This is a genomic window from Chromobacterium indicum (assembly GCF_039708975.1).
Classification (GTDB): Bacteria; Pseudomonadota; Gammaproteobacteria; order Burkholderiales; family Chromobacteriaceae; genus Chromobacterium; species Chromobacterium piscinae.
Map to the genome: position 1 here is coordinate 111,059 of NZ_JAYFSJ010000008.1, position 56,458 is coordinate 167,516.

The following is a 56,458-nucleotide window of genomic DNA, read 5'->3' on the forward strand; positions in this document are numbered from 1 at the left end:
GACAGGGGCTCGGCCATCGCGCTCAATACGGTGCGGAAGGTCTGCTGGGCGTCATCCACCGGATGGGCAAAAGCGGTCAGCATTTCATTCTCCTCGCACCATGGTGAAAAACTCGACCTTGCTGGCGGCCGCTTCGCGCGAACGGGCGGCGCGGCGCTCGGCCAATTCGGCTTCCAGCGGCCCAATCCACGCCAGCATCAGCTCGCCGTGGCGGGCAGGGGTTTGCAGCAGCGCGTCGGCCTGAGCGATCAGCTCGGCGTGGCGGCCATCGCCGCCGCGCACCCAGCCATGGCCGACATGGCCGTCTATCTCGCAACTGGCGCGGCTGACGCTGATCTCGCCCAGGTTGAAACGGGAGCCGGCGCCGCCGCTGCGGCCCTGCAGCATCATCAGGCCGGTTTCGGCGCGGCGCAGCCAGCGCGGAGCGGCGGGCAGGGCCGGCGGCAGCAGGGCCTGCAGCCGTTCGACCGGGCTGTTGGCCAGCGCGGAAAGCCAGCGCTGTCGGGTGGAGGTGTCCATCGTGTGCCTCATGGTTCAAGAAAGATTCATATAAACGTATAGACGTATGCATGATAATGGCGGCCAGCGAAGGACAAACAGCACGCGGCGATGAAGTTTCTGTGACGTTTTCAAGGCGGGGATGGATCTTTGAACTGTTTAGTGCGGGACGCTGTTTAGGAAGGACTGTTAGAACCAGTTCAAAGTCTGCTGCGCTTCGGCGATACGGCGTTGAAAACAGGCTCAAAATGCTCATGTACCACTTGTACATTCCGCTTTTTCGCTCGTTTTCGCCTTGTCTCGCTCTTGCTCGCGAGACTTTGAACAGGTTCTTAGGACTTTGGGGGTGGGCCATTCACCACGTTCTCGGCGCGGCCAAGTCCCTTCAAGCCTGCCGTAGGGTGGCAGGCCCGAGGTTTTAAGCGGCTGTCTGTTTGAGCGATTTGACGTTAGCAAATCGCGAGTTCAGCCGCGCCTCGGGCCTGACGGGCCCCAGCGGGGAGCCGCAGGCCAGGCTTGCAGGGTGGCTTTTAGGGGTGGAGGGGATATTTGGCCAAGCAAATATCCCCTCCCTGCCCGCCGGGCAGCCCCGGCAATGGAAATCATCATCCGCGTAGCGGATTCAAAGCCATCAAGGCTGCGAACATGATAAAGACAGGGAGGTAGCGTGATAGAGAGAGGCTCCGGCGTCGCCGTGTGGCGGCAGATAGAAGAAGCGCTGGCGGCCGACATCGCCGGCGGCGCCCTGCAGGCGGGCCAGCAGCTGCCCACCGAGCTGCAGCTGGCGGACCGTTTCGGCGTCAACCGCCACACCATACGCCGCGCGGTGGCCACGCTGGTGGAGCGCGGCCTGCTGCGGGTGGAGCAGGGGCGCGGCACTTTCGTGCAGGACAACGCGATCGACTACGCGATCAGCAAGCGCACGCGCTTCTCGCAGAACATGGCGCGGCAGAACCTCAGCTCGGACATCGACATCCTGAACAGCGACACCGTGCCGGCCAACGCCGAGCTGGCGGAATTGCTGCAGGTGGCCGCGGGCGACACGCTGTACCGCATCAAGACCCTGAGCAAGGTAGAGGGACGGGTGGTGGATTACGCGACCATGTTCTTTCCTACCTCCCGGTTCCCAGGCTTGCCGGAAGCCTATCTGCGGCATCGCTCGGTGACGCGCGCGCTGGCCGAGTGCGGCGTGGCCGACTACACCCGCCGCTTCACCCGCGTCACAGCCCGGCTGCCGGACGCGGAGACGGTCGATTATCTGGGCATTCCCAAGAACCGTCCGGTGCTGCATGTGAAGTCGCTGAACGTCGACGCGGCTGGCGCGCCGGTGCAGTACGGCGTCACCTGCTTCAACGGCGACCTGGTGCAATTGGTGATGGAGCAGGAATGACGCGCTACGCGATTTATTATGCGCCCAGGCCGGACAGCGAACTGTGGCGCGCCGGCTGCCGCTGGCTGGGGAGAGATGCCTTGAGCGGCGGCGCCCTGACTCAGCCTGAGGTGCCGGGCATCGGGGCGGAGGGCCTGGCCGGCTTGACCGGCGAAGCCGCCCGCTACGGCTGGCACGCCACCTTGAAGGCGCCGTTCGTTTTGCGGCCGGATCTGGACGAGGACGCGCTGCTGCGGCGGACCGCCGGGCTGGCGGCGGCGTTCCAGCCGTTCGCGCTGAATCTGGAGGTGGGCTGGCTGGATGACTTTCTCGCGCTGCGGCCGGCGGCGCCGCTGCCGCGGCTGGACGAGCTGGCCGCCGTCTGCGTGGCGGCGCTGGAGCCGCTGGCGGACCGGAGCGGCCCGGCCAAGTCCAGGCCGGGGCTGAGTCTGCGGCAAGACGAGTTGTGCCGGCGCTGGGGCTACCCTTATGTGTTCGAGCAGTTCCGTTTCCACCTGACGCTTTCCGGCAGCCTGGCGCGCGGATCGCAAACGGCTGCCGCGCTGGAGACGGGCGCCAGGCGGCATTTCTCCGGCCTGGCCGCCGCCGCCGGGATCGAGGGCGTCGCGCTGTTCGTCGAGCGTACGCCGGGCGGACCGTTCCGCTATCTGGCCCACTGCGGTTTCGACGGAGTGGTGGCGCGTCATGACTGTTGAGTCTGGAATCCTGTGGTATGTGATCGGCCCGTCAGGCGCCGGCAAGGACAGCCTGCTCGCTTACGCGCGCGGCCGCCTGCCGGCCGAATCCGGCGTGATGTTCGCCCATCGCTACATCACCCGTCCGGCGGATGCCGGCGGCGAAAACCACGTGGCGCTGAGCGCCGAGGAGTTCGACGCCCGCGAGCGGCGCGGCTGTTTCGCGCTGGCTTGGCGGCGGCATGGCCTGGCTTACGGGCTGGGCGTGGAGACGGCGATGTGGCTTGAGCAGGGGCTGGACGTGGTGGTGAACGGCTCGCGCGCGATGTTGCCGCGCGCCGCCGAGCGTTTCGCCACGCTGAGGCCGCTGTGGATCACCGCCAGCCCCGAGGTGTTGGCCGCGCGATTGGCCGGCCGCGGACGGGAGTCGGCGGAGGCGATCGCGCGCCGGCTGGGCGAATCCGCCGGTTTCGCGCCGCCGCCTGGCTGCGTCGAGCTGGTGAACGACGGCCGCCTGGAGGATGCCGGCGAGCGCTTGCTGGCTTTGCTGGCGAAAGCGGGCTGACCGTTTTCCGCCGGCGCGGGAAAGGCGTCAGCCCGCGTCGTTCCGCGGTTGGCCGTTCCATTCGATGTCGGCAGTGGCGGCGGATAGCAGTCCGCGCCGGCGCAACAGTGCGCGGGCGGAAATTTCCAGCAGGCCGGCGAATTGAGCCGCCAGCGGGGCCGCGTCGCCGGGGCGCAGCAACACGTCGCCGGCGGCGGAGAAGTCGCGCCAGAACGAGCGGCTCAACCCATGGCGCGGCGCGGCGAACAGCAGCATGGCCAGCCCCAGCATCTTGGGACCGCCTGAAGGGCTGAGAACTCCGCTCTCCGGCGGCGCTCCGAGCAAGGCGTCCACCAGCAGCAACGGCTGTTCGGCGAACAGATGGACGCCGCTGGTCGCGCGGGGATTGCATTCCAGCACGCGGCAGGCGCCGTCCGGCGTTTCGATGAAGTCGAAACCGACCTGGCCGCTGTAGCCGGTGGCGGCGCCGAACTGCTCGACAAAGGCGCGGACGGGCGCAGGGTCGGTTGGTTCGAACCAGACGCCCGAGCCTCGGCCCGCCCGATAGCGGGGGTGGTAGCAGGCGTGGGCGGTCAGCCTGCCGTTCGCCAGCAGGCTGTAGCTGCAATGCTCGCGGCCGGGTACGTAGCGCTGCGCGACCCAGGGCTGGGCAGCCGTGGGGCGGATGCGCTCCAGGCGGGAGGCGGACGGACGCAGCAGCGCGCGGCTGGCGAAGCGGGAGTAAGCGGGCTTGAACACCCAGGCCGGCGCGGCCCGCCGCATGGACATCACGGCCTCCGGCGATTCCAGCAGCCGGGTTTCCGGCGCCGGCGCGGTCCAGCCGGCGGTCATCATGGCGAAGCGATGCTTGTGGTGCAGCTGATGCAGCAGCTCGAAACGCTCGACTATCACTTGGCAGGGGAGCGCGTCGCGGCCGCTGGCCAGATAAAACGCCTCTTCGCAGGTGGGCAGCGCCAGGTCAATCCCGAGTTCGATCACGGTTCGGCGCACCGCTTCCAGCCAGCGCGCGGGGTGGGCGCGGGGCTCCGGCAGGCGCGCGTAGCCGGCCGCGGCGCGGCTGGCGCGGGCGACCGGCCAAGCCAGCGAGTCGGCGACGGTGACCCGCCAGCCGGCGGCATGGAAGGCGCGCGCCCATTCCAGGCTGGCAGGCGCGCGGGCGCCCAGAATCAGAACATGACGGGAGTCGCCGGCTGGGCCGCGGCGAGGGCTTGAAGGCATGAGCGAGTGTGCGAAGCGATGATTGTTATATGCGCCGCATTCTAATGTAAATATTCCTTACATGCTGAATTTGTTGGGATTGTCTGTGCTTTATGCTTTTTGGATTTTTGGCGTTAAAGGGTGATGGTGGCGCTGCCGCTGCTGCCGGTTTTCTTGACGCGGTACATCGCCTGGTCTGCCGCCTGCAGCAGGCTGTCCGGGTTGCTGTAGCCGTCGCCGATGGCGATGCCGATGGAGATGCCCAGCTGGCAGGAGGTGCCGGAGACCAGGAAGGGCGTGTCGAAGGCTTCCAGGCATTTATCGGCCACGGTGCGGGCGATGTCTTCGGCCTTGTCGTCCAGATCGCTCAGCAGCAGCACGAATTCATCCCCGCCTATCCGGGCCAGGGTGTCGCTCTGGCGCACGGTGCCGGACAGGCGCTGCGCGGCCTGCCACAGCACCTTGTCGCCTGCTTTGTGGCCCAGGGTGTCGTTGATCATCTTGAAACTGTCCAGATCCATGAACAGCAGCGCCAGCCGGGTTTCCCGGCGCTGGGCCTGGGCCAGCGCCACGTGCAGCCGGTCGGACAGCAGCAAACGGTTGGGCAGGCCGGTCAGCGAGTCGTGGTGAGCCATCTGGGCCAGTTCCGTCTGCTTGTCTTCCAGCTTGCGCAGCAGGCGGTTGAAGGAGGCGATCAGATAGCCGACTTCGTCCTTGCGGTGTATCGGCAAGGGCTCCAGCGGCAATTCGCCCCGCGTCATGCGGTCGGCGTGGCGGGCGGCGCGGAACAGCGGGCGCAGCACGATGTACATGCCGCCGCAGGCCAGCAGTGAGAACACGACGAAGGCGATCAGCGCCTGGCGCAGCGTGAAGTGCTGCACCCGGGCCACGGTGGCGAAGGCGTCCCGGCCGGGCAGCTTGGCCACCACCAGCCAGCCGGTGCTGGGCACCTGCACGATGGCGCGGACTTCCTCCTCTCCCTGCGGCGTGGCCGCCACCGCCGCGCCGCGATAGCCGGCCATCGCCTGATCGTGCAGCGGGTCGCGCCCCGGCTCAGGCATCGGCTGCAGCGTCAGCTCGCTTTGGGAGGCGGTGATGATCTGATGGTCGCGCGGGGAAATCAGCAGAAAGCTGTCGCGATGATCGCCGATTCGGGATTGCTGCAGCAAATCAAGGAAACCCGGCGCGGCGATGGCGGTGACGCCGACCAGCACCGCCGGCACTTCGCCGCTTGCCTGCACCGGCGCCGACATTGGCAGCACCGGCACGCCGGAACTGCGGCCGGTTGTCGCCTTGCCGATGTAGAACCGGCCTTGCAGGGATTGCCGGATGTAGTCGCGGTCGCCGTAGTTGACCTGCATCCGGTGCGGCACTTCCGGGTAATCGGCAATCACGCGGCCGTCCGGCCTCACCACGAACAAGCCGATGGAGAATAGCGGCTGGTACTGGTAACGCTCCTTCAGCCAGGCGCGAAGAGCGTCAGGCTGGTCCAGCAGCTCGGGCGGCAGCGCGGTGGCCAGGCGGGACAGCAAAGCCTTGCGCTGCCTGATCTTGTCGTCGATGTCGTGGGCGACGTAGCCGGCCAGCGCCAGCTGCTGCTCGGACACGACCTGGCCCAGATCCTGCCGCAGAAAGGAGCCCAGCGCGTAGTAACGCGACAGCACGCCGAAGATCATGATGGCCAGAGACAGCGCCAGCAGGCGGATGATGATGCTGTCCGACAGGCGTTTGGACCTCATGTCTGCTCCGCTCCGTTCGCTCGGGTTCCGTCCGGGCTCAGGCCGCCGCTTTCCTCGCGCAGGGTCAACCATCGCTCCTTCTCGAGGATGCGGAGCGAAGCGCCATTTCCTGAGAGCTGAAAATCTGCTGCGCCGTATGGCTTTGCGGGGTCTTATTCATCTGTCGTCGCCTGTGTCCAGTCCTCACTATAGATAAGAGCCGCGGGGCTTTCCGCCCGCATAGGTCTAGCGCGGCAAGACAAGCTTCATCCCGGGTTCACCAGTCTGTCATTGCTGGCGCTTATCGTTGCGCTGTTTTGTTTCAATCAGTCCGATGTGTAAATAGATTTGTCTATACGTCTAACCCAAGGAGCATCGTCGATGAAAAAGCAGATGGCTGTCGCGGCCGCCCTGGCCGTATCCGGGCTGCTGTCCCCGCTGGCGCAGGCCAAGACCACGCTGACCGTCTACACCGCGCTGGAAGCGGACCAGGTGAAGGATTACAAGGACGCGTTCGAGAAGGCCAATCCAGACATCGACATCCGCTGGGTGCGCGAATCCACCGGCGTGATCACCGCCCGGCTGCTGTCGGAGAAAAACCATCCCCAGGCTGATGTCGTGTGGGGCCTGGCCGCCACCAGCCTGATGATCCTGGACCAGCAGGGCATGCTGCAGAGCTACGCGCCCAAAGGCGTGGAGAAACTGAGCCCGCAGTTCGTCGACAAGGCCAAGCCGCCGAAGTGGACCGGCATGGACGTATGGGCCGCCACCATCTGTTTCAACACCGTCGAAGCGGCGAAAAAGAATCTGCCCAAGCCGGAAAGCTGGACCGATTTGACCAAGCCTGTCTACAAGGGCCAGATCGTGATGCCGCATCCGGCTTCGTCCGGAACCGGCTACTTGGACGTGTCCGCCTGGCTGCAGACCATGGGCGAGAAGAAGGGCTGGGACTACATGGACAAGCTGCACGCCAATATGGCGCAGTACGTTCATTCCGGCTCCAAGCCCTGCAAGATGGCCGCCGCCGGCGAGTATCCGATCGGCATCTCGTTTGAATACCGCGGCGCGCAGCTGAAGGAGAAGGGCGCGCCGATCGACCTGATCTATCCAAAGGAAGGCCTGGGCTGGGATCTGGAAGCCACCGCCATCGTCAAGGGCACCAAGAACCTGGAAGCCGCCAGGAAGCTGGCCGACTTCTCGGTGAGCCTGCCGGCGATGAAGCTGTACGAGCAGAACTACGCGGTGCTGGCGATGCCGGGCGTGGCCAGGCAGAACCCCTTCATTCCGGTCGATTACTCGCAGCGGCTGTCCAAGAACAATTTCGGCTGGGCCGCCAAAAACCGCGACGCCATCCTGAAGGAATGGTCGCGCCGCTATGAGAGCAAGGCCGCGCCGAAAGAGTGAACGATCGCCCCGCAGCCGCCTCCATGCCGGGGGCGGCTTGTTTTACGCATAGTCTCAGTTCACTGGAGCACCCGATGAAACCGGTCGATAGCCTGTCCGGCTTGTCCGAGCATTTATCCGTCCATGCGCTCAGCCGCCGTTTCGGCGCCTTCACCGCTTTGGACCAAGCCTCGCTTTCCATCCGCAAGGGCGAGTTTGTCTGCCTGCTTGGCCCATCCGGCTGCGGCAAGACCACGCTGCTGCGGCTGATCGCCGGGCTGGATCTGCCGGATGCCGGCGCGATCCGCCTGTCCGGCCGCGACATCACCCGCGCGGCGCCGGCCAAGCGCGACTACGGCATCGTGTTCCAGAGTTACGCGCTGTTTCCCAATCTGACCGTGGCCGACAACATCGCCTACGGCCTGACGCCGCGCCGCGACAAGGCCGGCCATGCCCGCCGCGTGCGCGAGCTGCTGGACATCGTCGGCCTGCCGGGCTCGGAAGGCAAATACCCGTCGCAGCTGTCCGGCGGCCAGCAGCAGCGGGTGGCGCTGGCGCGCGCGCTGGCCACCTCGCCTGGCCTGTTGCTGCTGGACGAGCCGTTGTCGGCGCTGGATGCTCGGGTGCGCGACAAGCTGCGGGAGGAGCTGAAGGGCCTGCAGCGGCGGTTGGGCGTCACCACGCTGATGGTCACCCACGATCAGGAAGAGGCCCTGTCCATCGCCGACCGGGTGGTGGTGATGAACGCCGGCCGGATCGAACAGACCGGCACACCGGCCGAGATCTACCGCAGCCCGGCCAGCCGCTTCGTCGCCGAATTCGTCGGCGACGCCAACTGGCTGCCGGCGGCGCGCCAAGGCAGCCGGGAGGCCGCGGTCGGCGGCTGCGTGCTGAGCCTGGCGCGGGAGCTGCCCGATGCCACCGCGTTGACGCTGTTCATCCGGCCGGAGGACGTCATCGTCAAGCCGCGCTGGGAGCCGGCGGCCAATACCTTGCTGGCGCGGGTGGAGGATGTGTCCTTCGGCGGCGCGATGACGCGGCTGCGCTTGCGTCCGGAAGGCATGCCCGGCCTGATCCTGCGCGCCGAAGTGTGTCCGTCGATGCTGAACCGCCAGCCGCTGGTGCCGGGCGAAATCGTGCCGGTGGAGCTGCCGGCCGCCCAACTGCGCGCTTACCCGGGAGAGGCGGCATGCTGAGCCTGGCGCGACGATGGCTTCCCGCCGCGCTGCGGGTGGATGGCGAACGCCTGGCCGGCGCCGCGCTGGCCTGGACGCTGCTGGGATGGCTGGCGCTGGCGCTGGGCCTGCCACTGTTGTTCATCCTCGGCAAATCGATGCTGACCATGGACGGCGATTTCGCCGGACTCGACAATTTCACCGAGGTGCTGGCTTCGCCCGGCCTGATGCGCGCCGCCGGCAACAGCTTGCTGCTGGCCTTGACGGTGTCGGCACTGGTGGTGCCGTCGGCTTTCGCTTTCGCCTGGGCGCTGTGCCGCAGCCGGGCGCCGGGCAAGGGGATGTTCCGCCAGATCGCGTTGCTGCCGCTGCTGGCGCCGTCGCTGTTGCCGGCTATCTCGCTGGTTTACCTGTTCGGCAACCAGGGCCTGTTGAAAGGCTGGCTGGGCGGCGGATCGGTTTACGGCTTCTGGGGCATGGTCGCCGGCGAGGCGTTCTATGCCTTTCCCTATGCCCTCATGCTGCTTTCCACTTCCTTGTCCGTCGCCGACGCCCGCTTGTACGAGGCGGCGCGGGCGATGGGCGCCGGCGCGTGGCGGCGCTTCGCCACCATCACGCTGCCGGGCGCGCGCTACGGCCTGGCCTCGTCGGCGCTGCTGGTGTTCACGCTGGTGCTCACCGATTTCGGCGTGCCCAAGGTGGTGGGCGGCGACTGCAATGTGCTGGCGGTGGAGGCGTTCAAGCAGGTGGTGGGGCAGCAGAACTTCCCGCGCGGCGCGGTGGTGGGTCTGATGCTGCTGCTGCCGGCCGTGCTGTCCTGCTTCATCGAGCGGGCGATGTCGCGCCGCCAGCGCGCGGCCTTGTCGGCGCGGTCTACGCCGTTTTCGCCGTCCAGAGCCCCGGCGCGGGACGCGGCCGCGCTCGCCATGCTGGCGATCATGGCCATGCCGTTGCTGGCGCTGATGGGCGTCGGCGTGGGGGCTTCCTTCATCAAGTATTGGCCGTACGATCTGAGCCTGACGCTGGCCCACTACCGTTTCGACCAAGTGGACGGCGGCGGCTGGGGCGCGTATTTCAACAGCCTGGAAATGGCCGCGGCCACCGCGCTGATCGGCGCGACGCTGGCTTTCCTGGGCGCCTACTGTTGCGAGAAGCTGCCGGCCGCGCCGTTGGCGAGGGGCATGCTGCGATTCTTCGCGATGCTGCCGATGGCGGTGCCCGGCCTGGTGCTGGGCCTGGGCTACGTGTTCTTCTTCAACCACCCCGACAACCCGCTCAACGGCTTGTATGGCGGCCTGGCGCTGATGACGGCCTGCACGGTCGTCCACTTCTACACCACCGCCTATCTGACCATCGCCACCGCGCTGAAACAGATGGACGGCGAATTCGAAGCGGTGGCCGCCGCGTTGAAAGTGCCGTTCTGGATCACGCTGCGCCGGGTGACGCTGCCGGTTTGCCTGCCGGCGCTGCTGGACGTGTCGCGCTTCCTGTTCGTGTCGGCGATGACCACGCTGTCGGCGCTGGTGTTCATCGCCGGGCCGGAGCGCAGCCTGGCGGCGGTGGCCATCGTGACCATGGACGACGCCGGCGATACCGCCGCCGCCGCCGCGATGGCGACGCTGATCGTGCTCAGCTCGGCGCTGGCCTCGCTGGCGGCGTCGCTGTTGTCGCGCCGGCTGGTGGAGCGCGGCCAGCCGTGGCGTCCGCGCTGACCGTTCACGCGGGCATGGCGCCGGCGTTCATTGGCAAGAGGGGAGTACGGCGTATTACTTAAGCGGCCTGCAATCGCTTTGCCTTGATTTGATGACGGACTATATCTGAAAGGCATGTCATCGCCGGCCCCGTCAGGCGGTCCGGTCGTCATCGTCAATCGCGGGGTCGCGCCATGTCCACACCTTCATTCCTGTTGCCCGCCGCGCTGCTTCTGGCGCTGCTCGCCGGCTGCGCCGGCAGCGTGGACAGCGGAAAATTCATCGCCTTGAGAGACGCCGCCGTCCAGGTGAATCGCGGCGCCCAGGCGAGCTTCGATCAATTGCAGCGCGACGCGCGCGACAGCGCGGTGCTTGGCTATCCGGACCGCAGGGTCGGCGCGCAGGGCTTCCCGCTGGTGAACGCGCAGGGCGAAAGCTACGACCTGAGCGCGCCGCTGTCCCGGGTGACTGCTACGCTGGACGCGCTCAGCTGCTACTCGGAGGCGCTGGCCAAGCTGGCGGGCGGCGGCAAGATGGAGGACATAGACCGCGCGTCGCAGGATCTGGCGGCCAGCCTGCGCGGCCTGCCGGCCGGGACGCTGGACACTCAGGCGGCGAATGGCGTCGCCGTCGCGGTGGACGCGCTGGGCCAGGCCATGCTCGCGGCCCAACGCCGGGAGGGGCTGCGCGGCGTGATGGACCGCGCCCAGCCCGGCCTGGACGCGCTGGCGCAGATGATGGGGCGGGTGGACGAGGATTTGAAGCTCTATGTGCTCAATATCCGTTTGCGTTATCTGGGGCTGGTCAACCGCGATGGCGTGCGCCCGCCCTACCACAGCTGGGATCGTTACCGTTTCGACCAGCAGGTAGCCGCGCAACTGGCCGGCTACGACAGGCTGGAGCAGGCGCTGGCCTCCACCGACAAGGCGGTGCGGGACTTTCCGGAACTGCATCGCCAATTGCGGGCGAGCCTGGATCAGCCAGGCAAGCCGCTTGACCGCCTGCATGATTTCATCGCGGAGGCGCGCCGCCTGCGGGCGCTGTACCGCGACCTGCCGAATAGTTGACGAGGAGGCAAACCATGGATAGTCATGATCTGGCGGAGCTGCTGACCGGCCTGGCGTCGCGTCTGAACAACCTGATGGTGGACACTTCGGGCGTCGTCAGCCGTCAATGCTCCGATCTGCAGGAGACTCTTACCGGCCAGGCTTTGGCGGCCATCGCCAAGGATCTGGACCATGCAACCGCCCAGTACGCCGCCGCGGTCAACGCGTTGACCGAAGCGACGCAAGAGGCCGACGCGGCGACTGCGGCGCTGGATCAGACCGCGCGTTCGATCGAGGCTGTGGCCAAAGTGGTCAAGTTCGCCGGCCAGGCGTCCGCGCTGGCGGCGGGCGTGCTGGCCTGAGCCGAAGGGCGCGCGCGGGACGCAGAGGGCGGGCGTCGGCGCAGGGGAATTGTGAGTAGAGTTGTCCCGGGCTTGTAAAGCCGTAAGGCTGTCCGATAGTGAGATAAAGCCCGTCAGGCGAGCGATATCCGAGAGGATGCCGCCCGGGGGGCGGAGCGGCGGCGACATTCTCCAGTTCCTGCTAAGGGGGCGGCCCTGAGGGCCGACTGATCATGATAGACACTTCGGAAGCCAAACTCGGATTGGGCAAGGGCAAACCGTCTTCTTCCGTTTGGTGGGCGTTGGCCGGCCTCGGCATCGCATTGTTCGGCCTGGGCGCCTCGCTGCTGCTGAACGAGATCCACACATCCCACTTTCAGTCGATGTTCTTCAGCCGCGCCGGCCGCCACGCCACTTTCGCGGTGGAGCAGGGGCCGAGCAAGGAGATGCGCTTTCCCTCTCCCGGTGGCCCCTACGACCAGCGCATGGGCTATGTCGAGCTGCCGCGCTTCCTGCAGCGGCTGGGGCAGCGCGGCTACGCGATAGACGCCCAGGCCAGGCAGTCGCCCGATTTGATCAAGCTGACCGACCGCGGCGTCACCGGACCGCTGCTGCCGCTCGGTTTGTTCCCGCCGTTCCGCGAGAAGGACCAGGCCGGGCTGCTGGTCAGGGACGGCTACGGCAGGCCCATTTACCAGTCGCAGTATCCGCAGCGGATATACAGCAATTTCGAATCGCTGCCGCATCTGCTGGTGGCCGGCCTGTTGTACATCGAAAACCATACCCTGCTGGACGATGGCAATCCGCAGCAGAATCCGGCCATCGAATGGTCGCGCTTCGGCAAGGCGCTGGCTGACGAGAGCCTGCACCTGTTCCGCCCCGGCTACCACTCGGCCGGCGCCAGCACCCTGGCCACCCAGATCGAGAAGTTCCGCCACTCCCCCGGCGGCCGCACCGGCTCGCCCAAGGAAAAGCTGCGCCAGATGTTGTCGGCCTCAGTGCGCGCCTACCACAACGGCGAGGACACCACCGCTTTCCGCCGCCAGCTGGTGGTGGAGTATCTGAACACGGTGCCGCTGGCGGCGCGCGCCGGTTTCGGCGAGATCTCCGGCATCGGCGACGGCATGTGGGCCTGGTATGGCCGCTCTTTCGACGAGATGAACCGCACGCTGGACAACGACTCTCCGTTGACGGTGGACGAGCAGGCCACCGTGTTCAAGGAGGCGTTCAGCCTGATGATTTCCCAGCGCGGACCGTCCGCTTACCTGAATGGCGACATGAAGGTGCTGGAAGACCTGACCAATTCCTATCTGAGGCTGATGGCGCGGGACAAGGTGATTTCGCAGGAACTATGCGACGCGGCGCTGAAGGTGTCGCTGCGGCAGCAGAAGGAAAAAGTGAATCCGACGGTCAAGTCGCTGGTGGAGCGCAAGGGCGCCAACGCGGTGCGGATCAAGCTGGCCGGCATGCTGGGCATGCCCAGGCTGTACGATCTGGACCATGTCGATCTCGAGGTCAACAGCACGCTGGATTCGCAGCTGCAGCAGTCGGTCACCGACCACCTGATGAAGCTGCGCGATCCCGAGTACGCGAAGTCGGTGGGTCTGGGCGACAAGTTCCTGCTGCAGCAGGGCTCGCCGGAGGGCGTGACCTACAGCTTCACGCTGATCGAGCGCACGCCGTTCGGCAACAAGGTGCGGGTGCAGGCCGACAATTTCGACCAGCCCTTCGACATCAACGAGGGCACCAAGCTGGACCTGGGCTCCACCTCCAAGCTGCGCACGCTGGTTACCTACCTGGAAGTGATCGCCGATCTGCACCGGCAATACGCGGGCCTGAGCCCTGAGGCGCTGGGCAAGATCAAGTCGGGCGAGCATGAGTCGGTGCTGCGGCGCTGGGCGATAGACTATCTGCGCCAGAGCGACGACCGCAGCCTGCCGGCGATGCTGGCGGCTTCCCTGGAGCGCAAGTACAGCGCCAGCCCGGGAGAGAGCTTCTTCACCGGCGGCGGGCGCCACACCTTCGAGAATTTCGACAAGAACGACAATGGCCGCATTCTGAGCCTGCGCGAGGCGACCCAGCGCTCGGTGAATCTGGTCTACATCCGGGTGATGCGCGACATCGTCCGCTATTACATGTATCCGGCCGGCTACGACGACACTCTGATGGGCGACAAGGAAGACCCGCGCCGGCGCGAATACCTGCAGCGCTTCGCCGACAAGGAAGGCAAGACCTTCATGGCCGGCTTCTACCACAAGTACCGCGGCAAGGATGTGAGCCAGATCGACGCGTTGCTGGTGGAGAAGGCGCGGCGCAGTCCCAAGCGGCTGGCGGTGATCTTCCGCAGCATCCGTCCGACGGAAGACCTGCAGGCGATGGCGGCCTTCATCGCCAAGCACGCCAATCCGCCAGCCAAGCTGGAACCTGCGACGCTGGCCAAGCTGTACGACGAGCTGGGACCGGACCGCTTCAACCTGGCCGACCGCGGCTACCTGGCCGGCGTTCATCCGCTGGAGCTGTGGATGGTCGCCTATCTGCACGCGCATCCCGACGCGGGCTGGAGCGAGATGGTCCAGGCCAGCGCGGCCCAGCGCCAGGAAGTGTATCAGTGGCTGTTCAACAGCAAGCACAAGGGCGGCCAGGACAACCGCATCCGCCAGATCCAGGAAACCGACGCTTTCCGCAAGATACACGCGGCGTGGAAGCGGATGGGCTATCCCTTCGACTCCCTGGTGCCGTCCTACGCCACCGCGCTGGGCGCTTCGGCCGACCGGCCGGCGGCCCTGGCCGAGCTGATGGGCATCCTGTCCAATGACGGCGTGCGCCTGCCCACCGTCTACATCGACAAGATGCGCTTCGCCGAGGCCACGCCGTACGAGACTTCGCTGGCGCAGGCGCCGACGCGCGGGGTGAGGGTGCTGCCGCCGGAGATTCCGCAACTGGTGCGCCAGGTGCTGTCCGAAGTTGTGGACAAGGGCACCGCCCACCGGGTGGCCGGCTCCTTCGACCGCAAGAAGGGCGAGCACACGCTGATAGGCGGCAAGACCGGCACCGGCGACAACCGCTTCAAGACCTTCTCGCGCGGCGGCGGCTTGACCTCGGCGCGGGTGGTCAGCCGCTCCGGCGCCTTCGTGTTCTATATCGGCGACCATTACTTCGGCACCATCGTCGCTTACGTGGCCGGACCCAAAGCGGCCGATTACCGGTTCACCAGCGCCTTGCCGGTGCAGGTGCTGAAAGTGCTGGCGCCGACCTTGCTGCCGCGCCTGGACTACACCCCGCTCGAAACCAGCCGCGGCGCGGACAGCGTGGCGGAAGGGACGCCGGACGCCGGCCTGCCGCCGGGCACGCCCTTGTGCCTGGTGCCCAGCATGGGCGGCATGTGCCAGCTGCTTCAGCAGCCGGAAATGAAGCCGGGTCCGCCGGCGAGCCAGGATGAGGCCAGGCGGAGAGGCCGCGGGCTTGCGTGACGGCGGCGCAAGTGATAAGTTAGGCGAACTATATCCGCCGTCAGGCGCAAGCCTGCGGCCGTAAGCGTTTACGTCAAGCAACGCACCCTAGCCACCCGGCCGTGGCGCGGTGCGTTGCCTTTTTGAAGCGACCGCCGCGCAAGCCGGGATCTGCGCGGAGATCGCTGTTCATGCCCGAAGTCCTGTCATTTTCTCAAGCTTACCGCCGTCTGCTGGCCAAGACGGCGGCGTTGTTCCTGTCTTATCTGGCGGTGGCGATGTCGCTGCCGGTCACTTCCATCTATGTGATCGACCAACTGCATTACGGCAACGCGCTGGGCGGGCTGGCGGTGGGCATCACCTTCTTTTCCACCATCCTGACCCGCGGCTACGCCGGCCGCCTGTGCGATCAGCAGGGCGGCAAGGCCTGCATGCAGCGCGGGCTGTACCTGTACATGCTGGCCGGCGCGGTTTGCCTGGCTTCGTCCTGGCTGGCCGACCAGCCGGCCCTGGCCTTGGGCGTGCTGTTGTCCGGGCGCTTGCTGTTGGGGCTGGGCGAGAGCCTGGCCATCGTCGGCATGGCGGCCTGGAGCATAGGCCTGATGGGGCCGACCCACTCCGGCAAGGTGATGTCGCTGGTTGGCATGGGCATGTATGGCGCTTTCGCCGCTGGTGGGCCCTTGGGGCTACTGCTGTTCCAGCAGGCGGGTTTCCGGCCGTTGATGGCGGCCTGCGCGTTGCTGCCGCTGGCTGGGTTGCTGCTGATCCGGCGGTTTCCGCGCATCGCGCCGCATGCCGGCCAGCGGGAGTCCTTCCTGCGCATCCTGGGGCGCATCGGCAAGCCGGGCGCGGCGGTCTTTCTGCAAGGGGTCGGCTTCGCCGGCCTGGGCGCCTTCTTCGCCTTGTATTTCTCCAGCCGCGGCTGGGCCTGGGGCAGCCTGGGCCTGACTGGTTTCGGCGTCGGCTTCGTGCTGGTGCGCGTGCTGTGCGGCCATCTGCCCGACCGCATCGGCGGCGCGAAGGTGGCGCTGGCCTCGCTGGCGGTGGAGGCCGTCGGCCAGTGGCTGATCTGGAGCGCGGCCACGCCGGCCGCCGCCCTGCTGGGGGCGCTGCTGACCGGCGTCGGCTGCTCGATGGTGTTTCCGGGCATGGGCGTGGAGGTGATCAAGCGGGTGCCCGCCCATCTGCGCGGCTCCGCGCTGGGCGGCTTCGCGGCTTTCCAGGATCTGGCCTATGGCTTGACGGGGCCGGTGGCCGGCTTGTTCGCCGACAGCTTCGGCTACGGCGCGGTATTTCTGACCGGGGCCGTGGCGGCCATGCTGGGCATGGCCACGGTGGCGCTGATGCTGGCCGAGCGCGCGCCGGAGCCCGCGCGCGGCTAGCGGCGCCGGCTTAGCCGCCGGTGCGATGCCGGCGGCTGCTGCGGACGCGGCGTGGGAGAGACTGCCGGTCCGTCCGCGGGGACAATCAGAACGGCTTGGTCGGCAGGTACTTGCCGTCCAGCGTGATCACCGCGCGTTGGCCGCCGTCCGGGTCTTCCACTTTCTTGATGTCCAGCTTGAAGTTGATCGCGCTGATGATGCCGTCGCCGAATTGCTCATGCACCAGCGCCTTCAGCGTGGTGCCGTAGATCTGCACCATTTCATAGAAGCGGTAGATGGTCGGATCGGTCGGTACGCCGCCCGGAATGCTGCCGCGCAGAGGGATGGTCTGCAGCAACGCGACGGCGTCGTCGTCCAGTTCCAGACGGTCCGCCACCAGGCGGGCGGCCGCTTCCGGCAGCGCGTGCTGGCCCAGCAGCGCGGCGGTGGTGTAGGCGATGCTGAGGCCGGTGCCCTGGTTTATCTCCTCGAAGCTCAGGCGCTTGCGAGCCTTGGCGGCGATGATGGCGTCGGTCAGGGCTTGGCGCGGGGCTTGTTGGCATTGGGATTGCATATTGATTCTCCTTGCTTGGGGTGGAGCGCGGCTGGGGACGGCATGAAAGGCCGGGCGCGCCGCCGCGCGGGGGATGGTTTCGGTTCAGGGCTGGCGGACGGCGTCTTCCAGCATGGCCGCCGTCTGCGGGCAATCCCGCAGCGGCACGAAGCGGCCTTGCTCCGGATCCAGGGCCTGGATGTCGCCGCTGGCGATGTCGTACATCCAGCCGTGCAGGCGCAGCCGGCCCTGCCTCAGCGCCAGCGCCACCGAGGGATGGGTGCGCAGATTGGCCAGCTGGGCGATGACGTTCTCGCGGGACATGGCATTCACTTTTGCGTCGTGGCCGGCGTGCTCGCCGGCGTCGCTGATCGCCTTGGCGCAGTCGGCGTGGCGCAGCCAGCCGGCGACGGCGGGCATGCCCGTCAGATCCTTGCCGCAGGCGACGGCCGTCATCGCGCCGCAGTCGGAATGGCCGCAGACCACGATGTCGGCCACGCCCAGCGCGGCGACCGCGTATTCCACCGAGGCGGACACGCCTCCCGGCTCCTGGCCGTAGCCGGGCACGATGTTGCCGGCGTTGCGGATGACGAACAGCTCGCCCGGTTCGCGCTGGGTCAGCAATTCCGGCACCACCCGGCTGTCAGAGCAGGCGATGAACAGCGTGGCGGGGGATTGCGAGCCGGCCAGCCGGCGGAACAACTCGGCGCGTTCCGGATAGGCCTCGCGCTGGAATTTGAGGGTGCCGGCGATGATGTCCTGCATGGCGGTTCTCCGTGTGGTGAAACGATGAACGGATGATGCGCCGCTTTTATTATTGGGTCCAAGACTGGTAAATTATGACTTTCATAGGAATAACCAATAGGTTGGGCTCATGCTGTTACGACACATCCGCTACTTCCTCGCGGTAGCCGAACATCTCAACTTCACCCGCGCGGCCGAGGCGCTGCATGTCTCGCAGCCGACGTTGTCGCAACAGATACGCCAGCTGGAAGAGGCGCTGGGCGCGGAGCTGTTCGACCGGGGAAGCCGCCAACTGCGGCTGACCGATGCCGGCGACGCCTACCGGATTTACGCCTGCCGCGCGCTGCGGGATCTGGAGGCCGGCCGGCGCGCCTTGCACGACGTGGCTTCATTGCAGCGCGGGCAGCTGCGCCTGGCGATGACCCCTACCTTCGCCGCCTGGCTGGCGGGGCCCTTGCTGGCGCGCTTCCATCAGCGCCATCCCGGCATCGCGCTGATCGTGCGCGAGATGTCGCAAGAGGCGATGGAGGCCGGGCTGGCCGACGACGCTTTCGATATCGGCATCGGTTTCGCGCCCTCGGGCACGCTGGAGGTGGAGGCCGAGCCCTTGCTGGACGAGCGCCTGGCGCTGGTGGCGGGAGAGGGGCACCCGCTGGCGGGGAGGAGGGACGCCTTGTCCCTGGCGGAACTGGAAGCCATGCCGCTGGTTTTGCTGAGCGCGGATTTCATCACGCGCCGCCATGTCGACGACTATTGCCTTCGCCACGGCATCCGGCCCAGGACTGCGATCGAGGTGAACGGCATGGGCGCGGCGGTGGAGATCATCCGCCACGGCGGATTGGCCGGCATCCTGCCCGCGGCCGTCGCCGCCAGCCAGCCTGGGTTGGCGGTGCTGGCATTGGAGCCGGCCTTGCCGGGGCGGCAGGCCGCGCTGTTGACCAAGCGCGACGGCTATCGCAGCGCCGCCTCCCGCGCCTTCGCGGAACTGGCGCGGAGCTTCGCGGACGCTATGGCGTAGCGGAGCCGTCGCGGAAGGCGGGCAGGGAGCTGGACAGCATTTCCAGCAGCCTGGCGGCGGCCGGGCTTTGCCGGCGGCCCTGGTGGGTGATCAGATGCACTTCCGCCTGCTGCAGGTTGCGTTGTTCGATCGGAATGGCCAGCAATTGGCCGTTTTCCAGCTCGCGCCGGACTGCGAAGAGCGGCTGCACCGTCGCCGCCTGCCCGGTCAGCGCGTATTCAATCATCACCCGGTAGGAATTGGTGACGATGGCCGGTTCCAGCTGGCATTGTTCGGCCCTTTCCGCATCGCGCAGAATTTGCCGCACGCCGAAGCTCACGTCCGGCAGCGCCAGCTTGTGCCGCGCCAGCTCTTCCAGGCCGATGGGGCGTTTCGCGCGCGCCAGCGGGTGATCGGGGGCTGCCACCGCGTACAGCGGCTGGACCGAGCTGCGATGCACCCTCAGCAAGGGATTGGGCGCGGTATAGAACACGATGCCGATATGCGCCCGGTCCTCCAGCACCGTGCGCACGATGTCGTTGGTGCCGCGGATGTCGATGCCCACCGTGATCTGCGGGTAACGCTGGGAAAACGGATGGATGGCGTCGATCAGATCGCTGATCACGCCGCCGCCGGTCACCACGGACACGTGGCCGCGGTGTATGCCTTTCAACTCGCGCAGCGCCGTCATCACCGCTTCCTGCTCGCTCAGTTGCTTGCTGTGATAGTCCAGCAGCAGCCGGCCGGCTTCGGTCGGCTGGAAGCCGCGGCGGTGGCGTTCGAACAGCGTGGCGCCCAGTTCCATCTCCAGCTGGCGGATCTGCCGGCTGACCGCGGAAGCGGCGATGTCCATGTGGTCCGCGGCCGCGCGCACCCCGCCCAGCCGCGCCGCTTCGAAGAAGTAGCGGACGCGCTGATCATTGAACTCCATGTTTCATCCTGATTAGTCGTGTTGCCTTAAAGGCAACAAAGAAACCATTCTATGATGTTGGAGAATTGTTTGTCATTTGCTTACAATCGCCGCTCATAATGACAAGGTACTTTCGCGGTGTGGTTATTCAGTCCATTGGACTTGACTGCCGCGAATCGGGAGAAGGGTATGCAGGCAGACAGGCAAGGCCGGTTGGGCGGATTCGCGATGCTGTCCGATGCCGCCGTGCAGGACATGGCGGCATGGCGGCAGGATCTGCACCGCCATCCGGAAACCGCGTTCGACGAGCACCGCACCGCGGGCAAGATCGCCGCTTTGCTGCGCAGCTTCGGGCTGGAGGTGGCGACCGGCATCGGCCGCACCGGCGTGGTAGGCACCTTGCGCGCCGGCGGCGGCGAGCGCTCCATCGGCCTGCGCGCCGACATGGACGCGTTGCATCTGCATGAAGAGGGCGACGCGCCCTACCGTTCGCAACACGCCGGCCGCATGCACGCCTGCGGCCACGACGGCCACTGCGCGATGCTGCTGGGCGCCGCCAGGCACCTGGCCGAGAGCCGCGCGTTCGACGGCACCGTCCAGTTCATCTTCCAGCCGGCCGAAGAGAACGAGGGCGGCGGCCAGGAGATGCTGGAAGACGGCTTGTTCGAGCGCTTCCCGGTGGACGGCGTCTACGGCATGCACAATTGGCCCGGCCTGCCGCTTGGGCAGATGGCCATGCATCCGGGACCGATGATGATGGCCTTCGACCTGTTCGAGATCCGCTTGCGCGGCCAGGGCGGCCACGCGGCGATGCCGGAGCGCACCCGCGACGTGGTGGCCGCCCAGGCCCAGCTGGTGACGGCGCTGCAGAGCATCGTCAGCCGCAACGTCGATCCGCTGGATTGCGCGGTGCTGTCCGTCACCCAGGTGGAAGCGGGCTCCACCTGGAACATCATTCCCGAGCAGGCGCTGCTGCGCGGCACGGTCCGCTACGTCAATCCCACGGTGCAGGCGGTGATAGAGAGCCGGATGCGCGCGCTGGTCGACCACATCGCGCTGGCGATGGGCGTGGAGGCGGAGATGGACTACTGGTACCGCTATCCGGCCACCATCAACGCCGAGGCGGAAACCTGGCGGGCGGCCGACGTCGCCGCCGAATTGCTGGGCGAGGCGAACGTGCGCACCAATATGCGGCCGTCGATGGCGTCCGAAGACTTCGCCTTCATGCTGCAGGAGCGTCCCGGCTGTTATGCCTGGCTGGGCGTGGACGGTCCGGCGCCCAGCGCGGGGCTGCACAGCCCGCATTACGATTTCAACGACCAGGCGCTGGCGATAGGCGCGGCGTACTGGATCAAACTGGTGGAAACCACGCTGGCCCCGGCGGCCGCAAAACAATAACGGGATTAAAAGCATGGCGCATGCGGGTGTTGGGCAATTGCAGGGCGGCGGGGTGGCCGCGGGCGTGGGATTCAACCGCCTGGCCCACCTGATGGCGATAGGCATCGTGATCGTCGCCGAACTGATTTACGTGCAGAAGTTTTCGGTGGGCAAGGGCAGCATCATCCTGCTGCCGCTGCTGTACGCTTTCGTGCTGGGCATGATGTGCAACCCGGCTGTCAATCCGCTGGCCGGCCGCTGGGTGAGCCGCGAGGTCAGTGCCACCCTGAGCCAGGTGATCATCATCGCGGTGCTGCCGCTGGTGGCCAAGCTGGCCACGCTGCTGGGGCCGCAGTTCCAGGCCATCGTCGCGGCGGGTCCGGTGCTGATATTCCATGAGCTGGGCAATGTCGCCACCGCGCTGGTGGCGATGCCGGTGGCGGTGCTGCTGTTCCGCATGGGACGCGAGGCGGTGGGCGCGACGTTTTCCATCGACCGCGAACCCAATATCGCGGTGATCTCCGAACGCTACGGCCTGCGCAGCCCGGAAGGCATGGGCGCGCTCAGCGTCTACGCGATCGGCACCATGTTCGGCACCATTTTCTTCTCGCTGATCGTGCCAGTGGTGCATTCCTGGAACCTGTTCAGCGACAAGGCGCTGGCCATCGCCTGCGGCGTCGGCAGCGGCAGCATGATGGCGGCCTGCGCCGGCACGCTGATCACCGCCTTGCCGGAGCAGAAGGACACGCTGATGGCGCTGGCGGCGGCCAGCAACCTGCTGACCACCACCACCGGGGTGCTGTTCGGCATCTATGTGGCGCTGCCTTTCGCCAACCGCTTGTACGCGCTGCTGAGCCGCCTGCGCGCCCCCCGGCCGCAAGCCGCCATCCGGATGGATGCGGCCGACGCCGAGCTGCTGAAGTCGGAAGAGCCCGAGCTGAGCCTGGGCGCTTTTGCCGCCAATCTGCTGATGGCCGGCGCCATCATTGTGCTCAGCCACCTGATCGGCCCCAAAAAGGAGCTGGTCGCGGTGCTGCCGGGCGTGGCGATGGTGCTGGGCATCTGTTTCGCCAGCCGCCTGCTTAACCGCTGGCTGCCGCTGAAGATCCCGACGCTGATCTGGCTGTCCATCCTGGGCGTGCTGGCCAGCCTGCCGGGCCTGCCCGGCGGCGAGTGGCGCAATCAATGCTTCAGCCAGGTGGATGTGCTGGCCTGCGCGACGCTGGTGCTGGCCTACGCCGGCCTGGCCGTGACCCGGCGCGAAGCGGCTATCTTCAAGCGCGACGGTCTGCGTCTGCTGGTGATCGCCATCCTGGTGTTCAGCGGCACTTTCCTGGGATCGGCCTTGGTCAGCGATATTCTGTTTTCTTTGAAATTTGGACACTGATTGCCAAATGATCGGCATAAAAGTCAGTAAAGTTGCCAAATTTAATGTAATGGCTTTGTGAACAATCAAGCTTTTCTTAATAAAAATTAAGTCAAGCAAGCTTGCTAAAGAATGCCTATGTGCTAAATTGTTATCAATGGAATGATCATGTTCATGACATTCAACCATCTACCCCTTTGCGGCCGCCTTGCGCGGCCTTTTTTCTTTCCGTTCGTTTGTCCAGCAGGGAGGGCGGTTGCCGCCCTCCGAGTTCATTGGCCATTCAGCGCATGGTCGAGCTCCTGTCTCAGCGCGGCCTGGAAGCCGGCCACGTGCCGTGTGTCCAGCATGGTATTGTGCTCGCCGTCCACCTCGATGTAATGGTTGGGCTCGCGTGAGAAATCGTCCCACCTCCTGAGCTCATCGCTCAGCCAGTCAGCTTTGTTGCCATACAGCGGGTGGGCGTAGAACACGCTCAGCGAGCGGACGCTTCCGCTAGGCTCATAGCCGCTTCCCATCGAAGTCAGCGAGTGGGCGAGCAATGACCAGGCCGTGAATTTTTCCAGGTCCAGGTCCAGCTCGGCCAGCCGTTCAGGCGGCGCGTGGTCTATCAGCCAGCGCCGGAAGTCCTGGTCCGGCAGGGCGCGCAGCTTGTCGGGCAGCTCATCCGCCTGCCTGCGGTCGATCAGCGACAGGAAGAAGGCGAGGTGGACCGCGCCCTTGACCGGATCGAACTCGCTCATCCGGTGGCGGATGTGCGGCGGCAGATTGAAGATACCGACAAAATCCACCCGTTCGCCGGCGGTTTCCAGCGCCTTGGCGATCTCGAAGGCGACCGCCCCGCCGTAGGAATAGCCGGCGATGGCGTAAGGGCCGTGCGCCTGCCGCTTGCGAATGGCGGCGACGTAGGCGGCCACCATCTCGTTGAAATCGGTGAAATGGCTTTCTCCTTCGTTGAAGCCGCGCGCGCGCAGCGCATGGAACGGGCGTTCGTTGACGAAGTATTGCGCCAGGCTGACGAAGACAAGCACCTCGCCGACGCCGGGGTGGACGCAGAACAACGGCGTCTTGGCTCCGCTGCTCTGCAGCGTGACGATGGGGTCGTAGGCGGCGCCGCCGGTTTCGCGGCCGGCCTCCAGCCTGGCCGCGAGTCGCCGGACGATGGGGTGGGTCAGAATGTCGAGCACCGGCAGGGGCGCGCAATCAAAACGCCGCTCCAGCATGTGTTTGAGCTTCAAGATGTCGAGCGAGGTGCCGCCCAGATCGAAAAAGCTGCTGTTGGCGCCGATGGCGTCGCAGGGCAGGCTGAACATGTCGGCGAAAATGCCGGCGACCGCCTGTTCGGCTTCGCCCTCCGCAGGCTGGAGCTTGCCGAAATAGCGCGTGGCTATCTCGTTTGCATGGCGGATATGCGCGTCCAGCGCGCCTTCTTCCAACCGTCGGCGCAGCAGCGCGCGCTGGATCTTGCCCAGGCTGGTTTTGGGAAAGGCTTCTTTCGGCAGCGGCAATACCAGCGAGGGGCGGAAGCCCCATAGCAGCAGGGCGGTGTTGCGGATCGCGATCATCGTCTGGTGCAGCCGGAGTCCGTTTTCGATAGGAAAGGACGGGGAGAATGCCAGCACCAGTTGCTCGGTGTCCGCGGCGGGCGGGCGGGTGGGAAAGGCGGCGATGAAGAGCTTGTCCACGCCGTCCAGCTGCGAGATGGCGAGCTCCAGCTCCTGGCTGAAGTAATTGACGCCGCTGACGATGATGCTGTCCTTGCTGCGGCCGACCAGGCGCAGCTCGCCGTCGGCCAGCTGGCCGATGTCTCCGCTGCGGAACCAGCCGTCCCGCGAGAAGGCCGCGTGCGTCGCGTCCGGGTTGCGGTAGTAGCCGCGGAAGACCATGGGGCCGCGCAATTGCAGTTCGCCAGGCTGCCCGTCGGGCAGAGGCTGGTCCGCCTCGTCGACGATGCGCAGTTGCATGCCGCGCACCGGCCGGCCCAGCGCCGCGAGCTCGAAGCCGGCGTCGGCGGAGGGGAAGTCGTGGGAAAACACCGATCCCGCGCAAGTCTCGGTCATGCCGAAAGCCGGCGATATCGCCGTGGCGGCGAGGCCATGCGGCGCCAGCAGGCTCAAGAACCGGCTGGCGGTCTCCACCACCACGGCTTCTCCGCCGGAAATGATGCGGCGCAACCGGGACAGGTCGAATGCCGGCGGAGGCGGACGGGCTTGGACGAGCGCGCGATTGATCTCGCCGAACAGGAAGTTGGGCGTGAAGGTCAGGGTGGCGCGCTGCGCGCTCAGCAGATGGAGGAACGAGAGCGGGTGGCTCAGGATGCGCTCGGCGGCCGCATGCGCCTGAATCATGCCGGCATGGGTGGGCAGCAGCACCGCCTCGATTAGCGCGGCGACGTGATCGAAGGAAATCCAGTTGAAGCCAATGTCGTCGGACGTCAAGCCCAGGCTTTCCGTTTTGGCCGCCAGGCTGGACAGCAGGTTGGCGTGGCTGAGGATGACGGCCTTGGCGTTGCCGGTGGAGCCGGAGGTCAGGACCAGGACCGCGGGCGCGTCCGGCGCCGGCGCCTGGACTTCGCCTAGCGCGCGGCTGCGCAGCAGTTGGTCGAACTCTAGCGTGTCCAGGCCGTGGGTTCGGAGATTGGCGGGCGCCTTGATTATCAGCGCTGGATGCCCGAGCAACTGGTCGACGTGGGTCAAATGTTTCTCCCAGCGCTCAGGATCGTTCCGGATGGGGGCGAGGGGGCAGGGCACATAAGCGCCCAGCGCGCAGGCCCAGAACGCGGGGATGAAATCCCCAGCCTGTTCCAGCAGCAAGGCAATCGGCCTGCCTGGCCCAAGTCCGCGGGCCTGCAGGCCCGCCAGGATGCGCAGCGCGAGGCTGAGCAGTTCGGGATAGCGGATATCCTCGGCAGTTTTTCGATCATCCGCCACCAGCCGCAAGCCGTGTTCGGGTTGAGACGCCGCGGCGCGGACCAGCAACTCGCCGATGTGAGTCGCGGGGACTGAAAGGCGCTCCGCATCGGGGAGCGGAGACGAAGCAAACGAAGCATTCATGTTTCTGGTCCTTAAAATGATGAGCGAAGAAAGCGGCGGCTTCCGCGCCGATGGCGGACGGAAGCTGGGCGGGGCGAGGGGGAGGGCTTAGCGCCTGACGCTTTCGATCAGGCTCAGGAGGCTTTCGGTGGGAAGGACGCGGGTCGGGCGCAGGCCAGCGGAGCGGTGCAGGCGGTGGAAGTCGTCCAGCGTGCGTTCCCGCCCGCCGGGATAGTTGACCAGCATGTGCAGGTCCAGCAGCTTGGAGAAATGAGGCTCGTTGGGCGGCGCCAGAATCATTTCCGCCAGCAGCAGCTTGCTGTCGGGCCGCATCGCCGCGGCGCAGTTGGACAGGAAGCGCTGAGCATGCGCATCGTCCCAGTCATGGACGATGTGCTTCATGATGTAGAGATCCGCGCCCGGCACCACGGTTTCCAGCGCGTCGGACGTGACCACCTCGGCGCGCGCGGCTAGCCCGCGCGCGGCGAACAAATGGCGCGCGGATTCCGCCGCATGCGGCAGCTCTTGCAAAATGCCCCGCGCCGACGGCGCGGCGGCGAGGATTTCGGCCAGCAGCTGGCCGCGGCCGCCGCCGACGTCGACGATGAGGCGGGAGGCCGAGAAATCGTAAGCGCGGACGAGGGCTGGGGCCTCCTGCTCGCTCAGGCTGAGCATGGCGCTGTCGACGATTTCAGCGGCTTCGGGATGGTCGCCTATATAGCCGAAAAGGGTCTGGCCGGTGATGTGGTGGAAAGCGCTCTGGCCGGTTTGGACGCTGTAGAGCATGTGGCCCCAGGCGCGCCAGATCGGGTCGATTCCCATCTGCCGGACCAGGCTGCGAAGCGAGCCGGGGATGTCGCTGCGCAGCGTTTCGCTGAGCGGCGTGTTGCAGAAGCCTCGTCCTTCGGTCTCGTGGAACAGGTCCACGCAGCCCAAGGCCTGCAACAGGCGATACAGCGCATCCGCTTGCGCGCCGCAGGCGGACGCCAGTTCATCTATGGACCTTTCCTCGTCGGCCAGGAGGTCTGCCAGGCCGAGCTCGGCCGCAACCACGATGGCCTGCGACAGCCAGGCGCCGGTGACCAGCCGCCTCATCGTTTTTTGGACCTGAACCGAATCCTTGTTGGGTGTGGCGGCGGTGTTCGCCGACGGGGTGGGAACTACAATGGCGTGCGGCATGATTTACCCTCCTGCGCCAGGGACGCTCCTGCTGAGCGCGACCGGCGAGCGGGTGATGGGGGATGGAGATATATAGTTTTGTAAACAAAAATGAATGGATTGTTTACAAATGGTTATCATCACCCTGTTTGGCGCTTATGGGACCTGTACTTTTGATAGGATATTGATATTTAAGTATTTTTTATTTGCGGGGCGGCCTGGTTCGCTGGCGGCTAGCGGCGAAATTGTCCGGCAAGGCCGCCCAGCAACACGTCCAGACCGAAGGCAAGACCCGACGCACGCCGGGCTTTGCTGTTGGGCATGGCGGCCGATGGCGTGGGGTGCCGGCTGCTGGCTTTCTCGGCGCAATCCCGGATGGCTGCGCCGATCAACGGTTGCCGGCGAGGCGGCGACGGCGAGACGGCGCTTCGGCATCATGGCTGGGGAGATGTTCGCCGCGGCAGGAAAATTTCCGCCACCATGCAGCGCGCGCCGCCGCCGCCCAGCCGCTCTATGGTGTCTATCGGCGCCAGCGCGATGCGCGCCTCGCTGGAGAGCAGGCCTTGCTGTTCCGCCGTCAGCGCAGCCCAGGCCTGGCGCGACAAGGCGAACACCGGCGCGCCATCGGAGGCGGACAGCTCCAGCATATTGCCGGCGAAGCATTCCAGTTGGCGGTAGCCGATGTCGACGACGCGCTTGCCGGCTTGTTCCAGCGAATGGCGCAGCCCGCGGCGCTCGTTTGCGTTGGCCACCGATTCCAGGCAGACCACGGCCAGCGCGCGGCCCACGCTCATCATCACATTGGTGTGGAAGATGGGCTTGCCGGCGCGGTCGGCCGCGCCGAACCAGAACGGCTGATAGCCGATTTCCCGCTCCACCGCTTCCATCACCCGCTCGCTGCTGCGCGTCGAGCGGCAGACATAGGCGACGCGGGCCGAGTGGTCGAACACCATGGAGCCGGTGCCCTCGTGGTAGTGGCCATCGCGCTCGAAAGGGCTGAGGTCGACCGCGCGGCGCAAATCGAACTGTTTTCCGATGGCGTCCAGAATATCCTGGCGCCGCTCCTGCCGGCGGTTTTCCGCCTCCATCGGGTAAATCAGCGCCCGGCCGTCGGCATGCAGGCTCAGCCAGTTGTTGGGAAAGATGGAATCCGGCGTGTGGGGCTCGTGAGTGTCATCCACCACCAGTACGTTGACGCCACAGGTGCGCAGCGCGTCGACATAGGCGTCGAATTCGGCCAGCGCGGCGCGCTGCGCCTCGGCGGCGTCCCGCTCCCGGTTCTGGAAGGCGTTGCTGGCGGTGGTTTGCGGGTTGGACAGGAATCGGGCCGGCCGGATCATCAGAACGTCACTGGTGGTTTGCATGCCTTTTCATCCTAGGGAGGCGGTGGGGAACGTATCTGTCTTGACTGGCGGCGATCGGTCTGGATTGAGCCGGTGTTGATGCCGATCAAGAATGATCGCTATTGTGCGCTTCCGGATTGTCGTCAAAAAGCTGGCAAACCTTACAAAACTTTCATATTGTTTTACAAATTGACAGGTTTTTTTGACGATTTGACATGAACGATACCGACAGGCAATTGCTGGCGCTGCTGCGCGACGACGCGCGGATCTCCGTCACCGCCTTGGCGGAGAAGCTGAGAGTGTCGCGGGCAACGGTGCAGCATCGCATCGCCAGGCTGGAAGAGAGCGGGGTGATCGTCGGCTACACGGTGAAGGTGAAGCCGGAGGCGGAAGCCAGGCGCATCAGGGCTTGGATGTGCATCGCGGTGGAGGGCAATAAGGCCGCCGCGGTGATGCAGGCGCTGCGCGGCGATCCCAGCGTCCACGCCTTGCATTCCACCAACGGCCGCTGGGACATCCTGGCCGAGCTGCGCGCCGATTCGCTCGAGCAATTCGACCGGGTGTTGGGGCGCGTCAGGCTGATTCCGGGCATTTCCGCCAGCGAAACCAGCATTCTGCTGTCCACGCACAAGGCCTAGCGGCCGGTTACTTGGCCTGCGGCTTTTCCTGGTAGCAGGTGGTTTCCAGCAGAGTGGGCAACAGTTTGTCGGCGGCGTCGCGCCCCAGCGCGATCTGAACCTTGCCGGTGTTGATCACGGTCCGGACTACCGGAGCGCTGACGGGCACGTCGTTGATCACCACCACCATGCTTTGATTCAGGAAGTCGCCGGTGGCCTGCTGCAGGCGCGCGGCGGCAGCCTTATTGAGCGTGGCGCTCAGGGAGAGGCTGTCGCGCTGGATGTTCAGGCTGCTTTCGGTGAAATCGCAGGCGGAATCCAGGCGGAGGATGTTGCCGGTGATGACCGGCTTGCTTGGCGCATCGGCCATGGCCGCGGCGGAAACCAGCAGCGCGGCGGCGGGCAGGAGAAACTTCATCAAACGCTCCATGTTCAGGATGTGGTTCATCGCATTATGACCGAGGCCGCCGCCAGAGGTTGCGTGGACTGGCTGTCAGGCTCGCGGCCGCGACAAACGCAGCCGGTCTCAGAACCCCGCGTCGGCTATTCGGCATCCGAAGCCGGCCCGGCATCGCTTCTGCCCAGCTGCTGGCGGTACTGGCGGGGCGTCAAGCCGGTCAAGGCCTTGAACTGCCGGCTGAAGGCGCTGTGATCGGCATAGCCGCAGCGCAGCGCCACCTCGGTGATGGCCATGTCTTCATGCAGCAGCCGGTGCGCGTGCTCCAGCCTGGCCTTATGTATCATCTGCCGCGGTGACAGGTGGAATATCTTTTTGCAGTAGCGCTCCAGCTGGGAGGCCGACATGCCGGCGATGCCGGTGAGCTCCGCCATGGTCACCGTCTGGCTGAAATTGCGGCGGATGAACTCGTCCACCGCGGCCAGGCGTTTGTAGGCTGGGTGGGTCTTGCTGGCCGATTGCAGGTCCAGCGAGATGCCAATCAGGCCTATGATTTCTTCCTGCCGATTGTATAGGGGCCACTTGTAGGTCAGGCACCAGCCCGGCTCCCGATTCTTGAACAGATGCAGCTCCAGTTGGCTTTCCAGCACCTGGCCGTCTTGCAGCACCTTGATATCCTGCGCCGTATAGACCTGTCCCAGCTGAATGGGAAACACTTCCGCGCTGGTCTTGCCCAGCAGCGGCTGCAGGCTCTTCAGCCCGCAGCGCTGCGCCAGCGTCTGGTTGGCGCAGAGATAGCGCGCCTGGCTGTCCTTGATGAAGATGGCCGCATTGGGGATCAGGTCCAGCACGGGCAGAAGCGGGGCCATGCCCGCCAGCAATTCGTCCATCGTCGCCCGGTGGAATCCGTCTCGCCAGCGGGCGATGGATTCCAGCGTTGAGCTTGTCATCGTTCCCGCCTTTCTCGCGGTCCAAGCGCCGCCACCCCGAATGTCACTGCGCGCGCCATCCCGGCCGCCGCGCCTTAGCAAGCGCCTGAAAACGTCAATTGTGCCGATTTCGTCATCGTCACTGATGATAGCCATCAAGATTGTCGGCGGCAACGCAGCCATGCTAGCGGGGTGGCAGCGAATGCGGATGCGGCGCGGAGATTCAATGGAATCAAAGGTCTGCGAGACAACGGCGCGATTGGCCGGACTGAATGGGATTGGGGAATGGACAAGCGAATGAGGCAGATTGAGATCATCGATTCCCACACCGGGGGCGAACCTACCCGGCTGGTGCTGAGCGGGTTTCCCGCGTTGGCGGGGGCCAGCATGGCGGACCAGCGCGATGAATTGCGCGAGCGGCACGACCAATGGCGCCGCGCCTGCCTGCTGGAGCCGCGAGGCAGCGATGTGCTGGTGGGCGCGCTGTATTGCGAGCCGGTTTCGCCCGACGCCGTCTGCGGGGTGATCTTCTTCAACAACACTGGCTACATCGGCATGTGCGGCCACGGCACCATAGGCTTGATCGCCTCCTTGCATTACCTGGGGCGCATCGCGCCGGGCAGCCACAAGATAGACACCCCGGTGGGGCCGGTGGACGCCGTCTTGCATGAGGACGGCGCGGTGACGCTGCGCAATGTGCCTGCCTACCGCTACCGCCGACAGGCGGCGGTGGAGGTGCCCGGCCATGGAACGGTGACCGGCGACATCGCCTGGGGCGGCAACTGGTTTTTTCTGGTGGCCGAGCATGGACTGAGCGTGCGGCTGGACAATGTCGAGGCGCTGAGCGCGTTCAGCTGCGCCACGATGCAGGCGCTGGAGGCGCAGGGCGTCACCGGCGCCGACGGCGCGCGCATCGATCATGTGGAGTTGTTCGCCGACGACGAACACGCAAACAGCCGCAACTTCGTCATGTGTCCCGGCAAAGCCTATGACCGTTCCCCCTGCGGCACCGGCACCAGCGCCAAGCTGGCCTGCCTGGCGGCTGATGGCAAGCTGGCCGAAGGCGAAGAGTGGGTGCAGGCCGGCATCACCGGCAGCCGCTTCGTCGGCCATTACCAGCGCGAAGGCGACTTCATCCGCCCCTACATCACCGGCCGCGCCCACATCACGGCGCGCGCCACGCTGCTGATCGACGAACAAGACCCCTTCGCGTGGGGCATTTGAGCCCGCGACTCTCTCTTTCTACCTCTACCACCTGAATGAATGCCGCAAGGAGCAAAACAATGAGCGATAACATTTTCACCGGTTGCATTCCGGCGCTGATGACCCCGTGCACCGCCGATCGCCAGCCGGATTTCGATGCGCTGGTGGCCAAGGGCAAGGAGCTGGTATCCCTGGGCATGAGCGCGGTGGTGTACTGCGGCTCCATGGGCGACTGGCCGCTGCTGAGCGAAGCCCAGCGCCAGGAGGGCGTGGCGCGGCTGGCGGCCGCCGGCGTGCCGACCATCGTGGGCACCGGCGCCGTCAACACCCGCGAGGCGGTTTCCCATGCCGCTCACGCCGCCAGGGTGGGCGCGCAGGGCTTGATGGTCATCCCGCGCGTGCTGTCGCGCGGCGCGTCGCCGGCCGCGCAAAAGGCGCATTTCTCGGCCATTCTGGCCGCCGCGCCCAAGCTGCCGGCCGTGATCTACAACAGCCCTTACTATGGCTTCACCACCCGCGCCGACCTGTTCTTCGAGCTGCGCCGCGCTTATCCCAATCTGATCGGCTTCAAGGAGTTCGGCGGCGCCGCCGACATGCGTTACGCCGCCGAGCACATCACCTCGCAGGACGACGAGGTCACGCTGATGGTGGGGGTGGACACCCAGGTGGTGCATGGCTTCGTCAATTGCAACGCCACCGGCGCCATCACCGGCATCGGCAACGCGCTGCCGCGCGAAGTGCTGCACTTGGTGGCGCTTAGCAAGGCGGCGGCCAGGGGCGATGCCGTGGCCCGCCGCCGCGCGCGCGAACTGGAGTCAGCGCTCGCCGTGCTGTCCTCCTTCGACGAGGGCTGCGACCTGGTGCTGTATTACAAGCACCTGATGGTGCTCAATGGCGACAAGGAGTACGCGCTGCATTTCAACGAGACCGACGCGCTGAGCGCCGCCCAGCGCCGCTATGCCGAAACCCAGTACGCGCTGTTCCGCGAGTGGTACCGCAACTGGTCGGCCGAGCAGAACGTCGCCTGATATCCAATCCCCGCCGCGTCCTTGGCGGCGCGGCCAGCCCCTTATTGCGCAGGAAACATGATGAATCTGACAGGCATGATGCTCATCGGCGGGCAGGTCGTTTCCGGCCGCCGCGAGATGATCCGGGCGATAGACCCGTCCACCGATCAAGCGTTGGAGCCGGGCTACCCCGGCGCGGACCGCGAACAAGTGGAGCAGGCCTGCGCATTGGCCTGGGAGGCGTTTGACGCTTACCGCGAAACCGCGCCGGAAACGCGGGCGCGCTTTCTTGAAACCATCGCCGACGAAATAGAAGCGCTGGGCGATGAATTGATAACACGCGCCATGGCCGAAACCGGCCTGTCGCGCGCCCGCTTGCAGGGCGAGCGCGGCCGCACCTGCGGCCAGCTGCGCTTATTCGCCCGCACGCTGCGGGCCGGCGAGTGGCAGGACGCGCGGGTGGACCCGGCCATGCCGCAGCGCCAACCACTGCCGCGCGCGGATTTGCGCCAGCGCCAGGTGGCGCTGGGGCCGGTGGCGGTGTTCGGCGCCAGCAATTTCCCCTTGGCCTTCTCGGTGGCCGGCGGCGACACCGCCTCCGCGCTGGCGGCCGGCTGCCCGGTCATCGTCAAGGCGCACAGCGCCCATCCCGGCGTCAGCGAGCTGGCGGGGCTGGCCATTACGCGGGCGGCGGAGAAATGCGAACTGCCGGCCGGCGTGTTCGCGCTGCTGTTCGGCGAGGGGCGCGAAGCGGGGCAGGCGCTGGTGGCGGATCCGCGCGTCAAGGCGGTGGGTTTCACTGGCTCGCGCAGCGGCGGCCTAGCCTTGTGCCAATTGGCGCAAAGCCGGCCGGAGCCGATTCCGGTTTATGCGGAGATGAGCTCAACCAATCCGGTATTTTTGTTGCCGGCGGCGTTGCAAGCGCGCGGCGAGGCATTGGCGCAGGGTTTTGCCGCCTCGCTGACGCTAGGCGCGGGGCAATTCTGCACCAACCCCGGCTTGATCATCGCCGAGCAGGGGCCGGCGCTGGATGGCTTCATCGCAGCCGCGGTAGCTGCCCTGCGGCAGAGCCCGGCGCAGACCATGCTGACGCCCGACATCTTCCGCGCTTACCAGGCGGGCGTGGACGCGCTGTCCGGCCATGCTCGGCAATTGGTGGCTGGCCTGCCGGCAACCGGGCCCAATCAGTGCCAGGCTCAGCTGTGGCTGGCAGACGCGGGCGATTATCTGGCCAATCCGGCGTTGCGGGCCGAGGTGTTCGGCGCGGCCGCCTTGATCGTGCAATGCCGTGACGCGGGTGAATTCCGCCAACTTGCCGAGCAGCTGGAAGGCCAGCTCACCGCCACGCTGCAGCTGGATGAGGGCGATCTGGACCTGGCCCACGCGCTGCTGCCCACGCTGGAGCGCAAGGCCGGGCGCATTCTGGTGAACGGCTGGCCTACCGGCGTGGAAGTGTGCGACGCCATGGTGCATGGCGGGCCGTACCCGGCTACCTCGGACGCGCGCGCCACCTCGGTGGGCACGGCCGCCATCCAGCGCTTTTTGCGGCCGGTCTGCTATCAGGACTTGCCGGACGCGCTGTTGCCGCAGGCATTGAAACAGGCCAATCCGCTGGCGTTGCGCCGTCTGCTGGATGGCGGGCGGGAGGGCTGAGCCATGGCTCCCGCTCTTGCGCCCGGCGCCTCCGTCATAGTGGTGGGCGCCGGCATTGTCGGCATCGCCACCGCCTTGCAGCTGCGGCTGGCCGGTTTCAATGTGACCCTGCTGGACCGCGGCGAGCCGGCGATGGAGACCAGCTACGGCAATGCCGGCGCTTTCGCCATCAGCGACGTCATTCCGTTGGCCGAGCCCGGCGTGCTGCGCAAGGTGCCCGGCTGGATGCTGGACCCGCTGGGGCCGCTGGCCTTGCGCTGGCGCTACCTGCCCACGTTGGCGCCTTGGCTGCTGCGTTTTCTGGCCGCCAGCCGGCCGCGCCGTGTGGCTGAACTGACGCAGGCGCTGGCGGCGCTGCTGGGCCGGGTCAACGACGACTACGCCGCCTTGATCGCCCACGCCGGCCTTGGCCACCTGTGGCGGCGGCACGGCAATCTGACGCTGTATCGCAGCCGGGAAGAGTTCGACGCCGCCGCGCCGGCCTGGGACGACAAGCGCCGCCATGGCGTGCGCTGGCTGGCGCTGGGCCGCGACGCGCTCGGCGAAGGCGAGCCGGTCTTGCGCGAGGAATGGCAGTACGCGGTTCAGGTGCCGGATTGGTCCCACGTGGACGACCCCTATGTCTTCAGCCGCGGCTTGTTCGACGCCTTCATCCGCGAGGGCGGCCGCTTTGTCCGGGACAAGGCGCTGGCCACGGTGACGGAAGCCGGCCGCGTGATCGGCGTGGAAACGGCAGGCGGCCGCCTGCGCGCCGACGCGGCGGTGATCGCCTGCGGCGTGTGGAGCGACCGCTTCGTCAAACAACATCAATACCGCGTGCCGCTGGAAAGCGAGCGCGGCTATCACGTCAATCTGCCCAAGGCCGGAGTGGCGCTGCGCCACTTCATCCAGTGCGCCAGCGAGAGCTTTGTCATCCTGCCCATGGCCAACGGCGGGCTGCGCCTGGCCGGCACGGTGGAGCTGGCGCATCGAGACGCCCCGCCGGACTGGCGCCGCGCCCACATCCTGCTGGACAAGGCCAGGCGCATCGTCGGCGATTTCTCCACCGAAGACATGACGGTGTGGATGGGCAACCGCCCGTCGCTGCCGGACACCCTGCCCATCATCGGCCCGGCGCCGCTGCCGGGCCTGTGGTTCGCCACCGGCCACGGCCATCTGGGCCTGACTCTGGCGGCCACCACCGGCGCGCTGTTGCGCGACATGCTGCAGGGGCGGCCGCCGGCGCTGGACATGCATCCGTATCGGTTATCTCGTTTTTGACCCTGCTTCAGGCCGGCGCAGACCGGCCGCGGCGGGGGAGCGGTAGCGGGGCGGGCCGGGGGGCTTGCCCTGGTCAATGCAGCAATAAAGGAGACATCTCATGGCTTGGAACAAACTGTTTGCGGAAATGAACTGGGTGGCAGCGCTGGGCGGCATGATGGCGCCGTTCGCCATGGCGGCGGCCCATGCCGATGCCGTGGTCAAGATAGGCTTCGCCTCGCCGCTGTCCGGCCCGCAGGCCCACTATGGCAAGGACAACGAAAACGCCGCCAAAATGGCCGTGGACGATGTCAATGCCAAGGGCCTGGTGGTGGGCGGGCAGAAGATCAAATTCGAACTGGTGTCCGAGGACGATCAGGCAGACCCCCGCATCGGCACCCAGGCGGCGCAACGGCTGGTGGACGCAGGCGTGAAGGCCGTCATCGGCCACTTCAACTCCGGCGTGTCCATCCCGGCCTCGCGCATCTATTCCGACGCCGGCATTCCGCAGCTGTCGGTGGCCACCAACCCGGCTTACACCCAGCAAGGCTACAAGACCACCTTCCGTCTGGTGGGCAGCGACAGCCAGATAGGCGGCGCGCTGGGGCAGTTCGCCGTCAAAACGATGAAGGCCAAGAGCATCGTCGCCATCGACGACCGCACTGCCTACGGCCAGGGCATCGCCGACGAATTCGTCAAGGCAGTGGCGGCCAACGGCGGCAAGGTGATGCGCCGCGAATTCACCACCGACAAAGCCACCGACTTCACCGCCATCCTTACCTCGCTCAAGGCCGTCAACCCGGACGTGGTGTTTTACGGCGGCGCCGACGCCCAGGCCGCGCCCATGGTCAAGCAGATGAAACGGCTGGGCCTCAAGGCCAAGCTGATGGGCGGGGACATGCTCAACACCCCCACCTTCATCCAGCTGGCCGGCGCCGACGCGGCCGGCCATTACTCGGCGGTGGCCGGCGGCGTGCTCGCTGCCCGTCCGGCAGGCAAGGAATTTGAGCGCCGTTACAAAGACCGCTTCCATCAGGACGTGGTGCTGCTGGGGCCGCAGTTCTACGACGGCGTGATGCTGGTGGCCGCGGCGATGAAGCAGGCGGGCTCGGTGGAGCCGGCCAAATACCTGCCCAAGCTGGCCGCCATCCGCTACAGCGGCGTCACTGCCGACTTCGCCTTCGCGCCCAATGGCAATCTGTTGAAAGCGCCGGTGACGCTGTCCACGGTGAAGAATAACGCCTGGGCGGTGGAGACGGTGGTCCGCTGAGCGCGAGGTTTAAACGATATTTTCCCTGCTGTACTCCTCTGCCCCTGGCCGGCTCTCTTGATTGAGGGCTGGCTTCTTTTTTATTCGAGTGTTTGGTGAGGAGTTGGGGATGATAGGGGGAAGGGGCTGGCCACATTGGCTGCTTATCGGCCATAGCGGCTATCCACTCCATCAGCCCTCAGCGTCCGCTCAGCGCCACATACCTGCCATTTTCCTTACATCGAAGCCGAAAATCGGCTTTCTGACTTGAGAGGACTTACTTGCGCCCCATCAGCTACATTCACGCAATCTGAATCGACGGCGAAAACGGGTCATTGACGTCTGCAGGGTCTTCCGTGCTAGTTACGTACGCCGCAGGTAGGTGCCGATGGCCCGGCTCTCGCATCATTACTTCCGAAATTAAGAGGCAAGGTACGCAGTTCACGTCACTCCATAATGCGGATTTGATCTGGCACTATCAGCTTGCTACCAATGAGCTCCGCTCGTGCCCCTTCCGGATCAGCGGTGAACAGCAAGACACGTAAATCCTCCCTCGCACGCGAGAACGAGACATACGCGAGCTTCTGCGTTACAGAGAGTTGCCGGTCGGTGGGCTCGCCGGAAGTCTGCGGTGTTAAGGTCTTACTAAAGCTGTATTGGTTCCACGCAGCCTCGACATCATCATAGACGACAATGACCTTTTTATATTCCTCACCCTTAACTCCGTGCTGGGTGCTATAGGCTGTGTTGTCATCTAGATAGCCGGCATAGCGGGAAACTGGCTCGGGAGACATTTGAAATAAAGCATCTGCAAGCCAATCTCCTTTATCAAAGTTGTGAAGGTCCTCATCGAATGGCTCGGACCGAGGAGCACGATCAAGATGCTCAAGCAATCTTTCAGAAGGCTGAATGATTTGCTTGTCGACACAAAAGCGGAGCATCGTCCCGATCGTCTCGGTGTCCCACAAAGCACGTAACTGGCCAACCAAAGTCTTGGACATCTCGATCATCAATTTGAGTGATTTTCCTGCGTTCAATCCATCGACAGCAAAAGCAGGACTATCGCTACGAAGCAGACTGATGATCCTCCGATCATCGCCCTGGTCCTGAGCGGTGATCAGAGGGCAAATTATTGAAAGAAATGGCTTAAGGAGGAAATGCTCACCTTTCTCGAAGGCATCTTGCGCGCGAGACGACGCATAGTCGCCCGTGAAGAGACGGTTGAGATCCGCGAAGCCCAGCCGCCGCGCGATCATTTGCCGTGCGAGGAAGAGCTTCATGACATCGCTGCGCCCTGTCCAGCCCCAGTCTTCGACTGCCGCATCCATACGTGCCAATGCGCGCTCAAGCTGTTCTTCTGAATAGCGTTTGCGCGGTTCTGTCGGCTCTTCTGCTTTAACAAGCAGGAATTCGACACTGCCTTCACATTTCGAATTTTCCCCAGCAGCATATTGTTCAACGTCTCCACGATAGGCATTTAGAAGCCTGATGACACTCTTAGAACAGCGGAAATTCTCCGTCTTCTTGATGATCTCACCACCATCGGGAGGCCCAAAGGCCCCAGCACTCCGGTCATAAATTTGCTGCCATGGATCGCCGAAATAGCCGATTACTGGGAGTCCAGCACCGGCGCCGACGAGATTGAGCCCTGCGACGATGCCCTCGAATGTGTCTTGTGCTTCGTCGACAAAGATATAAGGGAAACGTAGACCAGTGATCCGCCGGAACGTGGCGTTATTTGCAAACAGATAGGTCGCAATCTCTATAACATCATCATGGCCAATTTGGCCTTTGCCATAGTCACTGAAGGCCATGTCAGCATATTCAAAATGTCCAATTGATTCGATTGCGGCAAGCTCTTCCGTCAGCCGCTCGATCTTTGCACGGGCCGTCTGGGCCTTTTTGCTCTTACCCCCGTTATCATCTTCCCTGGCCTTTGCTATCAACGTCGGAATGCGGCTTTCACGCAGCGCTTGCCGAATATCTTCATGGAAGTGACTGATTTGTCCCCACAGAAATCCATGAAGCGTTGAAACTAGGTAGAGGTCGTCGAACCCCAGTCCTGACTTGATGACCTCAACCGCGCGATTGGTGAAGGTGATACAGGCGATACGCTGACCATGTCTTCTAAGAACGATACCCTCACGATCGCGCACTCGGCCAAGAGCATCAACCAGCGAAGTCGTCTTGCCCGCCCCCGCTCCGGCGATCATGGCAAAGCTGCGGCGGTCATCTAGGCATTTTCGAACCCGAGAATCTGCTTCGCTCTCCACCCAGGCAACCATGCTAGCCTCCCTCCATCGCAACAGCATTTTCTGTCTCAGCCACCGCAGTAGGTAGCGGAGACAGACGCTCTTCAAGCCATTTTAATCCCTCGGCTATGTAGCCTGGGACGTTCCAAGCCTCGGTACAAGCCAAAATGTCCATGGCAAAGTCGGTCTTTTTGAAACTATCTGACTTAATCCGGTCGTAAACGCTTTGATAAGCGTCATCGAGAAGCGCCTGGATAGGGATGCCGATGGACAGCGCGCCGGAACGGAGTAGTCCAAAATTCTCGTAGACGATCGCCTCCTCCAACGTGCGCGGGCGGAGTGTCGCACTGGCAGTGCCATCCGTCACCAGAATATCCGTCTGGAAAGCAATGCAACGATCCTTCGCAACATGCTGCTTGTCAGCTGGGGTCAACGCGATGAGATCAGCGATAGTGGCCTGCCCGCACAGTTTCTTAAGAGAAGCGTTGGAGGTTCTTGCTCCGACAACATCCGCCCGACAAGCACTCGGATAGCCGGTCGGGGCCACAGAATCGAGATCCGTAATAACGAGATAGGGGATATTGAGGAAGCTAAGCAGACCCTCGAATCGGTGGGCATAGGCTCCACCCACCTCCAAGATTGTGAGGTATGTAGTCCGTAATCGCCTCGCAACACGCTCGATCATGGACGGCATAAGAAGCTTCTCAACTGCACCTTCAACGAGGATCGCAGCATCAGCAAAAAATAGGTCGCAATGCGTTAGGCGTAGATAGCGCTTGAGGAAGACCAGCGATTCGGAGGGGGCAACAAGCTTGCCATCTATCGTTTCCGTTTCCGGCTGGAAGGCCCGAAGGCTGCGGACCACTGATGCATTTCGAATCCCGATTGCAGCCGTCTCGCCCGCAGTATGGCAGCGCTGAAAATAGCGGACCTTCTCGAAATCCACGGCCTCCATGATATGGGAGGAGTGGGTGGTAACAACGAGTTGCGGCACAAGGTCAGGTTCGCAGGCCGATTTGGCGGATTGATTGATTACCTGCCAGATGTTGGAGATGAAGGTCTGTTGCACCTGCGCATGAAGATGAACCTCAGGTTCCTCGATAAAGATCATCAAACATAGAGGCCGGTTCTCGGTGGTCATTACCCACTGAGAATGAAAATGCCGAGCCTGAATAGCCATGTAGATCAAGTTCTTGAAGCCAAGACCATTATAAAGCTCGGGTAAATCATGCTGCAGACTGGGGTCAACGTAGAGCAACTCAGTGCTCCCGCGCAGAGCGGTTTCAGGGCTGAGTGAAGAGATGATCCGCAGTTCTCGATCATTAATCGATGGCACACCAAGATGTTTGATAAGCGTGATCAGCGGTGCAAACTGCTCAGCGTAGTGTTCGGTCAGCTGTTTATTGTTTGCATCGATCACGCTATGAGCATTAGCAGCATGGTCGATGTGCTCAAGATTCATCCGGTAGAAGGCGGCGAAAGCAGACGAAAGTCGGTTACTACGGCTGCTGTCGTCGTCGTTAATGTTGCGCTGCGCATCGACGAACTCCACCCGTATGAGATTCTTCAAAAGCCGTTTGCCTTCGTCAGAATCGAGTTCGCTCGTCACGATCTCGAGTGAAGTTCCATCCTGTGATTTCTCATCAAGTGAGAAGTAGCGAACCACACAATGCCGACCGAGATTTCCTTCGAGGGCCAGAAATTGCGACAAGGCCTTGTCACGCGCACCGTCTTCGTTCGGCGGATAGGCGGCGTCGTAATGTTGGCGTAGCTTCTTTGCATCCTCGACCTCATACGACAGTCGGATACCTACACGCGTGAAATCCGAAAGTTTGGGCAACAGTGTGAACACTCTGCCGAATGCGATGCTTTCAGGATCGATAGTGAACCACAGATCAAGGCTAATCTTGGGAAGCCGCCCTGAATCTCCGGTGATCGCAAAGGCGTCGAAATCAACCATTCGAGCGACTGAGAAATCGTGAATTTTGAAGTCGCGACCGCCAAGAAAGCAGCGAAAGATTGCGGTGGCAGACGTCTTGCCGCTGTTGTTGGGCCCGACAAAAATTGATTCACGCTCTTCGATGTCGATCTGAACGTTCTCTAGTCGCCGGAAATTCCGAATTGCAACACGGCTGACCCTCATAAAATCCTCCTCTCAGATGCATTGAGAGCGCAGTCATCCCACTGCTCGTCGGTCAGAAATTAAATTGGTGCGACAGTCTACCGGCAGCCTAAGCCGGGGCAGCCTAGCGTAAATGCATTGAAACTGTTCAGCGGAGATTGACGTCGCTCGCCCAACTGCTTGGTCGATACCGTCGATGTCTCTCACTGGGGCCTCCTCTGGGGACTAACAATTATTCTGATACAAAAATGTCGGAGGGGTGCTAATACTATGGACACAACCGACTAGCTCTTAAACTTTTAATGACAAAGAGATTATACAATATTGATCTTCCAATCAATCGACATCACATAGACAGAGCCAACTTTCGCTACGGGACTCATTCCTCAAATAACTGGTTCTGACCGATAGCAATCTTGCTAGCGTATAAGCATGAACGTCCGCTTCGACCGACAAGCGGCCGCTAGGCACCATTCAAGGAGTGTCCATCGTTTTAGATGGTCGCCCAATCTTCCTGCGTAAACACTGACAGACTAGGCCGCCAGCAATGAAAAAGCCCGCGCTCATGAAGAGACGCGGGCTTTTGTCTGTGCAAGACAATATAGTGGATCAGAACGGAATGTCGTCGTCCATGTCGTCCATGCGCGGAGCGGCCTTCGGCTCCTGGCGGCGCGGGGCGGCCGGGGCTTCCTGGCGCGGGGCCGGGGCGCTGTAGCCGTAACCGTCGTCCATGCCACCACCCATGCCGCCGCCGGAGGAGGCGCCCATTTCGCTGCGGCCGCCTTGCAGGCTCAGTTCGTTGACGCGCACGTCCGGGGAGACGCGCTTGTTGCCGTCCTTGTCCTGCCATTCGCGCAGGGTCAGTTGGCCGTACACGGTTACCTGCTGGCCCTTGGCCAGGTAGTTCTTCAGCGACTCACCACGCTTGCCCCATACCTGGCAGCTGAACCAGTTGGTGGACTTGCGTTCGCCGAAGCCGATGTCGCTGGCCACGCGGAACGACAGGACGGGCTCGCCGCTCGGGGTGTAGCGCAGTTCGGCGTCGGCGGCCAGGCGGCCGTCAAAGGTGATGCTGTTCATTCAATTCTCCGGATAAGTTCAAACTGCTTGGCCTGCGCCGCGAGCGAGGCCCGAATGGCGGCGCGTCTGCTTCCCGTTGTCCGCGCGGATGCGGCATTGCCGCAGCCCTCCATACTACCGCGAAGGCGGATTTTCTGGCTGGGCGCGTGCACAAAGGCCAGCGGGCGGACTGGGTTTCGGGGCAGGTTTGGCGAATGGGCCGTATTATACACGCCAATCGGCTTTGCTTTGTTCCGGATGCGGCGCAAGCTGAAGTGTTTCCGCTTGGAACGATGGGCTTGGCCGCGCGCGGGGAACTGTATCGGTCCGCGGCGGTCTGTCATGGGTTTGTTGAAAGGATGATGACATGATGAAGAACACAATAGTATCGATGCTGGTTGCCGTGAGCGTGGCCGGCCTGTCCGGCTGCGCCAACATGAGCGACACCCAGAAGGGCGTCGGCGGCGGCGCCGCCATCGGCGCCGGCGTGGGCGCGGCGATCGGCGCGTTGACCGCGGGCGGCCACGGCGGACGCAGCGCTGCCACCGGCGCGGCGATTGGCGGCCTCTTGGGCGCGGGCGGCGGCTATCTGTGGTCGCAGCACATGCAGAAGCAGAAGGAAGCGATGGAGCAGGCGACCAAGGGCACCGGCATCGGCGTGAGCCAGACCGCCGACAACCGCCTGAAGCTCAACATCCCCGCCGACGCCTCGTTCGCCACCAACAGCTACGCCTTGCGTCCCAGCCTGAAGCCGGTGCTGGACAAGCTGGCCGCCACGCTGCAGCAAAACCCGGTGACTTCGGTCAACATCATCGGCCACACCGACAACACCGGCAGCGACGCGATCAATAACCCGCTGTCGGTCAACCGCGCCAAGGCGACGCAAAGCTACATCGCATCGCGCGGCGTGGACATCAACCGCATCGGCGTGGACGGCCGCGGCTCGCGCGAACCGGTGGCCGACAACGGCACCGTTTCCGGCCGCGCGATGAACCGCCGCGTGGAGATCTTCGTAGCCGAGCCGGCGCAGAAGTAAGCGCGGACGGCGAAACGAAACAAGGGCGGCTCCCGATCGGGTAGCCGCCCTTGTCGCATTCAGGCTGGAGCAGGTTAGAACGTGGCGTCGATCAGCCGCCGCACTTCGGCCTCGTCCCATTGTTGCTGCGATACCTTCAGATAGGCGACGCGGTCGGCCAGCAGCACCGAGGCCTCGTGCACGCCGGCCACGCCGGCCAGCTCGCGCGACAGCGCCTCGGCGTCGCCTTGCCAGGTGTCGCCGATGTGCAGCATCACCGAGCGCACCGCCTTGGGCGGCTGCATGCCCAGCGACCAGATCAGCCACGACAGCATCAGCAGGGTGGTGAAGCCGAACACGCCGGCTGGGCCGTAATGGCTGTACAGCCAGCCGCCGGCGGCCGCGCCAAGGAACAGGCCGAACGATTGCGAGGTGTTGTAGACGCCGATGGCGGTGCCCTTGGCGTCGGCCGGCGCGATCTTGGAGATCAGCGAGGGCAGGGTGGCTTCCAGGATGTTGAAGGCGATGAAGTACAGCGACAGCCAGGTGACGATCTGCCAGAAGCTGTCCAGCGCCAGCGCCATGCCCAGTTGGGCGGCGGTCATCAGCGCGATGGCGCCGATGAATACCGGCTTCAGCCGCGCCTTTTTCTCGCCATAGATGATGGCCGGCACCATCAGGATGAAGCCGATCACCGTCACGGGCAGATACACCTGCCAATGCTGGGATTTGTCCAGGTGCGCGGTCTTGATCAGCGCGAAGGGCACGGTGACGAACATCGCCATCTGCGCCGCGTGCAGCGCGAAGATGCCGTAGTTGAGGCGCAGCAGCTGGCCGTCTTTCATCACCGCCGGCAGCCGCTTGGCGTTGGCTTCGGTGTCGGAGTGGAAACGCGATTGCGCCGGGTCCGGGATGATCAGCCACACGCCGATCAACGCGGCCAGCGACAAAAAGCCGGTGAGGGCGAAGATGCCGTTGACGCCGATGTACTTGGCCAGCAGCGGGCCCATCACCAGGCTGGCGGCGAAGGTGGTGCCGATGGACATGCCTATCATCGCCATCGCCTTGGTGCGGTTTTCCTCGCGGGTGAGGTCGGCCAGGAGCGCGGTGATGGCGGCGGAGATGGCGCCGGCGCCCTGGATCACGCGGCCCACGGTCAGCGTGGCGATGTCGTGCGCGCCGGCGGCGACGAAGCTGCCGATGGCGAACAAGAGCAGGCCGCCGTAGATCACCTTCTTGCGGCCGATGCGGTCGGACAGCATGCCCAGCGGCAGCTGCAGGATGGCCTGGGTCAGGCCGTAGCTGCCCAGCGCGATGCCGATCAGCGTGTGGTTGTCGGCGCCCTGCAGGGTTTTGGCGTAGATCGCGAAGACGGGCAGAATCAGGAACATGCCCAGCATGCGCAGGGCGTAGATACCGGCCAGCCCCAGGCTGGCCCGCAATTCAGTGGCATTCATGCGGTGAGATTTCGGTTTTGCGTATCTGGGTTTTAACGACCGCGCCGCGCAAACGGATGACGCGTTTGCACGGTCATTGCACGGACAAGTGGAGCCGTCCCGGCCAAGTCGGGTATATTAACAGGTTCCCTGACGACGGTGAGTAACAGCTTCTTATGGACAGCATCCGCATCCGTGGCGCCCGCACCCACAATTTGAAGAACGTCAACCTGGACTTGCCGCGCAACCAGTTGATCGTGATTACCGGCCTGTCCGGCTCCGGAAAGTCCTCGCTCGCTTTCGATACGCTGTACGCCGAAGGCCAGCGCCGCTACGTGGAGAGCCTGTCGGCCTACGCGCGGCAGTTCCTGCAGCTGATGGAAAAGCCGGACGTGGACCTGATCGAGGGCCTGTCGCCGGCCATTTCCATCGAGCAGAAGGCCACCAGCCACAACCCGCGCTCCACCGTCGGCACCGTCACCGAGATCCACGACTACCTGCGCCTGCTGTTCGCCCGCGTCGGCGATCCGCACTGCCCGGAACACAACGTGCCGCTGTCCAGCCAGACCGTCAGCCAGATGGTGGACCACGTGCTGGCGCTGCCGGAAGAAACGCGGATGATGATCCTGGCGCCGGTCATCGTCGGCCGCAAGGGCGAAAACCTGGATCTGTTCGACGACCTGCGCGCGCAGGGCTTTGTCCGCGTGCGGGTGGACGGCGAGGTGTACGAGCTGGACGCGGTGCCCAAGCTCGACAAGAACAAGAAGCACACCGTCGAGGTGGTGATAGACCGCCTCAAGGTGCGCGCCGACATGCAGCAGCGGCTGGCCGAGAGCTTCGAGACCGCGTTGCGCCACGCCGAGGGCCGCGCCATCGCCGTGGAGATGGATAGCGGCAAGGAGCACTGGTTCTCCGCCAAGTTCGCCTGCCCGGTGTGCAGCTACAGCCTGCCGGAGCTGGAGCCGCGGCTGTTCTCGTTCAACAACCCGATGGGCGCCTGCCCCAAGTGCGACGGCCTGGGCGAGATCACCTTCTTCGATCCCAAGCGCGTGGTCGCCCATCCGGAGCTGAGCTTGGCTTCTGGCGCGATCAAGGGCTGGGACAAGCGCAACCAGTTCTACTACCAGATGCTGCTGGCGCTGGGCGAGCATTATGGCTTCTCGGTTTCCGACCTGTCTTTCGACGACCTGCCGGAGAAGGTCAAGCATGTGGTGCTGCACGGTTCCGGCCGCGACAGCATCGAGTTCAGCTATATGTCGGAGAAGGGCACCAAGTTCACCCGCGCCCATCCATTCGAGGGCATCATCCCCAATTTGGAGCGCCGCTACCGCGAAACCGACTCCATGGCGGTGCGCGAGGAGCTGGCCAAGTACCAGAACAACCAGGCCTGCCCGCATTGCAGCGGCTCCCGGCTGCGGCTGGAAGCGCGCCACGTGTTCATCGGCACGCGCACGCTGCATGAAATCAACCAGCTGCCGCTGAAGGAAACCGCCGACTTCTTCGAGGGATTGGAATTCACCGGCCAGAAGCAGGCGGTGGCGGAGAAGATCGTCAAGGAAATCCGCGAGCGGGTGTCTTTCCTGAACAATGTGGGCCTGGATTACCTGAACCTGTCCCGCTCCGCCGACACCCTGTCCGGCGGCGAGGCGCAGCGCATCCGGCTGGCCAGCCAGATCGGCTCCGGCCTGACCGGCGTGATGTACGTGCTGGACGAGCCGTCCATCGGCCTGCACCAGCGCGACAACGACCGCCTGCTGGGCACGCTGAAGCGCCTGCGAGATCTGGGTAACAGCGTGATCGTGGTGGAGCATGACGAAGACGCCATCCGCGAGGCCGACTACCTGGTGGACATGGGGCCCGGCGCCGGCGAGCACGGCGGCGAGGTATTGGTGGCCGGCACGCCGGCCGACGTGGCCGCCAGCGAGAATTCTGTCACCGGCGCCTTCCTGTCCGGCCGCCGCAAGATCGCGCTGCCGGGCGGCCGCCGCGAATTGGGCGAAGAGCGCATGCTGCAGCTGATCGGCGCCACCGGCAACAACCTGAAGGATGTGACGCTGAATCTGCCGCTGGGCGGCCTGGTGTGCATCACCGGCGTGTCCGGCTCCGGCAAGTCCACGCTGATCAACGACACGCTGTACAAGATCGCCGCGCGCGATCTGAACGGCGCCAGCGAGGAGCCGTCGCCGTACCGCGAGATCAAGGGCCTGGACCAGCTGGACAAGGTGATCAACGTCGACCAGAGCCCGATCGGCCGCACGCCGCGCTCCAACCCGGCCACTTACACCGGCCTGTTCACGCCCATCCGCGAGCTGTTCTCCGGCGTGCCGCTGGCGCGCGAGCGCGGCTACGGCCCGGGGCGCTTCTCGTTCAACGTCAAGGGCGGCCGCTGCGAGGCCTGCCAGGGCGACGGCGTGATCAAGGTGGAGATGCACTTCCTGCCGGATATCTACGTGCCCTGCGACGTTTGCCACGGCAAGCGCTACAACCGCGAAACGCTGGAAGTGCAGTACAAGGGCAAGAGCATCCAGGAAGTGCTGGAGATGACGGTGGAGCAGGCGCTGGAGTTCTTCGCCGTGGTGCCGCCGGTGGCGCGCAAGCTGAAAACGCTGATGGACGTCGGTCTCGGCTACATCCGCCTGGGCCAGAGCGCCACCACGCTGTCCGGCGGCGAGGCGCAGCGGGTGAAGCTGGGTCTGGAACTCTCCAAGCGCGACACCGGCCGAACCCTGTATATTCTGGACGAGCCGACCACCGGCCTGCACTTCCACGACATCGACCTGCTGCTGCAGGTGCTGCACCGCCTGCGCGAGAGCGGCAACACGGTGGTGGTGATCGAGCACAACCTGGACGTGGTGAAGACCGCCGACTGGCTGATCGACCTGGGGCCGGAAGGGGGCGCCGGCGGCGGCCAGATCATCGCCAGCGGCACGCCGGAACAAGTAGCGGCCAATCCGGTCAGCCATACCGGACGCTATCTGGCGCCGCTGCTGGAACGAGACAAGAAATAAAACCAAGGCGCCGGCTCGTCCGGCGGCAAACCACAGCACATCAAGAGGTAGGCATGCTGAGCTTAGGCAAGATCGATCACATCCACATCCGCGTCAAGGACGTGGCCGTCGCGCTGAAATGGTACCAGCGGGTGCTGGGCATGGTGCCCGACGCGCGCTACAAGACCGACGGCGAGCACAACAACGCCATGCTGGCCAACGCCAGCGGCAATGTGCGCCTGGCCATCAGCGAGGACGCGGACGCCGCGCCGTCCGACTCTCAGGGAGCGGTCGCCTTCGTGGTGAGCGGCCAGGAGTTCGTCGAATGGATAGACCAGCTGGCCGGCGAGCGCGTCACCAACCGCGAAGGCCAGACCATCGCCCGCGATTCGGTGCACGACCACCGCTTCTTCTGCGCGCTGTCCTTCGTCGATCCGTTCGGCAATCCGTACGAGATCGTCAGCTACGACCACACCTGGCTGGTGGGCAAGCTGAAGCTGGGCGGCCAGTTGGCCGTTTGATCCGAATCGTTCAAGACACCCGCCGCGAGCGGGTGTTTTTTTCATTGGAGCAGGCCATGACGCACTATCTGGTCGATAACCCCTCCCCGGAGGAGGTGGCGGCGCTGCCGGGGCTGACGCTGCTGGAGTTCGGCGTGGACTGGTGCCCGCATTGCCAGGGCGCGCAGCCCTTGCTGGCGCAGTTCCTGTCCGTGCGCCCGCAGCTGCGCCATCTGGCGGTGGAGGACGGCAAGGGACGGCGGCTGGGGCGCTTGTACGGCGTCAAGCTGTGGCCCAGCTTCATCCTGCTGCGCGACGGCGTCGAGGTTGGCCGCGCGGTGAGGCCGCAGAGTCTGGATGATCTCGAGGCGCTGCCCGCCGGCGCGTAAATGGTTTTGACGCCGGCTTTGCGCGGATGGCCTCCGCTTTTAGCCGGTTTTTAAGCGTATTTGGATATCTTGCATGTCCGTCCCGCCAAAGGGCGTCGCAAGGGGCGATGCCTGGCCTGGGCATGGTCTGGAGATATCCATGTTTGAAAAAGGCAAGAGCTACACCCGCGAGGAAATCCACGCGGCGGTCGGCGGCAACAAGCATTCCTACTTGCCGCGCTACAAGGGCAGGGTGGTGGCCGCCTGCCTGCGTCCGGATCTGAACCCGGACGCGCCTGAAGTGATCCTGTGCAATTCCTGCCCGCCGGAGCGCGCGGCCGGCGAACAACTGGCGGATCAGGATGGCGCGATTCCGGTATTTCTGAAAGACGGCGCGGGCAGCTGGAAATACCAGGGCCAGTTCCGCGTGGCGGACAGCGAGACGCATCCGGACGCCTGCGCGCCGCATGCCGCGCGCAGCGCTTGGACCCGAGGCCAGATCAAGCGAGTATTGAGAATGGAGCGGCAGAGCTAGAGCTGAACGATGCGCTGCTTTGGGTGCGGATCGGATGCCTTTGGGCATCCGATCTATCTTCATGCTCAGGCTGGAGCTTTGATGCCCAGCCGCCACAGGCTGGTGATTTCGGCCCGGCGCGCCGCGCTCAGGCCGTCGGTCTGCTCCACCGCTTTCTTGTGGCTGGGTTTGACGTCCAGCCTGCCCAGCACCGCGAGGCCGGCCTGGTCTATCCATTGCAGCAGCTGTTCGCGCGAGCGCAGGCCCAGGTGCTCGGCCAGGTCGGACAGGATCAGCCAGCCTTCGCCGCCGGGCAGCAAGTGCGCCGCCAGGCCGTCCAGGTAGCCGCGCAGCATGGCGCTGTCCGGGTCGTAGACCGCGTATTCGATCGCCGAGCTGGGTTTGGCCGGCAGCCAGGGCGGGTTGCACACCGCCAGCTGCGCCCGGCCTTCAGGGAACAGGTTGGCGCGCCGCAGCTCCACCTGGCTGTCCAATTGCAGGCGTTGCAGATTGTCGGCGGCGCAGGCGAGCGCGCGTTCGTCCTGATCGGTGGCGACGACGCGGGCCACGCCGCGCTTGGCCAGCAGCGCCGCCAGCACGCCGCTGCCGGTGCCGATGTCGAAGGCCAGCTCCGCGCCCGGCAGCGGGGCGTCGGCCGCAAGGTCGACGTATTCGCCGCGTATCGGCGCGAACACGCCGTAATGCGGATGGATGCGCGCGGCCAGCGCCTTCACTTCCACGCCTTTCTTGCGCCATTCGTGCGCGCCGATCAGGCCCAAGAGCTCGCGCAGCGACACCAGCGACGCTTCGCCGCCCTCGCCGTAAGCCTCCAGGCAGGCCTGGCGCAAGTCGGGCGCGCGGCGCAGCGGGATGGCGTAGTCGGCGTCCAGCGGCAGCACCAGCCGCGACAAAATCTGCGCGCGTCGTCCCTGGGCCTGGCGGTGCAGGTGGAACGATTCCAGCGGGGTGGCGCCGGTTTTAGCGCCCTTGCGGTCCACGCGCCGCGCCAATGCCTGCAGCAGCTGGCGGGCGTTCTGGTAGTCGCCGCGCCACAGCAGGGTGCCGCCTTCGCAGGCCAGCTTGTAGGCGGCGTCGGCGGACAGGCTGTCGTCGGCGATCACGATGCGCTTGGGCGGCGGCAGGCCGGCTTCGGAGCGCCAGCGGGCGCTGCGCTCGGCGCCGTCCTCCTGCCAGTGGGCGATGGGGTGCGCTGGGGCGGCGGGCTGCGGAGTCTGGGTCATGTCGTGCGTCGGATAAGGTTGGCCAAGGGCGAAGCCGCGTCAGCGCAGGGCCAATGGGCTGCGACTCGCCGCGAGGCGGCGGGCTTTGGTGTGCGGGACTGCGGGGAAGGGCTGAATGGTAAACGCAACGAGGCCATCCGTCATCAGGAAAACGCGCCGGTCCGCGCGGGCGGTCCGGCGCGATGTGGGGCTTATTTCAGCTTGACGCCCCAGTTGTCTTCCACGCAGCGCTGGTAGTTGCCGGCCTGCAGCGCGCTGTACGGCGTCTGGTAGCTGACCAGCTGGCACTGGTAGTCGTGTTGCCACTGCCAGTCTTTTTCCCAGTAGATGTTGTAGGCGGCGGAGCTGGCGGAGGTGAAGCGCTGCATATTGGCGCAGGACAGCTGTTCGTTGCCGTAGTCCCAGCCCAGATCGTGGGCGAACTGCTTGTAGTAATCGATGCGGTTCTGCGCGGCCTGGCGCTCGGTGCCGCCGCCGCATTCGCCGTTGATGATCTGGATGGTGGTGGCGAAGTTGTTGCCGGCGCCGGCGGCTTTGTCGGCGGCGTTGGGCACCCAGGTGCCGTCGATCACGTGCAGCATCGAGGGTTTGGGCGGTTGCGGGTAGACGAAGAAGAAGGTGGCGGAAGCGAGGTTGAGCCAGGTGCTGGCCACCAGGTCCGGGTTCTGCAGCAGCACCGATTGGTCGCCGTTGTTCATCGCCTGCGAGAACGGGCCGTAGTTGTAGTTGTACGACAGTTGCTTGGCGCCGCGGCCGTAGTATTTTTTCCAGCTGCCGTCCGCGTTTTTGCCGCAGGTCCATACCTTGTTGAAGACCGGATCGTTGCATTCGGTGTTGTAGCCGCAGGCGCTGCCGCTGTCGGTGCAGCCCATCTCGCGCAGGTAGGCCAGGCCCTGGCGCCATTGCGGCACGGTGTCGCTGGCGTCGTGGTTGCCGGTTTCCTGGCCGAAGTGGGCGAACATGGTGGCCAGGCTATGGCGGCAGATGGCGTCGGCGTCGCGGCCGTCGTCGCAGACGCCGGGGAATTTGGCTACCGCCTGCAGAAAGCGGGTGTAGGTGTAGCTGGGGTCGCGGCGGCTGAAGTAGTAATCCCATTTGGCCGATGGCAGCAAGCGCTCCACGCGGCGCACGTTGGCGGGATTCGTGGCGCGGCCGGGCGTTACTTGTTCCACCTGGTCATTGGGCAGGGTGCGGATGGACGCCTTCACCTTGCGGAAGAAGTCGTTGTTGGTGAGGTCCGCTTCGTGTTGCAGCGCTTGCTGCAGTGTGGGAATGGGCGGCGCGGCGTCGTCCAGCTTGCGCAAGGTTCCGCCGACATGGGCGACCCACGATCCCTTGGGATTGGCGCCCGGGGCTTCGCCGCGGGTGGGCCATTTGGCCTGCCAGTCGCGGCCCTGCCATTGGACGGTCTGGCCTTTTTGATAGGCTGCGCCGGCGTTCCATGGAGCGGCGAGCGCGGAGCCCGTAAGCAGCGACAGGACAAGGGATGCGAATAATTTCATATCGGTTCCTCGATGGTGGGGCATGCCGGATGGCACGTAATACCACTATGGAACCAATATGAAGTATGTCAAATGCAAATCAATGCCGCTAGTTCAATCCGTAGAGGAAGCGCCAGGCGGCGAGGGGCCAGAGCCGAGGCTGGCCGATGCGGAGCGCACAGGGCCGAAAAAACGGCCGCAGGCGCTCAGCGGCGGTGGTGCGACGGACGCGGGCCGGCGCCGGGGTTGGCGGTCGGGTGGCGGAAGTTGATGCGACCCTTGGTCAGATCGTACGGAGACATTTCCACGGTGACGCGGTCGCCCAGCAGCACGCGGATGCGGTGCATCTTCATCTTGCCGGAGCCGTAGGCCAGGATCTCCATATTGTTGTCCAGTCTCACGCGAAAGCGCGACTCGGGCAGCATTTCGATGACGACGCCTTCCAGTTCGATCATGTCTTCCTTGGACATAGCGTTTCCTTTCTCATACGGTAATGAAATGGCTTCGCGCGGCTGTCGATTCGACTGCCGCGGCGAGGCGTTTTAGCTTCAGTTCGGTGACCTTGCGGGATGGGCGCTAGGCGGGCCCAAGAGGCGAGGCTAAGCGTCGGGCCGCGCGGGGCTCGACAGCTGAAATCCAGAGGCAAGCCGGTATTGTACCGCCAAGCGGGCAGACTGGTCAGCTGTTTTGTTCTCATCGCGGAAAAAAGCGCTCAGCCGGCGCTCGCCTGCTGCTCGCAGGCCAGTTGGCCGACACGCACCAGCGCGGCCAGATAGCGTTCGTCCAGCGGGTAGCAGCAGGACAGCCGCATCGCGTTGCGGTAGCGGCCGCCGGGCGAGCTGAGCGGGCCGGGAATCAGGCTGATCTTCTCGGCCATCGCGGCGTGGAACAGCGCCACGCTGTCGCAGCCTTCGGGCAGTTCCAGCCAGATCAGAAAGCCGCCCTGGGGCTGGGTGGCGCGGGTTCCGGCCGGAAAATGGCGGGCGATCAGGCCGCGCACCTTTTCCACATGGGCGGCGTAGCGGCGTTTCAGCGTGCGCAGATGGTGGTCGTAGCCGCCGGACTCCAGGAACGCGCCCAGCGTTTCGGCCAGCACCGCCGGCTGCGCCACCGACGAGGCGAACTTCAGCTTGCGCAGCGCCGCGCCGAAGCGGCCGCCCTCCATCCAGCCGATGCGGAAATCCGGCGCCAGCGTCTTGGTGTAGCTGGCGCAGACGATGATCCAGCCGTCGTTGTCGAAAGACTTCACCGCCGGCGCCAGCGTGTCGGAAAACTGCAGCTCGGCGTACAGCGCGTCCTCGATCAGCGGCACCTTGTGCTGGTTGACCAGCCGCGCCAGCCGTTTCTTGTTCTCTAGAGGCATGCAGCAGCCCAGCGGGTTGTGGACGTTGGGCATGGCCACCAGCGCCTGGATGCGCCCCTCGGCCAGCAGCACTTCCACCGCGTCTATCGACAGCCCGGTCTGCGGGTCGGTGGGAATCTCCACCGCCTTCAGACCCAGGCTGGCCAATAGCGGCAGCAGATTGAAGTAGGTGGGCGATTCCAGGCCCACCGCGTCGCCGTGGCGGGTGACCGCGCGCAGCGCCAGTTGCAGCGCCTCCATGCAGCCGTGGGTGAGGATGATGTCGTCCGGCTGCAGCGTCATGCCCAGATCCATGCCGCGGCGCGCGATCTGCGTGCGCAGCTTCTCCGGGCCGGGCGGCAGCGCATAGGTGCTGACCATGCCGGGCTGGCGGCGCAGGATCTGGCCCATCAGCCGCGCCAGCTTGTTGCCGGGGTAGAAATCGCCGCCGCGCGGGCAGGCCAGGGCCAGATCGATGAAGCCCTCGCTCTGTTGCGCCTGCAGCACGGTGCCGATCAGATCCAGCACCGCGTGCTTGGTCGGCGAGGCCGGGCTGCTCTGGGTGCCGGCCTGCCTGGCCGGCGACGGCAGCCGCGCGCGCACGTAATAGCCGGATTGCGGCCGCGCCTCGATCAGGCCGCGGTCTTCCAGCACGCGGTAGGCGCTGACCACGGTGTTCAGGCTGAGCTGGCGGTTGTGCGCGGTGCGCCGCACCGACGGCAGCCTCGACCCCGGCGGCAGCGTGCCGCGGCTGATCGCCAGCGACAGATCGTCTGCCAACTGCTGGTAAAGGGTGGAGGCGCTGTTCTGCATCGTCGGCTTTCGGCGGGGGAGAAGTACAACGCTCATCATAGTGGATGGTGACAGTTGCTGAAAAGATCAATCTGTAACCAGATCAATAATGGATTTTTGAATCTGTATCCATAAGGACGGTCCGCATAGCATGTGGGAGTGGGCAAGGGCTTGTCGCCGCTTGCCGTTTCGCCGGAGAACCGCCATGCCAGAATTCGCCTTGCTGTCCTATGTCGCCCTGATGTCCATCACCCCGGGCCCCAACAACCTGATGCTGGCCTCGTCCGGCGTCAATTTCGGCTTCCGCCGCACCGTGCCGCACATGCTGGGCATCAGCCTGGGCTGCGCGCTGCAGGTGTTCATCGTCGCCATGCTGCTGGCGCAGATGCTGGGCTGGCTCAGCGCCTGGCGGCTGCCGCTGGCGGTGGCCGGCTGCGTCTATTTGCTGTGGCTGTCATGGCGGATCGCCCGTTCCGGCCAGCCGGAGGCGCGCGAGCAGGCTCGGCCGTTGGGCTTCGTCGGCGCGGCCTTGTTCCAGTGGTTGAATCCCAAGGCCTGGGTGATGGTGTTGAATGCGTCCATCCTGTTCATGCCGGCAGGCGAAGGCGGCCGTTGGCTGGCGGCGTCGCTGCTGGCGCTAGCCTTCGCGGTGGTCAATCTGCCCTGCATCAGCGTGTGGGCCTGGGGCGGCGAAAAGCTGCGGCGCTGGCTGGCCGCGCCTCGCGCCTTGCTGCTTTACAACCTGACGATGGGCGCGCTGATGGCCGTTACCGCGCTCTGGCTGCTGTATGACGAACTGACGCCTGCGCTCGCCCAGATGGCATGATGTCCTTTTTTGGCAGGTGCTTGTCCGCTTGCGGCCTTATTTCCTGGCGCTATCCGCCTTACGATGCTGTCCATATCCACACCGCCGGGAGAGGCGAAATGAAAAAGACCGCATTGTTGGTGATCGATGTGCAGGAATCCTTCCGCCACCGTCCGTTCTGGACCGAGCAAGACTTGCCGGCCTATCGGGAAGCGCAGCAGGCGCTGATCGCTGGCGCCCAGGCGCGCGGCGTGCCGGTGATCAACATCCTGCACGAAGCGGGCGCGGATGGCCCGTTTTCCGCCGCTTCAGGCCTGGTGCGGCCGCTGGACTGGATGACGCACCAGCCTGCGGCTACCTTCGTCAAGCACGTGCACAATGCGCTGACCGATTCCGGCCTGCAAAGCTGGCTGATCAAGCATGGGATCCAGAAACTGGCCATCTCCGGCATCCGCACCGAGCAGTGCTGCGAAACCACCACCCGCGTGGCGTCCGACCTGGGTTATGAGGTGGACTTCGTCACCGAGGCGACGCTGACCTTCCCGATGACCCATGCCGGCAGCGGCGTCGTTTACAGCGCCGCCGACATCCGCGCCCGCACCGAGCTGGTGCTGGCTGGGCGCTTCGCCACCATCGTCACGGTGGAGGAGGCTTTGAGGCGGATGGCGGACTGATGATGGGTCGGCCCGCGCGGGCGGCGAACGTGCATGAAAGCCGCCGGCGCTTGCCGCTTGACGCTGGCATGTCATAAGGTGTCGTCATTGGATTTGTCTGAATAAGGAGAAAGCATGCCGCAACATGTAGCGGACATTCCGCCCGATGGCCTGCCTGCATATCGGCTGCTGACCGGGCCGGACGATTCGGCCTTTTGCAAGCGGGTCAGCGAAGCGCTCGCGCTGGGCTACCGGCTGTACGGCTCGCCGGCGGCCACTTTCAACGGCGAGCGGGTGATCGTCGCGCAGGCGGTGCTGTGGCCGGGGAGCGACCATGCCGCTGGCTGACATGGCGCAGGCGCTGGCCATCGTGCTGGTCTGGGGCGTGAATTTCGTGGTGATCAAATGGGGCGTGGCCGGCGTGCCGCCGCTGTTGCTTGGAGCGCTGCGCTTCGCGCTGGTGGCGCTGCCGGCGGTGTTCATCGTCAAGCGGCCGGCGCTGCCGTGGCGTTACCTGGCGCTGTATGGGCTGACGGTGGGGGTGGGGCAGTTCGGCTGCCTGTTCTCTGCGATCAAGCTCGGCATGCCGGCCGGCCTCGCCTCGGTGGTGCTGCAGTCGCAAGCTTTCTTCACCCTGTTGCTGGCTCGGGCCTTCCTGGGCGAGCGCTGGCAGGCCAGCCAATTGGCGGGGGTGGCGTTGGCCTTGGGCGGCCTGGCGCTGATAGGCATGGGCAAGGGCGGCGATATGACGGCGCTGGGTTTTGGCCTGACCATCGCCGCGGCCACCAGCTGGGCGGCGTCCAATATCGTGGTGCGCGCGATCGGCCGCGATGGTTTCAAAGTGGAGCCGCTGGGGCTGGTGATCTGGTCCAGCCTGGTTCCGCCTATTCCTTTCCTGCTGCTGTCGTGGCAGTTGGAGGGCGGCGAGCGCATCGAGGCGGCGCTGCGCGGCTTCGATGGGCAGTCGTTGTTCGCCGTCGCCTACCTGGCCTTTGTCGCCACCATGTTCGGCTATGGCTTGTGGAGCCGCCTGCTGGCGCGGCACGCCGCGGCCAAGGTGGCGCCGTTTTCCCTGCTGGTGCCGGTGGTGGGGCTGCTGGCTTCGCACTGGCTGCTGGGCGAGAGTCTGACCGCCGCGCAATTGGCCGGCAGCGGCTTGTTGATGGCCGGTTTGCTGGCGACGGTGTTCGGCGGCAGGCTGCTGGCATTGGCCGCCTCCAGGAGAACCAGCCGTGCGTGACGTTTATTTCGTGCTGTCGCCCAGCGTTTTGCTGCTGGATCTGGCCGGGCCGGCCGACGCTCTCCGCCTGGCGGGACAGCAGGGCGCGGACTTTCGCCTGCATTACATAGGCGCGTCGGAGGCGGTGGACACTTCGCTGGGCTTGCCGCTGGGCGGCTTGGCGCCGTTGCCGGATGCGTTGCCGGAGGGCGCGGTGGTGGTGGCGCCGGGCTCGACGCCGTCCATCGAGGCCTATGCACGGCCGGAGGCGAGGCGCATCGTCGCCTGGCTGGCCGAGCGCCGGCGCCAGCCGGGCATCCGCTGGGCGGGCGTCTGCTCCGGCAGCCTGCTGCTGGCGGAGGCCGGCTTGTTCGACGGCCGCGCCTGCACCAGCCACCATACTCTGTTGG

The 56,458-nt window shown here is 65.1% G+C and carries 49 protein-coding genes (2 of these 49 cut by a window edge); 29 read left to right on the forward strand and 20 right to left on the reverse strand.

The window, feature by feature from the left end:
• Positions 1-83, reverse strand: the start of a protein-coding gene (phnH, locus tag VA599_RS12415; protein WP_346788799.1) for a phosphonate C-P lyase system protein PhnH. Its footprint begins 490 nt before the window's first position; 83 of the gene's 573 nt are visible here — the first part of the coding sequence; it begins with the start codon at positions 81-83; the stop codon falls past the left edge of the window.
• Position 84: 1 nt separating this feature from the next.
• Positions 85-519, reverse strand: a complete 435-nt coding sequence (gene phnG / locus VA599_RS12420; protein WP_346788800.1) for a phosphonate C-P lyase system protein PhnG — start codon at positions 517-519, stop codon at positions 85-87.
• A 646-nt stretch (positions 520-1,165) separates the two neighbouring features.
• Between phnG and phnF the strand changes: the two genes are divergently transcribed.
• The 3 genes from phnF to phnN are packed head-to-tail and all read left to right on the forward strand — an operon-like array spanning position 1,166 to position 3,127.
• Positions 1,166-1,888, forward strand: coding sequence for a phosphonate metabolism transcriptional regulator PhnF (gene phnF, locus VA599_RS12425; protein ID WP_346788801.1), 723 nt, complete (start codon positions 1,166-1,168; stop codon positions 1,886-1,888).
• Positions 1,885-2,583, forward strand: a complete 699-nt coding sequence (locus VA599_RS12430) for a DUF1045 domain-containing protein (protein WP_346788802.1) — start codon at positions 1,885-1,887, stop codon at positions 2,581-2,583. Before phnF ends, VA599_RS12430 begins: the two co-directional genes overlap by 4 nt.
• Positions 2,573-3,127, forward strand: coding sequence for a phosphonate metabolism protein/1,5-bisphosphokinase (PRPP-forming) PhnN (phnN, locus tag VA599_RS12435; protein ID WP_031296974.1), 555 nt, complete (start codon positions 2,573-2,575; stop codon positions 3,125-3,127). The genes VA599_RS12430 and phnN overlap by 11 nt, the downstream gene beginning before the upstream one ends.
• A gap of 27 nt (positions 3,128-3,154) precedes the next feature.
• Here phnN and VA599_RS12440 read toward each other — a convergent pair whose 3' ends face one another.
• On the reverse strand, positions 3,155-4,345 hold the full coding sequence (locus VA599_RS12440) for an ATP-grasp domain-containing protein (protein WP_346788804.1): 1,191 nt from the start codon (positions 4,343-4,345) through the stop codon (positions 3,155-3,157).
• A 113-nt stretch (positions 4,346-4,458) separates the two neighbouring features.
• The gene (locus VA599_RS12445) at positions 4,459-6,063 is read right to left on the reverse strand and encodes a diguanylate cyclase domain-containing protein (protein WP_346788806.1); all 1,605 of its coding nucleotides are present in this window, start codon (positions 6,061-6,063) and stop codon (positions 4,459-4,461) included.
• A 360-nt stretch (positions 6,064-6,423) separates the two neighbouring features.
• Here VA599_RS12445 and VA599_RS12450 point away from each other — a divergent pair, with 360 nt between their 5' ends.
• From VA599_RS12450 to VA599_RS12480, 7 genes are all read left to right on the forward strand, one after another.
• Positions 6,424-7,446 carry a putative 2-aminoethylphosphonate ABC transporter substrate-binding protein gene (locus tag VA599_RS12450; RefSeq protein ID WP_346788808.1) on the forward strand — a complete coding sequence of 341 codons (1,023 nt, stop codon included), beginning with the start codon at positions 6,424-6,426 and terminating at the stop codon, positions 7,444-7,446.
• A gap of 74 nt (positions 7,447-7,520) precedes the next feature.
• The gene (locus VA599_RS12455) at positions 7,521-8,621 is read left to right on the forward strand and encodes a putative 2-aminoethylphosphonate ABC transporter ATP-binding protein (RefSeq protein ID WP_346788810.1); all 1,101 of its coding nucleotides are present in this window, start codon (positions 7,521-7,523) and stop codon (positions 8,619-8,621) included.
• A complete protein-coding gene (locus tag VA599_RS12460) occupies positions 8,615-10,312 on the forward strand; it encodes a putative 2-aminoethylphosphonate ABC transporter permease subunit (protein ID WP_346788812.1) in 1,698 nt (565 codons plus the stop codon). Before VA599_RS12455 ends, VA599_RS12460 begins: the two co-directional genes overlap by 7 nt.
• Before the next feature lie 173 nt (positions 10,313-10,485).
• Positions 10,486-11,358: a hypothetical protein gene (locus tag VA599_RS12465; protein ID WP_158677580.1), complete on the forward strand. Its 873-nt coding sequence runs from the start codon at positions 10,486-10,488 to the stop codon at positions 11,356-11,358.
• A 14-nt stretch (positions 11,359-11,372) separates the two neighbouring features.
• A complete protein-coding gene (locus VA599_RS12470; protein ID WP_346788815.1) occupies positions 11,373-11,699 on the forward strand; it encodes a hypothetical protein in 327 nt (108 codons plus the stop codon).
• A 212-nt stretch (positions 11,700-11,911) separates the two neighbouring features.
• Complete coding sequence (locus VA599_RS12475) at positions 11,912-15,148, forward strand: transglycosylase domain-containing protein (protein ID WP_346788817.1); 3,237 nt, start codon at positions 11,912-11,914, stop codon at positions 15,146-15,148.
• Between the two features lie 170 nt (positions 15,149-15,318).
• Positions 15,319-16,509, forward strand: a complete 1,191-nt coding sequence (locus tag VA599_RS12480; RefSeq protein ID WP_346788819.1) for an MFS transporter — start codon at positions 15,319-15,321, stop codon at positions 16,507-16,509.
• An 85-nt stretch (positions 16,510-16,594) separates the two neighbouring features.
• Here the strand turns inward: VA599_RS12480 and cynS are convergent, their stop codons facing one another.
• Positions 16,595-17,062: a cyanase gene (cynS, locus tag VA599_RS12485; protein WP_104946800.1), complete on the reverse strand. Its 468-nt coding sequence runs from the start codon at positions 17,060-17,062 to the stop codon at positions 16,595-16,597.
• Positions 17,063-17,146: 84 nt separating this feature from the next.
• A complete protein-coding gene (locus tag VA599_RS12490; RefSeq protein ID WP_346788821.1) occupies positions 17,147-17,806 on the reverse strand; it encodes a carbonic anhydrase in 660 nt (219 codons plus the stop codon).
• Between the two features lie 109 nt (positions 17,807-17,915).
• On the opposite strand from VA599_RS12490, the gene cynR reads away from it, so the two are divergent.
• Positions 17,916-18,803: a transcriptional regulator CynR gene (gene cynR / locus VA599_RS12495; protein WP_346788822.1), complete on the forward strand. Its 888-nt coding sequence runs from the start codon at positions 17,916-17,918 to the stop codon at positions 18,801-18,803.
• Here the strand turns inward: cynR and VA599_RS12500 are convergent.
• A complete protein-coding gene (locus VA599_RS12500; RefSeq protein WP_021475797.1) occupies positions 18,793-19,713 on the reverse strand; it encodes a LysR family transcriptional regulator in 921 nt (306 codons plus the stop codon). The two genes, cynR and VA599_RS12500, sit on opposite strands and share 11 nt — an antisense overlap.
• A 168-nt stretch (positions 19,714-19,881) precedes the next feature.
• On the opposite strand from VA599_RS12500, the gene VA599_RS12505 reads away from it, so the two are divergent.
• Complete coding sequence (locus VA599_RS12505) at positions 19,882-21,090, forward strand: M20 aminoacylase family protein (protein WP_104946803.1); 1,209 nt, start codon at positions 19,882-19,884, stop codon at positions 21,088-21,090.
• A 13-nt stretch (positions 21,091-21,103) separates the two neighbouring features.
• Positions 21,104-22,456, forward strand: a complete 1,353-nt coding sequence (locus VA599_RS12510; protein ID WP_104946804.1) for a DUF3100 domain-containing protein — start codon at positions 21,104-21,106, stop codon at positions 22,454-22,456.
• Positions 22,457-22,707: 251 nt separating this feature from the next.
• On the opposite strand, the gene VA599_RS12515 is transcribed toward VA599_RS12510, so the two are convergent.
• The 3 genes from VA599_RS12515 to ctlX all read right to left on the reverse strand — a co-directional run bounded on the left by VA599_RS12515 (position 22,708) and on the right by ctlX (position 27,989).
• The gene (locus VA599_RS12515) at positions 22,708-25,488 is read right to left on the reverse strand and encodes an alpha/beta fold hydrolase (protein WP_346788825.1); all 2,781 of its coding nucleotides are present in this window, start codon (positions 25,486-25,488) and stop codon (positions 22,708-22,710) included.
• Between the two features lie 87 nt (positions 25,489-25,575).
• Positions 25,576-26,646, reverse strand: coding sequence for a methyltransferase (locus tag VA599_RS12520; protein WP_346788827.1), 1,071 nt, complete (start codon positions 26,644-26,646; stop codon positions 25,576-25,578).
• A gap of 413 nt (positions 26,647-27,059) precedes the next feature.
• Entirely contained in the window at positions 27,060-27,989 is a 930-nt protein-coding gene (gene ctlX, locus VA599_RS12525; RefSeq protein ID WP_021475790.1) for a citrulline utilization hydrolase CtlX, read from the reverse strand.
• A gap of 194 nt (positions 27,990-28,183) precedes the next feature.
• Here ctlX and VA599_RS12530 point away from each other — a divergent pair, with 194 nt between their 5' ends.
• Complete coding sequence (locus VA599_RS12530) at positions 28,184-28,606, forward strand: Lrp/AsnC family transcriptional regulator (protein ID WP_021475789.1); 423 nt, start codon at positions 28,184-28,186, stop codon at positions 28,604-28,606.
• A 7-nt stretch (positions 28,607-28,613) separates the two neighbouring features.
• On the opposite strand, the gene VA599_RS12535 is transcribed toward VA599_RS12530, so the two are convergent.
• Together VA599_RS12535 and VA599_RS12540 are read right to left on the reverse strand one after the other, a co-directional pair.
• Positions 28,614-29,003 (reverse strand): SecDF P1 head subdomain-containing protein, encoded by a 390-nt coding sequence (locus VA599_RS12535; RefSeq protein WP_158677581.1) that lies wholly within the window; start codon positions 29,001-29,003, stop codon positions 28,614-28,616.
• A 125-nt stretch (positions 29,004-29,128) separates the two neighbouring features.
• Positions 29,129-29,932, reverse strand: coding sequence for an AraC family transcriptional regulator (locus VA599_RS12540; protein ID WP_346788829.1), 804 nt, complete (start codon positions 29,930-29,932; stop codon positions 29,129-29,131).
• A 276-nt stretch (positions 29,933-30,208) separates the two neighbouring features.
• Between VA599_RS12540 and VA599_RS12545 the strand changes: the two genes are divergently transcribed.
• The 5 genes from VA599_RS12545 to VA599_RS12565 all read left to right on the forward strand — a co-directional run bounded on the left by VA599_RS12545 (position 30,209) and on the right by VA599_RS12565 (position 36,283).
• Complete coding sequence (locus VA599_RS12545; RefSeq protein ID WP_346788830.1) at positions 30,209-31,135, forward strand: 4-hydroxyproline epimerase; 927 nt, start codon at positions 30,209-30,211, stop codon at positions 31,133-31,135.
• Between the two features lie 59 nt (positions 31,136-31,194).
• On the forward strand, positions 31,195-32,142 hold the full coding sequence (locus tag VA599_RS12550; protein WP_346788832.1) for a dihydrodipicolinate synthase family protein: 948 nt from the start codon (positions 31,195-31,197) through the stop codon (positions 32,140-32,142).
• A gap of 57 nt (positions 32,143-32,199) precedes the next feature.
• Positions 32,200-33,774 (forward strand): aldehyde dehydrogenase (NADP(+)), encoded by a 1,575-nt coding sequence (locus tag VA599_RS12555; RefSeq protein ID WP_346788834.1) that lies wholly within the window; start codon positions 32,200-32,202, stop codon positions 33,772-33,774.
• Between the two features lie 3 nt (positions 33,775-33,777).
• Positions 33,778-35,034 carry an NAD(P)/FAD-dependent oxidoreductase gene (locus VA599_RS12560; RefSeq protein ID WP_346788836.1) on the forward strand — a complete coding sequence of 419 codons (1,257 nt, stop codon included), beginning with the start codon at positions 33,778-33,780 and terminating at the stop codon, positions 35,032-35,034.
• Positions 35,035-35,134: 100 nt separating this feature from the next.
• Complete coding sequence (locus VA599_RS12565; RefSeq protein ID WP_346788838.1) at positions 35,135-36,283, forward strand: branched-chain amino acid ABC transporter substrate-binding protein; 1,149 nt, start codon at positions 35,135-35,137, stop codon at positions 36,281-36,283.
• 425 nt (positions 36,284-36,708) lie between these two features.
• On the opposite strand, the gene VA599_RS12570 is transcribed toward VA599_RS12565, so the two are convergent.
• From VA599_RS12570 to VA599_RS12580, 3 genes are all read right to left on the reverse strand, one after another.
• Positions 36,709-38,547 carry a UvrD-helicase domain-containing protein gene (locus tag VA599_RS12570; protein ID WP_346788840.1) on the reverse strand — a complete coding sequence of 613 codons (1,839 nt, stop codon included), beginning with the start codon at positions 38,545-38,547 and terminating at the stop codon, positions 36,709-36,711.
• A gap of 1 nt (position 38,548) precedes the next feature.
• Complete coding sequence (locus tag VA599_RS12575) at positions 38,549-40,657, reverse strand: ATP-dependent nuclease (protein WP_346788842.1); 2,109 nt, start codon at positions 40,655-40,657, stop codon at positions 38,549-38,551.
• 588 nt (positions 40,658-41,245) lie between these two features.
• On the reverse strand, positions 41,246-41,716 hold the full coding sequence (locus VA599_RS12580) for a single-stranded DNA-binding protein (protein ID WP_021475777.1): 471 nt from the start codon (positions 41,714-41,716) through the stop codon (positions 41,246-41,248).
• Positions 41,717-42,062: 346 nt separating this feature from the next.
• On the opposite strand from VA599_RS12580, the gene VA599_RS12585 reads away from it, so the two are divergent.
• Positions 42,063-42,731, forward strand: coding sequence for a YiaD family glycine zipper/OmpA-like lipoprotein (locus VA599_RS12585; RefSeq protein WP_234004353.1), 669 nt, complete (start codon positions 42,063-42,065; stop codon positions 42,729-42,731).
• A gap of 74 nt (positions 42,732-42,805) precedes the next feature.
• Here VA599_RS12585 and VA599_RS12590 read toward each other — a convergent pair whose 3' ends face one another.
• Positions 42,806-44,167, reverse strand: a complete 1,362-nt coding sequence (locus VA599_RS12590) for an MFS transporter (RefSeq protein ID WP_346788845.1) — start codon at positions 44,165-44,167, stop codon at positions 42,806-42,808.
• A 155-nt stretch (positions 44,168-44,322) separates the two neighbouring features.
• On the opposite strand from VA599_RS12590, the gene uvrA reads away from it, so the two are divergent.
• The 4 genes from uvrA (at position 44,323) to VA599_RS12610 (ending at position 48,536) form a co-directional block, all read left to right on the forward strand.
• Positions 44,323-47,154: an excinuclease ABC subunit UvrA gene (gene uvrA, locus VA599_RS12595; RefSeq protein ID WP_021478911.1), complete on the forward strand. Its 2,832-nt coding sequence runs from the start codon at positions 44,323-44,325 to the stop codon at positions 47,152-47,154.
• 53 nt (positions 47,155-47,207) lie between these two features.
• A complete protein-coding gene (locus tag VA599_RS12600; protein WP_021478912.1) occupies positions 47,208-47,654 on the forward strand; it encodes a VOC family protein in 447 nt (148 codons plus the stop codon).
• A 56-nt stretch (positions 47,655-47,710) separates the two neighbouring features.
• Positions 47,711-48,022, forward strand: coding sequence for a thioredoxin family protein (locus VA599_RS12605; protein ID WP_104946820.1), 312 nt, complete (start codon positions 47,711-47,713; stop codon positions 48,020-48,022).
• 139 nt (positions 48,023-48,161) lie between these two features.
• Positions 48,162-48,536 carry a DUF6697 family protein gene (locus tag VA599_RS12610; RefSeq protein ID WP_346788848.1) on the forward strand — a complete coding sequence of 125 codons (375 nt, stop codon included), beginning with the start codon at positions 48,162-48,164 and terminating at the stop codon, positions 48,534-48,536.
• A gap of 65 nt (positions 48,537-48,601) precedes the next feature.
• On the opposite strand, the gene VA599_RS12615 is transcribed toward VA599_RS12610, so the two are convergent.
• The 4 genes from VA599_RS12615 to VA599_RS12630 form a co-directional block, all read right to left on the reverse strand.
• Entirely contained in the window at positions 48,602-49,756 is a 1,155-nt protein-coding gene (locus tag VA599_RS12615; RefSeq protein WP_346788849.1) for a 50S ribosomal protein L11 methyltransferase, read from the reverse strand.
• A 191-nt stretch (positions 49,757-49,947) separates the two neighbouring features.
• Positions 49,948-51,258 (reverse strand): glycoside hydrolase family 19 protein, encoded by a 1,311-nt coding sequence (locus VA599_RS12620; RefSeq protein ID WP_346788851.1) that lies wholly within the window; start codon positions 51,256-51,258, stop codon positions 49,948-49,950.
• 185 nt (positions 51,259-51,443) lie between these two features.
• Entirely contained in the window at positions 51,444-51,707 is a 264-nt protein-coding gene (infA, locus tag VA599_RS12625) for a translation initiation factor IF-1 (protein ID WP_021478917.1), read from the reverse strand.
• A 242-nt stretch (positions 51,708-51,949) separates the two neighbouring features.
• Complete coding sequence (locus VA599_RS12630) at positions 51,950-53,392, reverse strand: aminotransferase-like domain-containing protein (protein WP_021478918.1); 1,443 nt, start codon at positions 53,390-53,392, stop codon at positions 51,950-51,952.
• Positions 53,393-53,576: 184 nt separating this feature from the next.
• Here VA599_RS12630 and VA599_RS12635 point away from each other — a divergent pair, with 184 nt between their 5' ends.
• The 5 genes from VA599_RS12635 to VA599_RS12655 form a co-directional block, all read left to right on the forward strand.
• Entirely contained in the window at positions 53,577-54,197 is a 621-nt protein-coding gene (locus VA599_RS12635; protein ID WP_021478919.1) for a LysE family translocator, read from the forward strand.
• Positions 54,198-54,295: 98 nt separating this feature from the next.
• Positions 54,296-54,850: an isochorismatase family protein gene (locus VA599_RS12640; protein ID WP_221668708.1), complete on the forward strand. Its 555-nt coding sequence runs from the start codon at positions 54,296-54,298 to the stop codon at positions 54,848-54,850.
• A gap of 114 nt (positions 54,851-54,964) precedes the next feature.
• Positions 54,965-55,177, forward strand: a complete 213-nt coding sequence (locus VA599_RS12645; protein ID WP_021478921.1) for a DUF1737 domain-containing protein — start codon at positions 54,965-54,967, stop codon at positions 55,175-55,177.
• Entirely contained in the window at positions 55,164-56,069 is a 906-nt protein-coding gene (locus tag VA599_RS12650; protein WP_021478922.1) for an EamA family transporter, read from the forward strand. Before VA599_RS12645 ends, VA599_RS12650 begins: the two co-directional genes overlap by 14 nt.
• Positions 56,062-56,458, forward strand: the beginning of a protein-coding gene (locus VA599_RS12655; protein ID WP_231178801.1) for a GlxA family transcriptional regulator. The gene runs 518 nt beyond the window's last position; only the first 397 of its 915 coding nucleotides appear in the window; it begins with the start codon at positions 56,062-56,064; its stop codon lies off the right edge, out of view. Before VA599_RS12650 ends, VA599_RS12655 begins: the two co-directional genes overlap by 8 nt.

Excerpts from the sequence above, each read along its gene's own strand:
- phnG (WP_346788800.1), bottom strand. The coding sequence starts at position 519 with ATGGACACCTCCACCCGACAGCGCTGGCTTTCCGCGCTGGCCAACAGC.
- VA599_RS12430 (WP_346788802.1), top strand. The coding sequence starts at position 1,885 with ATGACGCGCTACGCGATTTATTATGCGCCCAGGCCGGACAGCGAACTG.
- phnN (WP_031296974.1), top strand. The coding sequence starts at position 2,573 with ATGACTGTTGAGTCTGGAATCCTGTGGTATGTGATCGGCCCGTCAGGC.
- VA599_RS12440 (WP_346788804.1), bottom strand. The coding sequence starts at position 4,345 with ATGCCTTCAAGCCCTCGCCGCGGCCCAGCCGGCGACTCCCGTCATGTT.
- VA599_RS12445 (WP_346788806.1), bottom strand. The coding sequence starts at position 6,063 with ATGAGGTCCAAACGCCTGTCGGACAGCATCATCATCCGCCTGCTGGCG.
- VA599_RS12450 (WP_346788808.1), top strand. The coding sequence starts at position 6,424 with ATGAAAAAGCAGATGGCTGTCGCGGCCGCCCTGGCCGTATCCGGGCTG.
- VA599_RS12455 (WP_346788810.1), top strand. The coding sequence starts at position 7,521 with ATGAAACCGGTCGATAGCCTGTCCGGCTTGTCCGAGCATTTATCCGTC.
- VA599_RS12460 (WP_346788812.1), top strand. The coding sequence starts at position 8,615 with ATGCTGAGCCTGGCGCGACGATGGCTTCCCGCCGCGCTGCGGGTGGAT.
- VA599_RS12465 (WP_158677580.1), top strand. The coding sequence starts at position 10,486 with ATGTCCACACCTTCATTCCTGTTGCCCGCCGCGCTGCTTCTGGCGCTG.
- VA599_RS12470 (WP_346788815.1), top strand. The coding sequence starts at position 11,373 with ATGGATAGTCATGATCTGGCGGAGCTGCTGACCGGCCTGGCGTCGCGT.
- VA599_RS12475 (WP_346788817.1), top strand. The coding sequence starts at position 11,912 with ATGATAGACACTTCGGAAGCCAAACTCGGATTGGGCAAGGGCAAACCG.
- VA599_RS12480 (WP_346788819.1), top strand. The coding sequence starts at position 15,319 with ATGCCCGAAGTCCTGTCATTTTCTCAAGCTTACCGCCGTCTGCTGGCC.
- cynS (WP_104946800.1), bottom strand. The coding sequence starts at position 17,062 with ATGCAATCCCAATGCCAACAAGCCCCGCGCCAAGCCCTGACCGACGCC.
- VA599_RS12490 (WP_346788821.1), bottom strand. The coding sequence starts at position 17,806 with ATGCAGGACATCATCGCCGGCACCCTCAAATTCCAGCGCGAGGCCTAT.
- cynR (WP_346788822.1), top strand. The coding sequence starts at position 17,916 with ATGCTGTTACGACACATCCGCTACTTCCTCGCGGTAGCCGAACATCTC.
- VA599_RS12500 (WP_021475797.1), bottom strand. The coding sequence starts at position 19,713 with ATGGAGTTCAATGATCAGCGCGTCCGCTACTTCTTCGAAGCGGCGCGG.
- VA599_RS12505 (WP_104946803.1), top strand. The coding sequence starts at position 19,882 with ATGCAGGCAGACAGGCAAGGCCGGTTGGGCGGATTCGCGATGCTGTCC.
- VA599_RS12510 (WP_104946804.1), top strand. The coding sequence starts at position 21,104 with ATGGCGCATGCGGGTGTTGGGCAATTGCAGGGCGGCGGGGTGGCCGCG.
- VA599_RS12515 (WP_346788825.1), bottom strand. The coding sequence starts at position 25,488 with ATGAATGCTTCGTTTGCTTCGTCTCCGCTCCCCGATGCGGAGCGCCTT.
- VA599_RS12520 (WP_346788827.1), bottom strand. The coding sequence starts at position 26,646 with ATGCCGCACGCCATTGTAGTTCCCACCCCGTCGGCGAACACCGCCGCC.
- ctlX (WP_021475790.1), bottom strand. The coding sequence starts at position 27,989 with ATGCAAACCACCAGTGACGTTCTGATGATCCGGCCGGCCCGATTCCTG.
- VA599_RS12530 (WP_021475789.1), top strand. The coding sequence starts at position 28,184 with ATGAACGATACCGACAGGCAATTGCTGGCGCTGCTGCGCGACGACGCG.
- VA599_RS12535 (WP_158677581.1), bottom strand. The coding sequence starts at position 29,003 with ATGAAGTTTCTCCTGCCCGCCGCCGCGCTGCTGGTTTCCGCCGCGGCC.
- VA599_RS12540 (WP_346788829.1), bottom strand. The coding sequence starts at position 29,932 with ATGACAAGCTCAACGCTGGAATCCATCGCCCGCTGGCGAGACGGATTC.
- VA599_RS12545 (WP_346788830.1), top strand. The coding sequence starts at position 30,209 with ATGAGGCAGATTGAGATCATCGATTCCCACACCGGGGGCGAACCTACC.
- VA599_RS12550 (WP_346788832.1), top strand. The coding sequence starts at position 31,195 with ATGAGCGATAACATTTTCACCGGTTGCATTCCGGCGCTGATGACCCCG.
- VA599_RS12555 (WP_346788834.1), top strand. The coding sequence starts at position 32,200 with ATGATGAATCTGACAGGCATGATGCTCATCGGCGGGCAGGTCGTTTCC.
- VA599_RS12560 (WP_346788836.1), top strand. The coding sequence starts at position 33,778 with ATGGCTCCCGCTCTTGCGCCCGGCGCCTCCGTCATAGTGGTGGGCGCC.
- VA599_RS12565 (WP_346788838.1), top strand. The coding sequence starts at position 35,135 with ATGGCTTGGAACAAACTGTTTGCGGAAATGAACTGGGTGGCAGCGCTG.
- VA599_RS12570 (WP_346788840.1), bottom strand. The coding sequence starts at position 38,547 with ATGGTTGCCTGGGTGGAGAGCGAAGCAGATTCTCGGGTTCGAAAATGC.
- VA599_RS12575 (WP_346788842.1), bottom strand. The coding sequence starts at position 40,657 with ATGAGGGTCAGCCGTGTTGCAATTCGGAATTTCCGGCGACTAGAGAAC.
- VA599_RS12580 (WP_021475777.1), bottom strand. The coding sequence starts at position 41,716 with ATGAACAGCATCACCTTTGACGGCCGCCTGGCCGCCGACGCCGAACTG.
- VA599_RS12585 (WP_234004353.1), top strand. The coding sequence starts at position 42,063 with ATGATGAAGAACACAATAGTATCGATGCTGGTTGCCGTGAGCGTGGCC.
- VA599_RS12590 (WP_346788845.1), bottom strand. The coding sequence starts at position 44,167 with ATGAATGCCACTGAATTGCGGGCCAGCCTGGGGCTGGCCGGTATCTAC.
- uvrA (WP_021478911.1), top strand. The coding sequence starts at position 44,323 with ATGGACAGCATCCGCATCCGTGGCGCCCGCACCCACAATTTGAAGAAC.
- VA599_RS12600 (WP_021478912.1), top strand. The coding sequence starts at position 47,208 with ATGCTGAGCTTAGGCAAGATCGATCACATCCACATCCGCGTCAAGGAC.
- VA599_RS12605 (WP_104946820.1), top strand. The coding sequence starts at position 47,711 with ATGACGCACTATCTGGTCGATAACCCCTCCCCGGAGGAGGTGGCGGCG.
- VA599_RS12610 (WP_346788848.1), top strand. The coding sequence starts at position 48,162 with ATGTTTGAAAAAGGCAAGAGCTACACCCGCGAGGAAATCCACGCGGCG.
- VA599_RS12615 (WP_346788849.1), bottom strand. The coding sequence starts at position 49,756 with ATGACCCAGACTCCGCAGCCCGCCGCCCCAGCGCACCCCATCGCCCAC.
- VA599_RS12620 (WP_346788851.1), bottom strand. The coding sequence starts at position 51,258 with ATGAAATTATTCGCATCCCTTGTCCTGTCGCTGCTTACGGGCTCCGCG.
- infA (WP_021478917.1), bottom strand. The coding sequence starts at position 51,707 with ATGTCCAAGGAAGACATGATCGAACTGGAAGGCGTCGTCATCGAAATG.
- VA599_RS12630 (WP_021478918.1), bottom strand. The coding sequence starts at position 53,392 with ATGCAGAACAGCGCCTCCACCCTTTACCAGCAGTTGGCAGACGATCTG.
- VA599_RS12635 (WP_021478919.1), top strand. The coding sequence starts at position 53,577 with ATGCCAGAATTCGCCTTGCTGTCCTATGTCGCCCTGATGTCCATCACC.
- VA599_RS12640 (WP_221668708.1), top strand. The coding sequence starts at position 54,296 with ATGAAAAAGACCGCATTGTTGGTGATCGATGTGCAGGAATCCTTCCGC.
- VA599_RS12645 (WP_021478921.1), top strand. The coding sequence starts at position 54,965 with ATGCCGCAACATGTAGCGGACATTCCGCCCGATGGCCTGCCTGCATAT.
- VA599_RS12650 (WP_021478922.1), top strand. The coding sequence starts at position 55,164 with ATGCCGCTGGCTGACATGGCGCAGGCGCTGGCCATCGTGCTGGTCTGG.